Raw genomic sequence first — 56,032 nt, forward strand, 5'->3', positions numbered from 1 at the left:
GTTGACTTTTGGCACGCTGTTGAGTTCTCAAGGAACGGACGCTTCCTTTGTACTCACCCTCTCGGGCTTTCCTCCGGGCGCTTCCCTTCGGTCCTACTGTGTTTCTGTGTTTCTGTCTTGCGTTTCCGACTCTATCAGATCTTTTCGATCCGATTTCCTCGGGGTCCTGCTCCGCTTTCCGGCCTTTCAGCTTTCCTGCGGTGTCGACTCTATCAGATCCTTTCGGGCCTGATTCCCTGTCAACCGGGTTTGCCTTCCCGGCCGTTGGGCCGTTCCGACGAGTTAGACATTAGCGGAATCCCGGTCCCCGACAAAATCGGGGTCGCTCTTTCGAACGTGGATTCCTCATTACCGCGAAGGCGTACGCAAACGGCACGACAAAGCTGCATCGTGCGTCGAGTAGGACTTGCGGAATGGTTGTCCGGGGACCGCCCGGAGGCGGCGCTCACGTCGGACAACTCGGAGAACACTACGTATCGGCCCCGGGACGTGTCAACCTCCCGCCTCGGGGCAGATGGACGGGTCAGCTGTTGTTGCCGGTGGCCAGCTCGCGGCTGCGGTCGCGGGCCGCTTCGAGGGCGGCGATGAGGGCCGCGCGGACTCCGTGGTTCTCGAGCTCGCGGATCGCGTTGATGGTCGTACCCGCCGGGGACGTGACGTTCTCGCGCAGCTTCACCGGGTGTTCGCCGCTGTCGCGGAGCATCGTGGCCGCGCCGATGGCGGACTGGACGATGAGGTCGTGGGCCTTGTCGCGGGGCAGGCCGAGGAGGATGCCGGCGTCCGTCATCGCCTCGACCAGGTAGAAGAAGTAGGCGGGACCCGAGCCGGAGAGGGCCGTGCACGCGTCCTGCTGTGATTCGGGGACGCGGAGGGTCTTGCCCACCGAGCCGAAGATCTCCTCGGCGTGCGTGAGGTGCGCGGGGGTCGCGTGCGTGCCTGCCGAGATGACGGACATCGCCTCGTCGACCAGGGCCGGGGTGTTCGTCATGACGCGGACCACGGGGGTGCCGGGCTCCAGCTTCTCCTCGAAGAAGGTGGTGGGTATGCCGGCGGCGCCGCTGATGACCAGGCGGTCAGCGGGAAGGTGCGGAGCGAGTTCCGCGAGCAGTGTGCCCATGTCCTGGGGCTTGACCGTGAGGATCAGGGTGTCGGCCTGCTTCGCGGCTTCCTCGTTGGTGACCGGGGTGACGCCGTGCCGGGCGCGGAGTTCCTCGGCGCGTTCGGGGCGGCGGGCCGTGACCATCAGGTCGGCGGCGGCCCAGCCACCGCGGATCATGCCGCTGAGCAGGGCTTCGCCGATCTTGCCCGTGCCGAGTACGGCGACCTTGTGGCGCGGGTTCGGGCTCGTCTGGGTCGTCTGGCTCATGTCGGCTCGGGCCTTCCGTCTGCGTCGTCGTCCGGACGCATCCTCGCACCGGGCGGGCCGGGAGTCGGGGTGTGTCCGGTGGTCGGACTCCTGCCCGCCGCGGCTCCGCGGGCGCCGTTCGCCTCGCTAAGGCCGTGCGACGGCGCAGGGTTGCCGCGCCCAGGGCCAGGACGAGGACGGCGCAGCCCGCGACGATCAGGGCGTCACGTACGTAGAGGGCGGTGAGGTCGGTGTGGCGGAGGACCTCGTTCATGCCGTCGACGGCGTACGACATGGGGAGGACGTTCGAGATGGCTTCCAGGGCCGGTTGCATCTGGTCGCGGGGGACGAACAGGCCGCAGAGGAGGAGCTGGGGGAAGATCACCGCCGGCATGAACTGGACCGCCTGGAACTCGGAGGCCGCGAACGCCGAGACGAAGAGGCCGAGGGCGGTGCCGAGCAGGGCGTCCAGGAGGGCGACGAGGAGCAGCAGCCAGGCCGAGCCCGTGACGTTCAGGTCGAGGACCCAGAGGGCGAGGCCGGTGGCCAGGGCCGACTGGACGATCGCGACGGCGCCGAAGGCGAGGGCGTAACCGGCGATGAGGTCGCCTTTGCCGAGGGGCAGGGCCAGCAGGCGTTCCAGGGTGCCGCTCGTGCGTTCGCGCAAGGTGGCGATGGAGGTCACCAGGAACATCGTGATGAGCGGGAAGACACCGAGGAGCGAGGCGCCGATGGAGTTGAAGGTGCCGGGGCTGCCGTCGAAGACGTAACGGAGCAGGACGAGCATCACGCACGGGACGAGCAGCATGAGGGCGATGGTGCGCGGGTCCTGGCGGAGCTGGCGCAGGACGCGGGTCGCGGTGGCTGTGGTGCGGTACGTGTTCATGGCGGTCCGGAGGGAGAGGGGAGGGTGAGGGGATAGGGCTGGGGCGAGGGTCAGGGGGTGGGGTTCGGTGCGTCGACGAGGTGGAGGAATGCCTGTTCGACGGTGGCTGTGGCGGTGCTCGTACGCAGGGCTTCGGGGGTGTCGTCGGCCAGGAGTTCGCCCTCGCGCATGAGGAGGAGGCGGTGGCAGCGTTCGGCCTCGTCCATGACGTGGGAGGAGACGAGGAACGTGGTGCCGCGGTCGGCGGCCAGGGTGTGGAAGAGGTTCCAGAGGTCGCGGCGCAGGACCGGGTCGAGGCCGACCGTCGGTTCGTCGAGGACGAGGAGTTCGGGGGTTCCGAGGAGGGCGACGGCCAGGGAGACGCGGCTGAGCTGGCCGCCGGAGAGGTTCCCCGCGAGGGCGTCCGCGTGAGAGGTGAGGTCCACGTCGGTGAGGGCGCGCTCGACATCCGTGCGGCGGCGGTCGGCCTCGGCGCGGCCGGGGCGGAGGATCGCGGCGAAGTGGCTGAGGTTTTGGCGGGCCGTCAGGTCGCGGTAGACGGAGGGGGCCTGGGTGACGTAGCCGACGCGGGAGCGCAGGGACGGGTGGCCGGCCGGGCGGCCCAGGACCTCCAGGGCGCCGGTGACCTTGGCCTGGGTGCCGACGATGGCGCGCATCAGGGTCGATTTGCCGCAGCCCGAGGGGCCGAGCAGGCCGGTGATCCGACCGCGCGGGACCGTGAAGTCGAGGCCGCGCAGGACGGTGCGGGGGCCCCGGGTGACTGTGAGGGTGGCGGCGTGGATGGCGGGGCGGGGGGTGGCTTCTGCGGTCGGCCGCTCCCCGGTGGCGGGCCGGTGGGCGGCCGTTCTGCCGGGCGGGGCGGTGCCGGTGGCCGGCTCTCCGGGACCAGGAGCCGGAGGCGGCGCGGGGTTATTCATCACGCGATGAATTTTGCTCCCGCCCGTTCAGGGCCGTCAAGGGTGACGTAGGACCGTGAGTTCCAGGGCGTGCGCGTCCTCGACCGTGCCGTCGGGGAAGAGGCTCAGCAGGTGCGCGCGCTCGTCCGCCAGGACCGGCGCGGATCGCTTCGGGGCCCAGTACGGCGAAGTAGGAGCGGCTGCCGAGGTGGGCGAGGTGCAGGTCGATCGGGATGCGACGGGTCCAGCGGAGGCGGCGGAAGGCCGGGGAGGCGAGGGTCGGAGGCGGCGGAAAGCCGGGGAGGCGAGGGGCGAAGGGGGCGTGAGGGAGGCGAGGAGGGACGTGATGATGCCGGGGGCGTCGGTGGCTACGCTGTGGCGGTGGTAGCCGGGCAGCCTGTCCTGGAGGCGGGTCTCCTGCGCGGCGGTCCACTCGATGTCCGGGTCCGGGATGTTCCACCAGCGCGCGAGCGCCCCGCCCGGCCGCAGCACGCGCAACGCCTCCGGGACCGGGCGGGCCTGGTCCGTCCAGTGCCAGGACTGGGCGTACGTGACCAGGTCGACGGAGGCGTCCGCGAACGGCAGGGCGTCGCCGACGGCGCGGACGAGCGGTACGCCGGGGGCGGTCCTGCGGAGCTTGGCACCCATGCCGGGGCCCGGTTCGACGGCGATGACCCGGGCGCCGCTGTCGCGCAGGGGGCGGGTGGCGATACCGGTGCCCGCGCCGACATCGACGACGCGGGCGTCGCGCAGGCTCAGCCCCGCCAGTTCCTCGACGGCGCGGAAGAGTTCGGGCGGGTAGCCGGTTACGCCGCTATGGCCGGCTCCATGACTGGGCTCGGGGCTGAGGTTCGGGGTCAGCGCTTCTTCTTCGTCCCGGGCTTCTTGGCGGGGTTGCGGGTGCGGCGGGTGGTGCGGCGTTCGTACTGCTCGCGGGCGGTCTCGTACTCCTGCCTGCGGAGCTTCTCGCCCGGCGCCTCCGTCACGCAGCGCAGTGCGTGCGCGGCGAGTACGCCCACGAAGCCGATCGTCAGGAAGCCGCGCAGGGACGCCTGCCGCTCGGGGTCGGGGCGCTGGGAGAAGCCGCTCCACGTGCGGTTGAAGGCGAAGGCGCTGCACAGGGCGAACATGACGACGACCAGGACGTTCACGAAGGCGCCGACGTCCGCGATGGCCAGACCCTGGTAGGCGAAGCGCAGGACGAAGCAGCCGGCCACCGCGGCGAGGAGCGCGCCCAGTCCGACGGCGACCCGGCGCAGCGCATAGCCGCCGCTGTGGTCGACCCAGCTCGTCCCGAAGAAACGGATTTCCTCGGGACGCGGGCCGGGGACCGCGGAGCTGGTGCTGGGGGTGTCGCTGCCGGTGCCGGTGCCGTTTTCGTCGCTCACGGGTCGATTATCACCGGGGGCGGCGGTGGGTCAGCCGCAGCGGGGGGCCACGTAGCCGTCGCTGCCCGTCTTCACGTAGGCGTCGGCGATGTACTCGCCGACGCCGATGTTGTCCCAGATCCTGGTCGTGCCGTAGGGGCCCGTGACCGTCTGGCCGGGCTTCTGGCAGTTGATCGTCACGCGTGCGCCCTGCGGCAGGACGCGCACCACGCGGTACTGGGTGCCGGGGCCGCTGCGGACGTTCACGTGGTAGCCGGGGGTCACCGGGTAGGGCCCCGCGGCGAGTGCCGTGATCTCCAGGGACTCCGCCGTGCCTGTGACGGCGGAGTCCGTGAGGGCGACGTCCACGGTGGCGACGTCCGCGGTGGCGAGACCCGCCACGTCCACGTCTGCCATGCCGGTTACGCCGGCCACTTCGGCCACTTCGGTGGTGCCGTTCGTGCTGTTTATGCCGTCGACCGCCATGTCTGTCTCCCCCGTCGTCGAACGGGCCTCGTTCAGCGTTCGTTGAGGTCCCGTTGAAATCCCTGTGCTCAGCTGGCTCCTGCACGGAACAGCACGGACAGCTGTCGCACTCCGTAGGACGCGGAGGCTAGCAAGCCCCATGGGTCCCGCACGAGCCATCGACTAGGCTCCGTGCGTCGCGCGAGCGCGGAGATCGCACACGGGATCAGGTACGAGATCAGGTACGGGATCGTGCACGGCGATCACGATGATCAGGACGACATCCACGGGGGTGGACATGCCGTCACGGCCGGGCATCGGGCCCGACGCGGAAACGGAACTTCCGGAGTACGCCGGGCACTATCGCCTTGAAGAGCGCCTGGGCGCGGGCGGCATGGGCGTCGTGCATCTGGCGCGGTCCGCGGCGGGGCTGCCGCTCGCGGTGAAGGTGGTGCACGCCGAGTTCGCCAAGGACCCGGAGTTCAGGGGGCGGTTCCGGCAGGAGGTGGCCGCCGCGCGGCGGGTCAGCGGGGCCTTCACGGCATCCGTGGTGGACGCCGACCCGGATGCCGACCGGCCGTGGATGGCCACCCTGTTCATCCCCGGTCTGACCCTCGCCGACCACGTCAAACGGAACGGGCCGCTGACGCCCGCGCAGCTGCGGCACGTCACCGCCGGCCTGGCGGAGGCGCTGCGGGACATCCACCGCGTCGGCGTGGTGCACCGCGATCTGAAGCCCAGCAACGTGCTGCTGGCCGAGGACAGCCCCAAGGTCATCGACTTCGGTATCTCGCGGCCCAAGGACAGTGAACTGCGGACCGAGACCGGGAAATTGATCGGCACGCCGCCGTTCATGGCGCCGGAGCAGTTCCGGCGACCGCGCGAAGTCGGTCCGGCCGCCGATGTGTTCGCCCTCGGATCGGTCCTGGTGCACGCCGCGACCGGCCGCGGGCCCTTCGACTCGGACAGCCCGTACCTCGTCGCGTACCAGGTCGTGCACGACGATCCGGACGTGACCGGTGTGCCCGAGGAGCTGGCGCCGCTGGTGCTGCGCTGCCTCGCCAAGGAGCCGGAGGACCGGCCGACGCCGGACGAGCTGATGGCGGAGATGCGGAGCCTGTCGGCACGCTATGACACGCAGGCGTTCAGCACGCAGGGGTTCGGTAGTTCGCAGGGGGCCAGTAGTTCGCAGGACTTCGGCGCACAAGAATTCGGTAATTCGCAGGGATTCGGTGATTCGCAGGGGCTCGGTAGTCCGCAGGGATTTGGTAATGCGCAGGGGTTGGGCTCAGAAAGCTTCGGCGCCGGGTTTGTGTCCGCTGCGCAGTCGGAGTCGTCGGAGGAGCCGGTGCCTCTCCGGGCGCGGGTGCGTCGTCGCGTGGGGGTGGCCGTCGCCGGGGCTCTGGCGCTCGGCGGCGTGCTGGCGCTGGCGCTGACCCTGCTCCCGACAGCAGATGAGGCGTCCGGGGCGCGCACGGTGCAGGCCGGTTCGCCCGTGTCGTTCCAGGCGTGGAACCGGCAGCTCGGTTCGGGGGCCACGCCCATGTGCTCGTACGGGCAAGAAGCTCTGCACTGTGCCGCGCCGGGTGTACTGGCCGCGGCGCTGGACCCGCGCGACGGCAAGGTGCGGTGGCTGCGCAAGGCCCCCGGCGGGGCCGACGGCAGCGCGCCGGCGCCCGTACTGTCGGGCGGTCTGCTCCAGGTCGTCGCCCCGGACCTGAACCGGCTTCTCGCACTCGACCCGGCCACCGGGAAGACCCGCTGGTCGATGGGGATCTCGGCTTACCAGGGTCAGGTGCAGCCCGTCGGCGACTCCGTGCTGCTGGCCGCCCCCGACGGTACCCTGACCGCCGTCGACAGCAGCACCGGCAGACAGCGCTGGCAGCACCGCCTGCCGGTGGACCGGCCCGTGCTCTCGTACGTCGGCGGCGACCTGGCCTACGTGACGACTCCCGCCCCGGACGGGGTGAACACCCTGGTGAGCGCGGTCGACCCGGCGACGGGCACGGTCCGCTGGCAGCACCGTTCGCCGGGGACGGCCACTCCGGTGGGCGTGGCGGACGGCGCGGTCTGGAGCACGCAGCGCGCCGCGGACGGGGCGACGGTGGCCCTGGTCGGTCACCGCCTCGCCGACGGTACGGTCGCCCGCCGCGTACCGCTCGCGCTGCCGCTGCCCCAGGCGACGGCGACAGTGCACGGCGGCAAGGTATATCTGCTCGCCGTGGGCGGGGCGCTGGTGGCGCAGGACCTCAGGTCGGGGAAGCAGTTGTGGCGGTCGGAGACCTCGGTGAGCAGAGGCTCGGCGCCGGGCGTCGACAGCCAAGGCCGGGTCTACGTGACCGCCCCCGACGGCCGCCTCCTGGCCGCCTCCCCCGACACCGGCACGCTCCTGGGCCAGACCCGCCCCCGCCCCGGCGCCCGGCCCGACCGGGTGGTGGCCGAGCTGGCGACGCCGGTGGTGGCGGGCGGGCGGATCTACGGGAGCGCGCCGGAGGGCACGGTCTTCGGGGTGGACGGCGGCCGCCCCGAGACCTGGTGAACCATCAGCCGAGCGTCTTCGTTGGAAACGGGTCAGCCGAGCTTGGAGACGTCTCGGACGGCGCCGCGGTCGGCGCTGGTTGCCATCGCCGCGTACGCCCGCAGGGCCGCGGAGACCTTGCGCTCGCGCGACTTCGGGGCGTAGACGCCGCCGAGGGCCTCGCGGCGCGCGGCCAACTCCTCGTCGGAGACAAGCAGTTCGATCGTGCGGCCGGGGATGTCGATGCGGACGCGGTCGCCGTCCTCGACCAGGGCGATGGCGCCACCGGCGGCCGCCTCGGGTGAGGCGTGGCCGATGGACAGGCCCGACGTACCGCCGGAGAAACGACCGTCGGTGACGAGCGCGCACGCCTTTCCGAGGCCGCGGCCCTTCAGGTACGAGGTCGGGTAGAGCATCTCCTGCATGCCGGGCCCGCCCCTGGGGCCCTCGTAGCGGATGACGACGACGTCGCCCTCCTTGATCTGCTTGAGCAGGATCTTCTCGACGGCTTCTTCCTGCGACTCACAGACGACGGCCGGGCCCTCGAAGGTCCAGATGGACTCGTCGACGCCCGCCGTCTTCACGACGCAGCCGTCCTCGGCGAGGTTGCCCTTCAGGACGGCGAGACCGCCGTCCTCCGAGTACGCGTGGGCGACGTCACGGATGCAGCCGCCGGCCGCGTCGGTGTCGAGGGTGTCCCAGCGCTCGGACTGCGAGAAGGCCTCGGCGGAGCGCTTGCAACCGGGGGCGGCGTGCCACAGCTCGACGGCCTCGTCCGACGGGGAGCCGCCGCGCACGTCCCACGTGCCGAGCCACTCCTTGATGGAGGCGGAGTGGACGGTGTGCACGTCCTCGTTGAGCATGCCGCCGCGGTACAGCTCGCCGAGGATCGCGGGGATGCCGCCGGCGCGGTGCACGTCCTCCATGTAGTACGTGCCGCCGGGCGCCACGTTCGGAGCGACCTTCGCCAGACAGGGGACGCGGCGCGAGACGGCGTCCATGTCGGCGAGGGTGTAGTCGAGCTCGGCCTCCTGCGCGGCGGCCAGCAGGTGCAGGATCGTGTTGGTGGAGCCGCCCATGGAGATGTCGAGCGCCATGGCGTTGTCGAAGGAGGCACGGGTGGCGATGGAGCGCGGCAGGACCGACGCGTCGTCGCCGTCGTAGTAGCGCTTGGCGATCTCGACGACCGTCGCGCCCGCCCTCTCGTAGAGCGCCTTGCGGGCGGTGTGCGTGGCGAGCACCGAGCCGTTGCCGGGGAGGGAGAGGCCGATGGCCTCGGTCAGGCAGTTCATGGAGTTGGCGGTGAACATGCCGGAACAGCTGCCGCAGGTCGGGCAGGCGTTCTCCTCGATACGGAGGATGTCCTCGTCCGAGATGCTCTCGTCGACGGCGTCGCTGATCGCGTTGACCAGGTCGAGCTTGCGGACCGTGCCGTCGACCAGGGTGGCCTTGCCGGCCTCCATGGGGCCGCCGGAGACGAAGACCGTCGGGATGTTGAGCCGCAGGGCCGCGTTCAGCATGCCGGGGGTGATCTTGTCGCAGTTGGAGATGCAGACCAGGGCGTCCGCGCAGTGCGCCTCGACCATGTACTCGACCGAGTCGGCGATCAGGTCGCGCGAGGGCAGGCTGTACAGCATGCCGCCGTGGCCCATGGCGATGCCGTCGTCGACAGCGATGGTGTTGAACTCGCGGGGGATACCGCCCGCGGCCTTGACGGCCTCACTGACGATCCGGCCCACCGGCGCCAGGTGCGTGTGCCCGGGGACGAACTCGGTGAACGAGTTGGCCACTGCGATGATCGGCTTCCGGCCGATGTCCGCACCGGGTACACCGGAGGCACGCATAAGGGCGCGTGCGCCCGCCATGTTGCGGCCGTGGGTGACTGTGCGGGACCTCAGCTCGGGCATCGTCGCTCGCTCCTTAGGGCAGAAAAGACGTGCGTCCGAGCGTACGCCGCGACTCCAAGATCCGGACACCCTGTCCGTATGTCGGGATGCTTGTCTCATGATTACGGGCCGGGGGCGGTAGGAGCCGACGGATGGTTACGGGTTGGAGGGCGATCGGAGCCGACGGACAGAGGCCGGACGGGGCCCGCGGCCGGGCGGCCGAGAGTCGGAGCTGAGGCCGGACGACCGGCGGTAGGAGCTGAGGCCGGACGACCGGGAGTCGGAGCGGAGACCGGACGACCGGGAGTCGGAGCGGAGACCGGACGACCGGGAGTCGGAGCTGAGGCCGGACGACCGGCGGTAGGAGCTGAGGCCGGACGACCGGCGGTAGGAGCTGAGGTCTGAGGTCAGATCCCGGTCAGATGTGCTTGCACGACGGGGGCGAGGCGTGCCACGAGGACCTCCACCTCCGCCGAGGCCAAGGGCTCCACCTTGATGACGTAACGGAGCATCGCGGTCCCCACCAACTGGGCGGCGGCCAGCGAAGCTCGCAGCTCGGCCTCTTGTTCGGGTACGTCGAGTCGGCGGCCGATGCGCGACAGGAGCTCGGCGGAGACGAGCCGCCGGAAGACGCCGGCGGCCACTTCGTTGTTGACGGGGGACCGCACGACGGCGAGCAGCGGTGCCCGTGTCGCGGGGTTCTCCCAGACGCCGAGGATGAACCGGGTCAGCCGCTCCCCGACCCCGTCGAGCGGCCCGTCCTCCAGGGCGGCGGGTGCGGCGAGGGCCGGTGCCAGGGCCACCTCGACCGAGGCGGCGAACACCTGGTCCTTGGTCCCGAAATAATGGTGCACCAGGGCCGGATCGACCCCGGCCGCCTTGGCGATCCCCCGCACGGACGTCTTCTCGTACCCCCGTTCGGCGAACTCCTCCCGCGCCGCGGCAAGGATCCGCTCCCGCGTTCCGGGCCCGTCCCCGCTCTCCGTACGAGAGGGCCGTCCCCGGCGCCGTACGGCTTCACTCATGAACGCGGCACCCGCACCGCGGACGCCAGTTGCAGCCGGGTGAAGGCGAGCGCCTCGGCGAGATCCGCCTCACGTTCGGCGCTGGACATCGCGCGCCGCGTGTTGACCTCGATGACCACATGCCCGTCGAACCCGCTGACGGCCAGCCGCTCCAGCAACTCGGCGCACGGCTGCGTGCCGCGCCCCGGTACCAGGTGCTCGTCCTTGTTCGATCCGTTCCCGTCGGCCAGGTGCACGTGTCCCAGCCGGTCGCCCATCCGGTCGACCATCTGCATCGCGTCCGTCCGGGCCGTCGCCGTGTGGCTCAGATCGACGGTGAAGTGCCGGTAATCGTCCTTCGTGACGTCCCAGTCCGGGGCGTAGGCGAGCATTTCCCGGTCCCGGTACCGCCACGGATACATGTTCTCGACGGCGAACCGCACATCGGTCTCGTCGGCCATCCGCCAGATGCCGTTGACGAAGTCCCGGGCGTAGTTGCGCTGCCACCGGAAGGGCGGGTGCACGACGACCGTCGAGGCGCCGAGCTTCTCCGCCGCCGCCTTGGCCCGCTGGAGCTTCACCCATGGGTCGGTCGACCACACGCGCTGCGTGATCAGCAAACACGGTGCGTGTACGGCCAGGATCGGGATGCGGTGATAGTCGCTGAGCCGGCGCAGGGCCTCGATGTCCTGGCTCACGGGGTCGGTCCACACCATGACCTCGACGCCGTCGTAGCCCAAGCGCGCGGCGATCTCGAAGGCCGTCGCGGTCGACTCCGGATACACCGAGGCGGTCGACAGGGCGACCTTCGCATCCGGGATGCGCACCACTGGTTCTGCCACGCAGACAGAGTACGGGCCCACGCCCGACGCCGGGGAGGTGGTCCCGCTCCCCCCGATGCCTTATGACCCCGCTCGACACGGAGGGCCCGACGGACCGACCCGGGGTTGGATGCTCCGGCAGATCAGCCGCGTAAGAAACCCGCGTACGAACGGCAAAAGCCGACCGGAGCACGCGGACGACGGAGGGCACCCACCGCCCGCCGATCAGACGGACACGAGACGGAAGGGGCCGACCGGGGTATGTGCGCGCGCAGCACACCAGCACGCGGTAACACCACCCGAAGCAACCGGCGAGCCCATCAAGATGGCGAGCACGCACATACCCCGGGCGGCCCCGCACCCACCCCCACACCTGTCGGAACGAACGGAAACCCGCGAACGCACCCCGAACGGCCACCCTCCCTTCAGGCGCGATTACGCACCCCACACCCCACCCCCGACCCGCCCCCCCTCAAGCCCCAGGCAAGTGATCCAGCCGCCGCAGGATGACCCCCTCCCGCAGCGCCCAAGGACAGACCTCGAGCGTCTCCACCCCGAACAGATCCATCGCCCCCTCCGCCACCAACGCCCCGGCAAGCAACTGCCCGGCCCGCCCCTCCGACACCCCCGGCAACTCCGCCCGCTCAGCCACAGTCATCGCCCCGAGCCTCGGCACCCAGTCCTCCAGGGACTTCCGCTTCAGCTCCCGCTGGACGTGAACCCCCTCCGCGGAACGAGCCGCCCCCGCCAACCGCGCCAACTGCTTGAACGTCTTCGATGTGGCCACCACATGATCCGGCGCCCCGAAGCGGCTGAACTCCCCCACCGTCCGAGCGATCTGCGCCCGCGCATGCCGCCGCAACGCCTTCACATCCGCCGGGTCCGCCGGATCCCCCGGCAGCCAGGAGGCCGTCAACCGCCCGGCCCCCAGCGGCAGCGACACCACCGCGTCCGGCTCCTCGTCCATCCCGTACGCGATCTCCAACGACCCGCCGCCGATGTCGAGCACCAGCAGCGTCCCGGCGGACCACCCGAACCACCGCCGTACGGCGAGAAACGTGAGCCGCGCCTCCTCCGCCCCGCTCAGCACCCGCAGCTCGACGCCGGTCTCGGCTTTGACGCGGCCGAGCACCTCGTCCGCGTTGCTGGCGTCACGCACGGCGGAGGTGGCGAAGGGCAGCAGATCCTCGACGCCCTTGTCCTCGGCGGCCTCCAGGGCTCCTCTGACGGTGGCGACCAGCAGCTCGACCCCGTCGGCCCCTATCGCCCCGCGCTCGTCGATGAGTTGGGCGAGGCGCAGCTCGGTTTTGTGTGAGTGCGCGGGCAACGGACGGGCGCCCCTGTGCGCGTCCACCACAAGCAGATGGACCGTATTCGAACCCACGTCGAGGACACCGAGTCTCATATAGGGAACGCTACTGCGCCCATGTGTCCGCCCATCCGCCGCAGAGGTCTTCTCGTCCCCCTCGACGCGCTTACTCTGGAACGGTGCCAAAGACGAAAAAGGCCAAGGCCGACAAGAACGACAAGAAGACCAAGTCGGCAGAGCAGAAGCAGGTGAAGCAGAAGCCGGTGAAGCAGAAGCCCGTGAAGCCGGCGGTGCCGACCCCGGCCCCGGAGGACGAGAAGGGGCTCGACTTCCCGCGTGCCTGGGTCGAGTTCCCTGACCCGTCGGACGACGAGCAGATCTTCCGCTGCGATCTGACATGGCTGACCTCTCGTTGGTCCTGCATCTTCGGCAGCGGCTGCCAGGGCATCCAGGCGGGCCGCGCGGACGACGGCTGCTGCACGCTGGGCGCGCATTTCTCGGACGAGGACGACGAGAAGCGCGTGGCCGGGCACGTGGCGCGGCTGACGCCGGACATCTGGCAGCACCATGAGGTGGGTACGCAGACCGGCTGGGTGTCGAAGGACGAGGACGGGGAGCGGCAGACGCGCCCGTACGAGGGTTCGTGCATCTTCCAGAACCGTCCGGGTTTCGCGGGCGGCATGGGCTGCTCGCTGCACATCCTGGCGCTCAAGGAGGGCCGCGAGCCGCTCGAGACGAAGCCCGACGTGTGCTGGCAGCTTCCCGTGCGCCGCACGTACGAGTGGATCGATCGGCCGGACGACACCCGTGTGCTCCAGGTCTCGATCGGCGAGTACGACCGTCGCGGCTGGGGCCCGGGCGGCCACGACCTGCACTGGTGGTGCACGTCGGCGACCTCGGCACACGGGGCGGGTGACCCGGTGTACGTCTCGTACGGCCCGGAGCTGACCGAGCTGATGGGCAAGGACGGCTACGCCAAGCTGGTCGAGCTCTGTGAGGAGCGCCTGGCGGCCATGCCCAAGGGCCTCCCCCTCCTGGCGCCGCACCCGGCGGACCCGGCAGCCCCGGTCCAAGGGGCGTAACAGGCTGCCGAGAGGTAACAAGACAAGACCTACGGGCTTACAGGACGTACGGGACTACGGGGCCTACGGGGCGTCTACGGGGCGCCTACGGCGAAGTCGAGCCCCCGGACCCCGAAGAACCTGACGAACCTGACGAACCCGAAGGATCCGAGGGCACGGGCGTGGAGTCGGTCGGCGTCGGATCGGGCTCCGAGGTCGTGGGATCCGGATCGGGCGAGCCCGGGTCGGGGTCCGAGGGGGAGGGGTTGCCGGGCGAGGACGGGTCGGAGGGGTCGGGATCGGACGGCGAGGGATCCGACCCCCCGTGGCCGTGGCCGTGCCCGTGCCCATGTCCGTGCCCCGAACCATGCCCATGACCGGGCCAGTGGCCCTGCCCGTGCCCAGGCCCATGCCCGGGATGGCCGCTGCCCCATCGCCCGTACCCCTCGATGGAGATGACGGCCCCGGAGGGGTCGATCGCAACGCGCGCGTTCCAGTGTCCGCGCGGCTCCTGGTCCTGATCGACGTACACCTGGATCGTGACCGACTCGCCGGGCCGCAGGGCCCCCGATGCCTGGCTCAGGCGGAGCCAGGACGCGCCGGTGCGGGCGGACCAGTGGACGGCCGAACTCCCGGAGGCGGTCAGCGTGATGAGGGTGGTGTCGCCGCTGGGCTGCGCCTCCACGGTGAGCCGCCCGGGGCCGCTGCCCGCGCGCGTGGGCGGCGAAATCACCTCTACGGAGACGTCGGGTGAGCGGCTGCCCGCGGTGAAACGGGGGTCGGGGGTGGTGTGAGCGTTGCCCGCGTTCTCGTACGTGTCACCCGAGTGTTCCCCGTCGAGGCCGTCGGGGCCGCCGGCCTCGCTGGCGCTGATGGAGCGGCCGTCGCTGCCCTCGCCGGTGAGGGGCGCGCCGCGGTAGGCGGCCCACAGGGCGATCACGGGGGCGGCCACCACGGTGGCGACGACGGTCGTCGTCACCGCACGCGCGCGCAGCCGGTCCCGCCGCGCCGCCCGGTCCTTGGGGTCCATCGGGAAACCGCGCCGGTCGAAGCGTGGCGCGCCGCCGGGGCGCTGGGCGTGCATCGCGTGGTGCAGGGCGGCGCGCGGGGCCTCGACGAGGGGCAGGGCGGCGGGTGTCACGGAAGTGCCGGGCCAGGAGCCGGGGACGGCGCGCTCGGCGGTGCGGCGGCAGCGCGGGCAGTCGTCGACGTGCCGGACGAGCTCGCGGCGCAGGGCGGCGGAGAGCAGCAGTTGGTTGTCCCCCGTGAGGCGGGCGACGCTGGGGCAGGTGCCGGTCTCGACGACGGCGAGCGCGGCGCGGGTGCGCTCGACCTCGCAGGCGGCGGCGGCGAGCAACTCGCGCGTGACGCCCGGTTCGGTACCGAGGACGGCCGCGACTTCGCGGGGCGAGAGCTGGTGCCGCACGGCCAGTTCGAGCGCCTCGCGCTGCTCGGGGGTGGTGCCGGCCGCTTCCGGCCAGGCGAGCTGGGCGAGTTGACGCCGCCGCTCCTCTTGCAGCAGCGCGTCCCCGCCCGGGGCACTGTCGGCGGAGACGCTGCCGACGGCGCCGCTGCCCGCGGAGGCGCCACGAGCCGAGCCACCACGGACCGAGGCACTCTGCGCCGGTGCACCATGGCCCGGGGCGCCGTGGCCCGGGGCCTCGCGGGCCGGAGCTCCGTGGCCCGGGGCGGAGGCGGCGGAGGCGCTCTCGGCGGCGGCGGGCGGCTGCTTGCCCGCGGCGTGGGTGGCCTGCCGCCTGCGCTTGGCCTCGGCGAGGCGGCGCAGGCAGGACCAGCGCGCGAGTGCGTACAGCCAGGCCCGGCGGTCGGCCTCGGAGTCGGCGGCGGAGGCGCGCGAGCCGCGGCGCTCGGCGAGGGCGAGGGCGTCCCCGAGGGTGGCGGTCGCCTCGTCGTGGTCGCAGAGCACCGAGAGGCAGTACGTGAACAAGCCGTCCAGGAACGGCTCGTAGCGAGCGGGCGGGCGCTGCGGAACAGCGCGCGGCACCGGCCGCCTCGCCCCGGAGCGGTGCGCCCGGTGTGCGCCGGTGGTCTGCGTGGGGGTTTCCGGCCTGCTGCTCATCACCCGTGCGACCGTAGGCGGCCCGCATGGGCCTCTTCCGGCCTCTTGAGCACTTTTAATCCTTACGGGTGAAACGATCCCTCAAAAGGGGACAGGAGGCCCATATTCCGTGGCCAGTACGGCTACGCGCGGCGACCGGCGGCGGCGAGAGCGCCGGTTGCGGCGTTGTCAGTGGGGGCCGCTACGGTTTCGACCATGGCTGCCCGTACGAAATCCGCGAAGGACCGTCCGTCCTACCGCTGTACCGAATGCGGCTGGCAGACGGCCAAGTGGCTGGGCCGCTGCGCCGAGTGCCAGGCGTGGGGAACGATCGAGGAGTACGGCGCGCCCGCGGTGCGCACGACGGCTCCCGGCCGTGTCACGACGTCCGCGCTGCCCATCGGCCAGGTCGACGGCAAGCAGGCGACGGCCCGCAGTACCGGCGTGCCGGAGCTGGACCGGGTGCTCGGCGGGGGCCTGGTCCCCGGGGCGGTGGTCCTGGTCGCGGGCGAGCCCGGCGTCGGCAAGTCCACGCTGCTCCTGGACGTGGCCGCCAAGGCCGCCGACGCAGAGCACAGGACGCTCTATGTGACGGGTGAGGAGTCGGCGTCCCAGGTCCGGATGCGCGCCGACCGCATCAAGGCGATCGACGACAATCTCTATCTGGCGGCGGAGACGGACCTGTCCGCCGTCCTCGGCCACCTGGACGCGGTGAAGCCGACCCTGTTGATCATGGACTCCGTGCAGACGGTGGCGTCGCCCGAGATCGACGGGGCGCCCGGCGGCATGGCGCAGGTCCGCGAGGTCGCGGGCGCGCTGATCCGGGCCTCCAAGGAGCGCGGCATGTCCACGCTGCTCGTGGGCCACGTCACGAAGGACGGCGCGATCGCGGGGCCGCGCCTGCTGGAGCACCTCGTGGACGTCGTCCTCAGCTTCGAGGGCGACCGGCACGCGCGCCTGCGCCTGGTCCGCGGCGTCAAGAACCGGTACGGGACGACGGACGAGGTCGGCTGCTTCGAGCTGCACGACGAGGGCATCACCGGGCTCGCCGACCCGTCGGGCCTCTTCCTGACCCGGCGCGCCGAGCCGGTCCCCGGCACCTGTCTGACGGTCACCCTTGAGGGCCGCCGCCCGCTGGTGGCCGAGGTCCAGGCGCTCACGGTCGACTCGCAGATCCCCTCCCCCCGCCGTACGACCTCCGGCCTGGAGACGTCCCGCGTCTCGATGATGCTGGCGGTGCTGGAACAGCGCGGCAAGATCAGCGCCTTGGGCAAAAGGGATATCTACTCCGCGACGGTCGGCGGTGTGAAGCTGACCGAGCCGGCCGCCGACCTGGCGATCGCGCTCGCCCTCGCCTCCGCCGCGAGCGACACTCCGCTCCCGAAGAATCTCGTCGCGATCGGAGAAGTAGGCCTGGCGGGCGAGGTCAGACGGGTCACCGGAGTGCAGCGCAGGCTCGCCGAGGCGCACCGGCTCGGGTTCACGCACGCGCTGGTCCCGAGTGATCCGGGCAAGATCCCAGCCGGTATGAAGGTCCTGGAAGTCGCCGATATCGGGGACGCCCTGCGGGTGCTTCCGAAGAGCCGTCGCCGAGAGGCCCCACGGGAGACGGAGGAGCGCCGGTAGACTTTGCCCTGGTCTCGCCTGTGCGTGCGAACGCGACAACCCCCAGGGCGGCGCCTCAGAGTCTGCGATCCGGAGGAGTGCAGTGGCAGCCAACGACCGGGCGGCAGCTCCCGGCAAGTCCGGAGGGAGTTCCGGTGCGGACGCTCTGATGCGCGCCGCGCTGAGCGCGGTAGCGCCCGGCACGGCCCTGCGGGACGGCCTGGAGCGGATCCTCCGCGGCAACACCGGAGGGCTCATCGTCCTCGGCTCCGACAGGACGGTCGAGTCGATGTGTACCGGCGGTTTCGTCCTTGACGTGGAGTTCACGTCGACGCGCCTGCGCGAGCTGTGCAAGCTCGACGGCGGCATCGTGGTCTCCTCCAACCTCGACAAGATCCTGCGGGCCGGCGTCCAGCTGGTCCCGGACCCGATGATCCACACCGAGGAGACCGGCACCCGGCACCGCACCGCGGACCGCGTGAGCAAGCAGGTCGGCTTCCCGGTCGTCTCCGTCTCGCAGTCGATGCGCCTGATCGCGCTCTACGTGGACGGGCAGCGCCGCGTCCTGGAGGACTCGGCGGCGATCCTGTCGCGGGCGAACCAGGCGCTGGCCACCCTGGAGCGGTACAAGCTGCGGCTCGACGAGGTCGCGGGCACGCTCTCCGCGCTGGAGATTGAGGACCTGGTGACCGTCCGGGACGTCACGGCGGTCGCGCAGCGACTGGAAATGGTGCGGCGCATCGCCACGGAGATCGCCGAGTACGTCGTCGAGTTGGGTACGGACGGGCGGCTTCTGGCGTTGCAGCTGGACGAGTTGATCGCGGGCGTCGAACCCGAGCGCGAGCTGGTCGTCCGGGACTATGTGCCCGAGCCGACGGCCAAGCGCTCCCGCACGGTCGACGAGGCGCTCGTCGAGCTGGACGCCCTGCACCACGGCGAGCTGCTCGAACTGTCCACGGTGGCGCGCGCATTGGGCTACACCGGTTCGCCGGAGGCGCTGGACTCCGCGGTGTCACCGCGCGGCTTCCGGCTCCTCGCGAAGGTGCCGCGGCTGCCCGGGGCGATCATCGACCGCCTGGTGGAGCACTTCGGCGGCCTGCAGAAGCTGCTCGCCGCCAGCGTGGACGACCTCCAGACGGTGGACGGCGTCGGCGAGGCGCGGGCGCGCAGCGTGCGCGAGGGGCTGTCGCGGCTGGCGGAGTCCTCGATCCTGGAGCGGTACGTCTAGGAGGCTGGTCCTGGGAGGTCGCCCTGGGAGGCCGCCCTGGGAGGCCGCCCCAGCGGTACGTAGTCGGTCGGGGCGGGCTCCGCCTCAGTCTCCCTCAGGCGTCCATTCCCGTTCAGTCGGCCTTCAGTCCGTCTTCAGTCCGCCTTCAGTCCGCCTTCAGTACGAACGACGTCCGCGTCCCCGCGAGTTGCGCCGCCTTCACCTCGACCAGATACGTACCGGGGCCGGCGGAACCCGCCGGAGGCGTGGCGCACTGCGGGGCGCTCTGCTTCCGGTCCCAGGTCAGCGTCCGCGTGACCTTGTCGCCCGCCGGGACCCGCAGCAGCAGGCTGCCCGCACCGGCCGCGCAGTCCTCGGACGACCAGTACTTCTTGTCGCCGTCCGCCTTCGTGATGGTGACGACCGCCGTCTTCGGACCCAGGTCGACCTTGCAGTCCTTGTCGGTCGTGTTCTTGGCGACCAGTTGCAGTTTCGGCTTGTCGCCGGGCGCGTACGAGTTGTGGATGCTGCGCACCGTGAGCGTCACGCCGCCGGCCGTGCAGTCGGGCAGGCTGGAGCCCGCCGGGACCTGGTCGCCGTTGGTCGAACCGCCCACTCCGCCACTGCCGTTGCCGTTGCCACCGGCGCCGCCGCTGCCGTTGCCCGCCGAGCCGCCGGAACCGCCGCCCGAACCGGCGGAGCCGCCGGAACCAGCCGAGTCACCACCGGAGCCCGAGCCGGAGCCCGAACCGGTGCCGCCCGACTCGTCGCGTCCGCCCGGGTGTTCGCTGATCGCGGGCCCCGTGCCGGACGGACCCGGCGTGATGGCATCCGTCGGATGCTTGTCGTTGGAACCGTCGGCGCCGTTGTTCCCGCCACCGCCGCCCAAGTTGACGATCCATACGACGAGCAGCGCGAGCAGCGCGACAACGGACGCCAGAACGACCCTCCGGCGCCAGTAGATGGAGGAGGGAAGCGGCCCGATCGGATTGCGCAGAGATCCCACGCCCCAAACCTTACGAGAGATCGGCCCGTTGTCCCGCGCCCACCCGCCGCCCCGGGCGTCAAGTTTTCCGGATCATCATCACGCGCGGCCCTCCGACGGCTCCTCGACCCCTGTCTTTCGTCAGGTGCGGCCCGCGACCATCGCAGGATGTGACGGGGCCTGGTCATTGCGTACTGTCCGTGACCATGGGAACCATCGACTCCGATCTCTATCGCGCCATCACCGATTTCGCCCACGACACTCCTTCGTGGTTTCAGCACCTGCTGGAGGTGTGGACGGAACTGGGCCTGCTGCTGTTCGCCGTGCTCTTCGTCGTCGCCTGGTGGCGGGCGCGCCGCGGCGACCCGCGGGCCTTCGCCGTCGCGGTACTCGCGCCGCTGGCCACCGCGGTGGCCTACGTGTGCAGCGAGTTGGTCAAATCGGGGCTCGACGAGGAACGGCCGTGCCGGGCCGTCTCGGATGTGTTGCCCTCACTGGTCGACTGCCCGGCCTACGGGGACTGGTCGTTCCCCAGCAACCACGCCACCATCGCCGCCGCGGCGGCCGTCGGGCTGGCGCTGGCCTGGCCGAAGGTCGGCTGGCTGACCGTGCCGATGGCGCTCCTCATGGCGTTCTCCCGGGTCTTCGTCGGCGTGCACTACCCGCACGACGTCGCGGTGGGCCTGCTGCTCGGCACCCTGGTCACACTGCTCGTCGTGAGCCTTCTCCGGCGTCCGGGAGCGCGGGTCACCGAGGCGCTGCGCGGCTTCGGGAACGGGGTCGCACGGTGGTTCGCGGGGCCGGGTCCTGCTCGCAGCGAGTACGCGGCGGCGTATGACGGGCGGGCTCGTGGGGGTGCGCATCGGCGGTGATGCGGGCTTAGTGGGGGGTGGGCTTTGTTCTGTGGTTTCGGTTTGGGCTGTGGTTTCGGTTTGGGTTGTGGTTTCGGTTTGGGTTGTGGTTTCGGTTTGGGTTGTGGATTCGGCTTGGGCCGTGGATTCGGCTTGGGCCGTGGATTCGTCCGCTACGTGAGCAGGCCCGCCTCGTACGCCACGATCGCCGCCTGTACGCGGTTCTTGACCTCCAACCGGTCGAGAACCGCGCTGACGTACGCCTTCACCGTGCCCTCCACCAAGTGCAGCCGCCCCGCGATCTCCGGGTTCGAAAGTCCCGCGCCGACCAGGCCGAGCACCTCGCGCTCCCGGGGCGTCAGCGTTGCCACTCGCTGCCGCGCCGACGACTCACGCGCGAGTCTGCCGCCGCCGAGACCGTCGATGACGTGCCGCGCCACCTTCGGCGACAGGAACGCCGCCCCACCTGCCAACGCCCTCACCCCCGCCATCAGTTCGTACGGGTCACCGGACTTGAGCAGGAAACCGGTCGCGCCGCCGCCCAGCGCCCGCGCCACGTACGCGTCCTCGGAGAACGTCGTCAGCATCGCCACCGCCGTGCCCGGCACCGTCGCCGTGATCTCCTCCGCCGCCGCCAGGCCGTCCAGGCGCGGCATCCGGATGTCCAGCAGCGCCACGTCCGGGCGGTGTGCCTGAGCCAAGGTCACCGCCTCGCGGCCGTCCGTGGCCTCGGCGACCACCTCGAAGTCGCCGCCCGCCGCCAGGATCGCGCCCACACCGGCCCGGATCATCGCCTCGTCGTCGGCCAGCAGGACCCTGATGCGGGGCGAGCGAGGGGTCTGAGAGGAGCAGGGCGTCAGCGGAGCCATTCTTGTTTCTCTTCCTGTATCTGGTCCGCCGTTCCCGCCTTGGGGATCACGGCCTTGTCGATGAGGGTGTGCGCCGCGTCGTCGTCGAAGCAGAGCCTGAAGTGCTCGACCGGCACGAAAAGTTCGCCGCTCGCCCGGTAGTAGCGGCAGTCCGCCTCCTCGGGCGGCGGCGTGGGCGCGCGCTCCACAGGCGGGTCGCTGATCGTCCGGTCAGGCAGACGGGAGGCCGCCTCGGCCAGGGGCGAGCCGATGCGGAGCTGCGCGTACGCCCGCGGAGTGAGCACGGCGTGCGTCTTGGTGTACGCGTACCAGGTGAACGCCCCGCCGATCAGCACGGTTCCCGCTGTCGCGGCCGCGGCGAACGCCAGGGCCACCCGGCGGCGGGCCATGCGGTGTGCTTGGGCGTAGCCCTTGAGTTTGGCGTCGGGGGTGGGGGCCTCGGTGTTGGTGGGGGCGGGTGTGGGGGTGGGAGTGGGGGCGAGGGCGGGGGGTTCGGTGAGGGTGCCCGTGCCAGTGGGGAGTGGGAGTTCGGCTCTGACTCGGAAGCCGTCCTCGTACGGGCCCGCCTCGAACGTGCCGCCCATCGCGGTGATCCTGGCGCTCAGGCCCAGCAGGCCCGTTCCGCTGCCTCGGAGTTGTTGCTGTGGGGGTACGGGCGGGCGCGGGCGCGGGCGGGCGTGCGGGGCGCTGCTGGTGGTGACCGTGAGCGTCGTCCCGCCGGGTCGCTGGTTCGCCTCTATCGTGACGGGGGCGCCCGGCGCATGTTTCGCCGCGTTCGTCAACGCCTCCTGGACGACCCTGTACGCCGTGCGGTCCTCCGGGGCCGGCGCCCCTACGAGGTGGACCCGCAGGCCCGAACCCGCCGCCCGTTCCACCAGTTCCGCGACGCTTTCGCCGGCCGGGGCGAGCGGGGCCGGCTCGTCCTCCTCCTCGCGCAGCAGGCCGATGATCCCGTGCAGCCGGTCGGTCGCGTCCGAGGCTGCCGCGCGCAGTTCGGCTGCCGCCGTTCGGTGCGTCTCGGCCAGGCCCGGGGCGACCTGTAGCGCGCCCGCTCTCAGGGCGATGAGGCTCAGCTCGTGGCCGAGGGAGTCATGCATGTCCTGGGCGATGCGGGCCCGTTCCCGCAGCCTCGCGCGGTCGGCGACGATGCGGTGCTCCCTCTCCAGTTGCTCGGCTCTTGACCAGCCCGCCGCGGTCAGTTCCCGGCTCTGGCGCCAGTAGCGGCCGATGAGCCACGGGAACACCGCTCCGAACAAAAGCGTGCCCATGAGGACGAGCCACTCCGCGGCCGGGTCCACCTGGCGGAGCGCGATCCTCGCTGTGCCGGTGGTGGCTAGTGCGGCGAAGGCGAGCAGCGACGGGCGTACGGCTGTGGAGCGCAGGCCCATCAGGTACGCGAACGTGGCCAGCGCCGGGCCGTAGGAGAGCGTGAACAGGGACGACGCGGCCACCAGGCCGGGGGTGGCCGCGAGGGTGAACGCGGTCGCGGGGATGCGGCGATGCAGTGCGGTGGCCGCTGCCAGGGTGGTGAGGCCGGCCAGTTGTTGGGCGGCGGTGCTGGGTTCGTGCAGGTGCAGGTTGTCCACGGCGAGGACCGGCAGGGCGAGGGCCGCCCAGAGCGACAGGTCCGCCAGGGCGGGGCGGCGTCCGGGAATCACCTCACCGACGGTACGCGCGGTCGGGGGCCTGGCGCCCCTGCCGATCGTCAGGGTGAGCGGGGTGGGGGGCCGGCCTGTGCTGGGTGTGGCCGCCCGTCCTGGCGTGGGCGGGGCCGTGGGGTCGGCCCGGGCTGGTGCGCCGCCTGTCGTGGTGTGGGGCGGGGCGGCGACGGGGTGCCTCCTCGGCCGGATTGGTTGCCGCGCCTGCTGTACGCCATAGGCGGGTCATCCGGCGCTGGGTTCCCGCGGAGTCCTGCGGGGGCACCCCGACGCCGCCCCTCCCGTCCGATCGCGGGTGCACGTTCATGGGTGGTTCCGGTCCGGGGGCGCCTGACCCCCCTTGTGGTGGCGGGGCGGCGACGGGGTGCGCGTTCGTGGGTGGTTCCGGTCCCTCGTCTCCGCGGGGGGCCCAAACCGTCTTCCGGGTGTACGCGCGCGTGGCGTGTTGGTGGCCGCCGTCCGGGGTTGGCTTGGGGGCTGGGTGGTGCGGGTCGGGGCGGGGTGTGGGGGGTTACGTGGCAGGATCGGGGGTGCCATGACTGCGCTCACGAAGACCCCCGAGAACGTCCCCGGTCGCTCCGATCTTCACGGACCCGTCATCGACTGGTTCGGTGACCACGCCCGAGACCTGCCCTGGCGGCGCCCCGACGCTGGGCCGTGGGGCGTGATGGTCAGCGAGTTCATGCTCCAGCAGACGCCGGTGAGCCGGGTTCTGCCCGTGTACGAGCAGTGGCTCGCCCGGTGGCCGCGCCCCGCCGATCTCGCGAAGGACGCCCCGGGCGAGGCCGTACGGGCCTGGGGGCGGCTCGGGTATCCGCGGCGTGCCCTGCGGCTGCACGGTGCCGCTGTCGCCATAACGGAACGGCACGGCGGCGACGTACCCACGGGACACGCCCAGCTGCTGGCCTTGCCCGGCATCGGCGAGTACACGGCGGCCGCGGTCGTCTCGTTCGCGTACGGGCAGCGTCACGCCGTGCTCGACACCAATGTGCGGCGCGTCCTCGCCCGCGCCGTCGCCGGAGTGCAGTACCCGCCGAACGCCACCACCGCGGCCGAGCGCAAGCTCGCGCGCGCGTTGTTGCCCGAGGAGGACGAGGTCGCCGCCAAGTGGGCCGCCGCTTCCATGGAGTTGGGCGCCCTGGTGTGCACGGCGAAGAACGAGGAGTGCCACCGGTGCCCGATCGCGGCCATGTGCGCGTGGCGGCTGGCCGGGAAGCCCGCGCACGACGGGCCGCCGCGGCGCGGGCAGACGTACGCGGGGACTGATCGTCAGGTGCGCGGCAAGTTGCTGGCCGTGCTGCGGGAGGCCGTGGCCCCGGTGCCGCAGGGCGCGCTCGACGCGGTGTGGCACGAGCCGGTGCAGCGCGCGCGGGCCCTGGACGGCCTCGTCGAGGACGGTCTGGTGGAGCCGCTCGCGGGTGGCCTCTATCGGCTTCCCGTGGGGTGAATCGGGCATCTCCTTAGGCGTCTCTTAGGTTCGTTACACAACCGACGGGCAGCCGTGCGTTCGTCGCAGGCTGGAATGGACAACGCCGTGACAACACCTCCGTAGCTTCTTCCTCGGAACCGCACATGATCGGTGCGGCCACACGGGGATGGCAGGAAGCGGGAGGCGGTTGATCATGACGCACGGCGGCGAGGTGCTCGAGTTCGAGGAGTACGTCAGGACGCGGCAGGATGCCCTGCTGCGCAGCGCCCGGCGTCTGGTGCCGGACCCCGTGGATGCCCAGGATCTGTTGCAGACCGCGCTCGTGCGGACGTACGGACGGTGGGACGGCATAGCGGACAAGCGGCTGGCCGACGCCTACCTGCGGCGCGTCATGATCAACACGCGGACCGAGTGGTGGCGTGCCCGGAAGCTGGAAGAGGTGCCGACCGAGCAGCTCCCCGAGTCCGTGGTGGACGACTCGACCGAGCAGCACGCCGACCGCGCGCTCCTGATGGACATCATGAAGGTGCTGGCACCGAAGCAGCGCAGTGTCGTGGTGCTGCGACACTGGGAGCAGATGTCCACAGAGGAGACGGCCGCCGCGCTCGGAATGTCGGCCGGAACCGTGAAGAGCACGCTGCACCGGGCTCTCGCCCGGCTCCGTGAGGAGCTGGAGAGCCGTGACCGCGAAGAGCTGGTGTCCTGCGCGCTCGAACGTGAGGAGCGGGAGCGTTGCGCGGCCTAGGCACACGTGCCTCTCGGATCCGTAGGGCCCTGAGAGTCCTGAAGGCGGGGAGATCGGCGATCGCCGGGCTCGCCGCCGTCGGGGTTTTCGTAGGGGCCCTCGCGGCTTGTTCGGCCGGTGGTACCGGGGCTCGGGACGAGGGTCCCGCCCGGACGGATCCGGTCGGCTCGACCGAGCCCGCCGCCTCCGCTCCGGCCTCGCCGTCCAAAATCCCGAAGTCGGTCGACGCCGTACGTCTGGTGAAGAAGGACCCCAAGGTCAGCGCGGACATCAAGCGCGACCTCAAGCCGTGTGTGGCGAACGAGTACCCGGTCGACGTGAGCTACGGGAAGCTGACCGGCGGTGTGTCGAACGATGTCGTGGTCAATGTGATGACCTGCGGTGACGCCGTCGGGATCGGGACGTATGTGTACCGGGACGAGGGCGGGGACTATCAAAACGTGTTCCAGGCCGAGGAGCCCCCGGTCTACGCGGAGATAGACCGGGGTGATCTGGTGGTCACCAAGCAGGTGTACGAGAAGGGCGACTCGGTCGCGTCCCCGTCGGGCGAGGAGATCCTCACGTACCGCTGGAGCGGGGACCACTTCGCCCCGCAGAGTCGCACGCACAACGACTACAGCCATGCGGTGGACGGGGAGTCCCCCACCCCCGCGGAGGACGGCTGAGCTCCCTACCGGGGCTGATACGGGTAGGGGTGCGGGCCGGGCGCCGGTAGCGGCTGAGTACACGCACTGAGTTCGAGAGAGCGGATGGAGATCGCATGGGCGCCATGGGCGAGCGCAAGGGGGAGCAGACCCACGTGCTCTTCGTCGAGGACGACGATGTCATCCGCGAGGCCACCCAGCTCGCCCTGGAGCGGGACGGTTTCGCGGTGACCGCCATGCCCGACGGGCTCGCGGGCCTGGCGGCGTTCCGCGCGGACCGGCCGGACATCGCCCTGCTCGACGTCATGGTGCCGGGGCTCGACGGGGTCTCCCTGTGCCGCCGTATCCGGGACGAGTCGACGGTCCCGGTGATCATGCTCTCCGCGCGCGCGGACTCCATCGATGTCGTGCTCGGCCTGGAGGCCGGCGCGGACGACTACGTGACCAAGCCGTTCGATGGCGCCGTGCTGGTGGCCCGGATCCGCGCCGTGCTGCGCCGCTTCGGGCATGCGGGCGGCCCGTCGGCGGCCGGTTCCGGCGGCGCGGAGGAGGCGGCCGCTCCGGGCGGTGGCGTCCTGCACTTCGGCGATCTGGAGATCGACACGGAGGGCATGGAGGTCAGGAAGGACGGTGCCACGGTGGCGCTGACCCCGACCGAGATGCGGCTGCTCCTGGAGTTCTCCTCGGCGCCCGGCACCGTCCTCTCCCGCGACAAGCTCCTGGAGCGTGTCTGGGACTACGGCTGGGGCGGGGATACCCGCGTCGTCGACGTCCATGTCCAGCGACTGCGTACGAAGATCGGCCAGGACCGCATCGAGACGGTCCGTGGCTTCGGCTACAAACTGAAGGCCTGACGGGCTGATGGGGAACCGGATATGAGGGGGACGGCGGACACTCCGCAGCCGCGCGAGCCGATCGGCACCACGGGCCTGCCCGGTGCGGCCGGCCGCGCCCCGGTGGGCAGGGCGCTCCGCGCGGCCGACGCGCCCCCGGCTCCCGGCGCGGACACGGTCGCCCCGCCCGGCGGGCCGCGCTCCCGCGCCACTCTGCGCACGCTCCTGCCCCGGCGGCTGCGGCGCAATCTGCGGTCCGGGGTGCGGTGGAAGATCAGCGTGGCCATCGCGCTGGTCGGCGCGCTCGTCGCCCTGGCACTGAGCCTCGTGGTGCACAACGCGGCCCGCGTCTCGATGCTGGACAACGCGCGTGACGTCCAGGACGAGCGGATCCAGTTCGTGCAGCGTCAGTTCGAGGCGCGTGGCGGCAATCTGCCCGTCGGGTTCAAGGTCAACGACCCGGACCTGCCGCGTGAGCTGCGCGCCAAGGCGCTCTCCGGCCGGCGCGCCACCTACGTCTCCGAGCCGTCCAACGGTGTGCCCGACATCTGGGCCGCGGTTCCGCTCGGCAACGGTGACCTGCTCTCGGTGCACACCCGCTTCACCGACCGCAGCGCCACCGTCATGAAGGACCTCGACCAGGCCCTGATCATCGGCTCCATCTCGGTGGTCTTCGGCGGCAGCGCGCTCGGCGTGCTCATCGGCGGCCAGCTCTCGCGCCGCCTGCGCAAGGCGGCCGGCGCGGCCCGCGAGGTCGCCCGGGGCGGCACCGACGTCCGCGTGCGGGAGGCCATCGGCGGTGTCGTGCGCGACGAGACCGACGATCTCGCGCTGGCCGTCGACGCGATGGCCGACGCGTTGCAGCAGCGGCTCGAGGCCGAGCGCCGGGTCACCGCGGACATCGCGCACGAGCTGCGTACCCCGGTCACCGGCCTGCTCACCGCCGCCGAGCTGCTGCCCGAGGGCCGGCCGAGCGAGCTGGTGAAGGACCGCGCCCAGGCCATGCGGACGCTCGTCGAGGACGTGCTCGAAGTGGCCCGTCTCGACAGCGCCGCCGAGCGGGCCGAGCTTCAGGATCTGATGCTGGGCGAGTTCGTGGAGCGCCGGATGGCCACCCGCGCCGCCGACGGTGTCTCCGTCCGGGTGATCCACGAGTCCGAGGTGACGACGGACCCGCGCCGCCTTGAGCGCATCCTGTTCAACCTCCTGGCGAACGCGGCCAAGCACGCCCGGCCGCCCATAGAGGTCAGTGTCGAGGGCCGCGTCATCCGGGTCCGCGACCACGGGCCCGGGTTCCCGGAGGAGTTGCTGGAGGAGGGCCCGAGCCGGTTCCGTACCGGCGCCGCCGACCGTGCGGGCCACGGTCACGGTCTCGGTCTGACCATCGCGGCGGGCCAGGCCCAGGTCCTCGGCGCCCGCCTCACCTTCCGCAACGTACGCCCGCCGGGGGCCGGACCCGACACCCCGGCGGAGGGTGCCGTGGCGGTGCTGTGGCTGCCCGAGCACGCGCCGACGAACACCGGGAGCTTCCCGATGCTGCGCCTGCCCGACAGCCGCAAGTGACCCCGCGGCGGTAGGGTCGGCGCGTCAACTCGCCTGCCGTACCAGGGAATCCGCGAGTTCGATCGCCTCGCGTTCGCCCAGGGGGGCGTGCCCGAGCAGGAAGCGGTACCAGAAGACGCCGTACACCTGGTCCACCATCAGGTCGAGGTCCCGGTCCGCGGCCAGTTCCCCGCGCTTCTGGCCGCGGGCGAGCACCTCGCGCAGGACCACCCTGCGCGCCTGAGTGAACTCCCGCATCAGGTCGGCGAGGTGCGGGTCCCGGGCGGCTTCCCGCGCCAGCGTCCGCAGCGCGGGTCCGACCGGCGCCGACTGTGCGCCCTCGAACATGGCGGCGACCATCGACCGCAGTTCGTCGCGGAGTGATCCGGGCTCCGGGGCGGGCACCTGCTGTTCGGCGCGGTCCGTGAGCGCGTCGAGCAGGACCGCGCCCTTCGAGGGCCACCAGCGGTAGAGCGTCTGCTTGCCGACCCCGGCCTCCCGTGCGATGGCGTCCACGCCGACCGGCGCTCCGTCCGCGTTCGCGAGCAGCCGCAGGGCGGCATCGAGTACGGCTCGGCGCGCTTCCTCGTTGCGGCGGCGGCCGGTGTGGGGCCGCTGTTCCCCGTGGGTCGTCTCGTTCATGCGGTACCCCTTCGTGCCATTGCGCCTTGACGAGACCGGTGGTCTCGGCAACACTTACTTTACCGAGACCGCTAGTCTCGTCAATATTTTGGCCCACGGGCTACGAGAACCGAGGACAGAGGACCGAGGACAGAGGACCGAGGACAGGGGCACCATGACTTCTGCGACACCCTCCACCACCCCCATCACCCCCATCACCCCCATCACCGCCACCGCCCACACGGTCGTCATGGGCGGCAGCTCCGGGATCGGTGAGGCCACCGCCGCGCTCTTCGCCCGGAGCGGCGCCGAGGTCACGATCACCGGCCGCGACGAGAAGCGGCTCGCCGACGCGGCCGGCCGGATCGGCGGCAAGACGTCCACGTACCGCATGGACGCCACCGACCAGGCCGACATCGACGCCTTCTTCTCCACCACCGCGCCCATCGATCACCTGGTCATCGCGGTGAGCGGGGCCGCGGGCAGCGGCGCCTTCGCCGAGCTCGACCTCGCCGAACTGGCGCACGGCTTCGACGCCAAGTTCTGGCCCCAGTTGCGGATCCTCCAGGCGGCGTTGGGGCGCCTGACCGAGCGCGCGTCGGTCACCTTCATCACGGCCGCCTCCGCCCGCGCCGCCTTCCCCGGCACCTCGGGCCTGGCCGCGATCAACGGCGCGCTGGAATCGATGGTCCCCCCGCTCGCCGTCGAACTCGCCCCGCGCCGGGTCAACGCCGTCTCCCCCGGCGTCATCGACACCCCGTGGTGGGACCGCGTACCGGAGGAGCAGCGCAAGGAGCTGTTCGCGGGGCTCGCGGCGACGACCCCCGTCGGCCGCGTCGGTACCGCCGAGGAGGTGGCGGCGGCGGTCACCTCGGTCGCCACCAACGGGTTCATCACCGGCATGGTCCTGGACTGCACCGGCGGGGCGAACCTGGCGACCGGCCGCTGAGCCGAGCGGCAGCCATCCATCCGGCCGCTCTCGCCGCGCGACCGCCTCCCGGACCCGGCACCCCGAGCGGCAGCCATCCATCCGGCCGCTCTCGCCGCGCGACCGCCTCCCGGACCCGGCACCCCGAGCGGCAGCCATCCGGCCACTCTCGCCGCGTGATCGCCGCGTGACCGCCTCCCGGGCCCGCCACCCCGCGCGACCGACCCGCACAGGGCCGCCTCCCGTCCCCCCGGACGACCGACCCGAACAGAGCGGCCTCCCGTCACCCCAAACGCGACCGCCCCGAACAGAGCCGCCTCCCCACGAAAAAGCGAAAGCGGCCCCGGCGCCGAAGCGCCGGGGCCGGTACAGCCGAGGGGGATGAGGGGGCGGTCCGCTCAGACGGACTCTGCCACCGTCCTGCCGCCCCGCGCGGCGTCCCCAGCCGCACCACCCTCGACCGGCTCGTTGTCGGCGGGCTCGCCGTCGGCGGGCTGCTGCGGACCGGCGCCGCGCAGCGCGACCTCCTTCACGAACCAGGCCGCGATCATCGCGCCGACCGCCACGATGGAACCGAGCAGGAACGCCGAGTGCGTGCCGGACGAGACCGCGTACTGGTAGGCCTCGCGGGCCGGGACGGGCAGCTTCGCCAGGCTCGCCGCGTCCAGCTGCGCCGACTGCTCGGTGACCTTCCCGCCGAGCGCCCCGGCCTTCGCGGCCATGATGTCCTGCACCTTGTTGTTGAACAGCGCGCCCATGATGGCCACGCCGAACGACGAGCCGAGGGTGCGGAAGAGCGTGGTGGACGAGGACGCGACGCCCATGTCCTTCATCTCCACGCTGTTCTGCGCGACCAGCATCGTGATCTGCATCAGGCAGCCCATGCCGGCGCCGAGCACGGCCATGTACAGGCCCGAGGTGAGGCGCGAGGTGCCGGTGTCCATCTGCGCCAGCAGGAACAGCCCGGCGACCATCAGCACGCTGCCGGCGATCGGGAAGACCTTGTACTTGCCGGTGTTCGTGGTGACGCGGCCCGCGACCAGCGAGACGACCATCATCGACAGCAGCATCGGCAGGAGCAGCAGACCGGAGTTGGTCGCGGACGCGCCCTGTACGGCCTGCTGGTACAGCGGCAGGAAGAGCACCGCGCCGAACATCACGAAGCCGGTGATGAAGCCGATCAGGGACATCAGCGTGAAGTTGCGGCTGCGGAAGATGTGCAGCGGCACGATCGGCTCGGCGGCCCTGGTCTGCGAGAACACGAACCCGACGAGCGCGGCGATGCCGATCCCGATGAGCTCCATGATCACGGCGGAGTTCCAGGCATACTCGGAGCCGCCCCAGGTCGTGACGAGCACGATCGAGGTGATGCCGATGGTGAGCAGGGCCGCGCCCAGGTAGTCGATCTTGCCCGAGGAGCGTTTCTTCGGCAGGTGGAGCACGACGGTGATCATGATGAGCGCGGCGGCGCCGATCGGCAGGTTGATGTAGAAGGCCCAGCGCCAGCCCAGGTGGTCGGTGATGGTGCCGCCGACCAGCGGTCCGCCGATCATGGCGAGCGCCATGACGCCGGCCATCATGCCCTGGTACTTGCCGCGCTCCCGGGGCGGGATCAGGTCGCCGATGATGGCCATGACGCCGACCATCAGACCGCCGGCGCCGAGGCCCTGGACGGCCCGGAAGCCGATCAGCTGGCCCATGTCCTGCGCCATGCCGCTGAGCACGGAGCCGACCAGGAAGATGACGATGGAGGTCAGGAAGGCGCCCTTCCTGCCGTACATGTCACCGACCTTGCCCCAGATGGGGGTCGAGGCGGCGGTGGCGAGCGTGTAGGCGGTGACCACCCAGGAGAGGTGGTCGAGTCCGCCGAGCTCGCCGACGATCGTCGGCATCGCGGTGCCGACGATCATGTTGTCGAGCATGGCGAGCAGCATGGCGATCATCAGCGCCATCAGCACGACGCGCACGCTTCGTGGCTGCTTCGCCTGCTCTTTGTCGTGTATCGCTGCTTTCGCCATGATCCCCAGCTCCCCCAGGAACGGATGTGTCACCCGGACTTACTTGACGCCCGGCTAGTTACCTACGATGGTGAAGGTAGGCCGCCAACTAGCCGGGCGTCAAGTAAGTTTTTCCCAAGAGAACCTAATCTTGAGAGAACACAAGGAGCACGAGAGGCACGCGATGGTCACGGGCAGCAGCAGCAAGCCGCAGCAACGGCGTGGGGACACCCGTCAGCGCATTCAGGACGTGGCCCTCGAACTCATCGCGGAACAGGGGTACGAGAAGACCTCGCTCCGGGAGATCGCCGAGCGCCTGGGCGTGACCAAGGCCGCGCTCTACTACCACTTCAAGACCAAGGAAGACATCGTCGTCAGCCTCTTCGACGATCTGATGACCCCGATCGACGAGCTGATCGCCTGGGCGAAGGGGCAGCCGTCGACCCTGGAGACCAAGCGGGAGATCCTCACCCGTTACGGCGTCGCGCTGACCAACGCGGCCCCGCTCTTCCGCTTCATGCAGGAGAACCAGGCGACGATGCGCGAGCTGAGCATCGGCGAGAACTTCAAGGACCGGATGAAGGACCTCCTTGATCACCTGCTGCCCGAGGACGTCACCCTGACCAACCGGGTCCGCTGCTTCAGCGCCCTGTTCTCCATGCACGCGGGGATGTTCGTCCTCAAGGACGTCGAAGGCGACCTGGAGGAGAAGCGCAAGGCCATCCTCGAGGTCGCCACGGACCTGGTCACCCAGGCCCACCGGAGCTGAGCTCCCGGTGGATCAGACGTGCACGCCCTTGGAGTGCATGAAGTTCACGGGGTTCACCGCGGAGCCGTAGTTCGGCGTGGTGCGGATCTCGAAGTGCACGTGCGGGCCGCTGGAGTTGCCGGTGTTGCCGGACTGCGCGATGTGCTGGCCCGTGGAGACGGTCTGGCCGACGTGGACGTCGACCCGGGACAGGTGCGCGTACTGCGAGTACGTGCCGTTGCCGTGCTTGATCACGACGGCGTTGCCGTAGGCGGGGCCGTCACCGGCGCCGTTGCCGCCGGTCTTGACGACGGTGCCGCCGTGCACGGCCATGACGTTGGTGCCGATCGGCACGGCGAAGTCCTGGCCGGAGTGCTTGCCGGTGGCCCACATGCTGCCGCCCTGGGCGTAGCCCGCGGAGAGCGTGTAGTTCTTGACCGGGTCGATCCAGGAGGCGGCCTTCTTCGCGGCGGCCTCGTGGGCGTTGGAGGCGGCCTTCGCCTGGGCGGTGGCCTGCGCCTCGATGGAAGCGGCGGACACGCCCGGCAGCGCGCCCTGAGCGGAGTCGGCGGCGAGCGCGGCCCCGGTGCCCAGCGCGGCGGAGACTCCGAATCCGGCGGCCACGACGGCGGCGCGCTTGCGGAGGATCGACGTGGCGGGGCGGTGGGACATGGTGCGCTTCGACATGCGGGAGACCTCTTCGAGCTTCGGGGACATTCGGGTCCGGTCGCCCTCCTGGAACCTGAACGGACTCCGGTGGGCGTGAAGGGACCCGGCTCACGTCCTCGTGTCGCCGGGTCGGCCATCCCTTGGTAACCCCCACCGGGGCCCCGACTCAAAGGGCCGAACTACTACGCGGCCTCGTACCGGGGCGGGGTGACGGCGATCTCTTGACACCCCTCTCCACCCCCACCCGAAGTGCCGGATTTATCCGCCGATTCATGGTTTAGGCCCACTTGGCGCACCTGATCTCTAGCCAGGCCCCCCGCATTGGCCCCTTTGTTCCTAAAAGGGACAAAACAACGGCCGCCATCGATGGCGTAACAGCCACCCCATGAGGTCAACGTCCCACTATTTCCGGTAGTACCGGACAAATCGCCTGTGCGGCTTGTCACCGGCGGTCAAGATCCAGTCCCCGCCGAGTGTGATCGGGGCTACGCTCCCGGGCTATGGATCCCGCTGTCCTCGGCACCCGTCTGGCATCGAGTCTGATCGTCCCGGCGCTCAGGAAACTGCTCGTCCAGGAGGGCCCCGGCGCGGGCCTCACCGACCGGCCCGTACGCATCTCGGGGCTGGTCTCCTTCAAGGGCGAGAAGCGGACCCTGACCGAGCAGGACGTCGAACGCCTGGCCAGGAAGCTCGTCACCGCCGCCCTCGACGGCCCCGGCGAGCCCCCGTTCCCGTACGACGAGGGCGAAGCGGTCGTCCTCGCCCTCGCCCGGACCCTGCGCTCCCTCGGCGACCTGGGCATGGACGACGTACAGGCGGTCCGGCTCGGCCACCGCGAGCTGGCCCGCACTCTGCGCACCACGGCCCCCGCACCGGACCTGTCCACGGACGCGGCGTACTTCCTCGACTCCCTCACCGAGTGGGCGTGCCTGCACATCCTGCACTTCTTCACGCAGCGGTCGACCTTCGTGGCCCGCACCCTGGTCGAACAGAGCAGAGGACAGGCGCAGACGATCGCCAAACTGGACGCCCTCCTCGCCCGGGCCCCGGGCAGCGCCGCGGACCGGGCGTTCGAGGAGCGCTACCGGCGCTATCTGGCCCTGCGCCACAACCGACTGACGATCTTCGGGCTCGACGCGCGCGACACCGCCGACACCTGGCCGCTCGACCTCGCCTACCTCGACCTCGAAGCGACCGCCCCGGAGGACGCCCCGCTCGGCCCCGGCTCCCCCGAACCGGCCACGATCACCGTGCGCCTCCCGGCCGCCGACGCGCTCGCGGCCCACGACCGCGTCCTGCTGCGCGGCGGGGCCGGCTCCGGAAAGACCACCCTGATCCAGTGGCTGGCGACCACGACCGAGGACCGTGTCCCCTGCGTCCTGCCCCTGCGCAGCCTCGTCCGCGCCGTCCGGCTGCCCTCCCCCGCCGACTTCCTGACCGGCACGGACTGCCCGCACACGCCTCCCGACGGCTGGGCCGAGCGCGTCCTGACCGACGGCCGCGCCCTCGTCATGGTCGACGGACTCGACGAGGTGCCCGCCGCCGACCGCCCCCGCGTACGCGACTGGCTCCTCGCCCTCGTACGCGGCTACCCCGGCAACCGCTGGCTGCTCACCGCCCGTCCCACCGCCGTCCGCCCCCAGTGGCTGGCCGACGACGGCTTCACCGAACTCGCCCTCGCCCCCATGGACGCGCCCCGCGTCACCACCTTCGTCCGCCGCTGGCACACCGCCGCCGGCGCCCCCGAGCACGAGGAACCCCTCCTCGACGCCCTGCGCGCCAAACCCGATCTCGCCCGGCTCGCCGCCAACCCCCTGATGTGCGGCCTGATCTGCGCCCTGCACCGGGCGAGGCGCGGCTACCTCCCGCCGCGCCGCAAAGCCCTGTACGACGCCGCGCTGCAGATGATCCTCACCGAGCGCGACCGGCAGCGCGGCATGGGCGGCCTCGACGGCATCGACCTGGAGACCGAGGACCAGGTCGAACTCCTCCAGCGCCTCGCCTACGCCCTCGTCCTCGCGGGCCGCAGCGAGATGGACGAGGAAACCGCCCTCTCCCTCCTCGACCGCGCGCTGCCCTCCGTCCCGGCGGCCGCCGCACAAGGCGACGCGGCCGCGATCCTGCGCCATCTCCTGCTGCGCAGCGGCGTCCTGCGCAGCCCGGCGCCCGGGGTCGTCGACTTCGCGCACCGCACCTTCCTCGACCATCTCGCCGCCCGGTACGCCGTCGAGGAGGGCCACTTCGACGTCCTGCTCGGCCGCGCCGACGACACCCAGTGGGAGGACGTGCTGCGGATGGCCGTCGCCCACGCCCGCACCCGGGAGCGCGGGCGGCTGCTGCGCGGGCTGCTCGCCGCGGACGCGCCGCGCATGACGCTGCTCGCGCTGGCCTGCCTCCAGGACGCCGCGTCGGTCGACCAGGAGGTCGCGGAGGAGGTCCGGCAGCGGGCCGCGGGGCTGATCCCGCCGCGCACCCAACCGGAGGCAGAGCGGCTGGCCCAGGCGGGCCGTCTCGTCCTGGAGCTCCTGCCCGGGCCGGTGGGTCTGACCGCCGACGAGGCGCACGCGGTGGTCGTGACGGCCTCGCTGCTCGGCGAGGAGGGCTCGCTGCCGGTCCTGAAGAAGTACCGGGAGCACCCGTCGCTCCAGGTGCGGCGCCAGCTGGTGGGGACATGGCACCGGTTCCCCGCCCGGGAGTACGCCGATGAGGTCCTGAGCCACGTCGAACGCGACAAGCTGGACCTGACCGTACGGAACCGCGAACAGTGGGAGGCGGCCCGGACCATGGCGCCGTGGCGGCGTCTCGACCTCGCGGGTTCCTTCGGGTGGGAGGAGATCTTCGCCGGTACGGAGCCGGAGCGGCTGGAGGCCCTCGCCCTCGCCGACAACCCCGCCGTGGACGACCTGCGGCCGCTGCGGGAGCTGCCCGCCCTACGCTCCCTCATGCTGCGCCGCTGCCCGCACATCACCGACCTCGCACCGCTCTCCGGCCTCGACCTGGAGTACCTCGGCGTCGTCGACATGCCCGGCACCCGCGGCCTGTCGACGCTGAAGCGGCTCTCCTCGCTCACGGTCGGCCACGCCCTGTCCGGCGCCGCGCTCACCGACGAGCTGCCCTTCTCGGACCGTCTGCGGTCCCTCTATCTGACCCGGGGCGCGGTGACCCACACCGGTCTGCGCGGACTGCCGGTCCTGTCCGGCCTCACCTTCCTCAGCCTGAGCGCCGGCCTGGGCCGTCTCACCGCCGAGGACTGGGAGGACCTCGCCGACCACCCGTGGCTCACCGGGCTCTTCCTCGACGGCGCCATCCTCCCCGCGGCGCCGCTGCCGGAACTGCCGCGCATCACACGGCTCGGTCTGCACCTCCCCGGCGGCCCCGGCCAGTTCACGGACCACGCCCCGCTCTTCCCGGCGCTGCGCTCCGTCGAGATCTTCCCGGGCGCCTCGGCGGTCCAGGACCCGGCCGCGTACGCCGCGCTCTTCCCCGGCGCCGAGCTGACCTTCCAGGGGCTCTGACACCGGGCTCGCGGCGCCCGGCGGGCATGGCGAAGGGGCCGTCCCGGGCCGGTGTCAGACACCGGCCCGGGACGGCCCCTCAGTGGCTCACCCCGGAGGGGTTACGCCTCCTTGCTCAGATTCGGCCCCGCGGAACCACCCGCGGCCGCGTCCTCGATCGGCGGGACGTCGGGCAGTGCCGACTTCTCCTCACCGCGGAAGGTGAAGGCCTTGGCCTCGCCCTCGCCCTCCGTGTCGACGACCACGATGTGGCCCGGACGCAGCTCGCCGAAGAGGATCTTCTCCGAGAGGGTGTCCTCGACCTCGCGCTGGATGGTGCGACGCAGCGGACGCGCACCCAGCACCGGGTCGTAACCCTTCTTGGAGAGGAGCTCCTTGGCGGACTGCGAGAGCTCGAGGCCCATGTCGCGGTCCTTGAGGCGCTCGTCCACCTTGCCGACCATCAGGTCGACGATCTGCAGGATGTCGTCCTGCGTGAGCTGCGGGAAGACGACGACGTCGTCGACACGGTTGAGGAACTCGGGGCGGAAGTGCTGCTTGAGCTCGTCCGAGACCTTGTTCTTCATGCGCTCGTAGTTGGACTTCGTGTCACCCGTGGCGGCGAAGCCCAGGTTGAAGCCCTTGCTGATGTCACGGGTTCCAAGGTTGGTCGTCATGATGATGACCGTGTTCTTGAAGTCCACGACGCGGCCCTGGGAGTCGGTCAGGCGACCGTCCTCCAGGATCTGCAGCAGCGAGTTGAAGATGTCCGGGTGGGCCTTCTCCACCTCGTCGAAGAGGACGACGGAGAACGGCTTGCGACGGACCTTCTCGGTCAGCTGGCCGCCCTCTTCGTAGCCCACGTAGCCGGGGGGCGAACCGAAGAGACGCGAGACCGTGTGCTTCTCGCTGAACTCCGACATGTCGAGGGAGATCAGCGCGTCCTCGTCACCGAAGAGGAACTCGGCGAGCGCCTTGGACAGCTCGGTCTTACCGACACCGGACGGACCGGCGAAGATGAACGAACCACCCGGACGCTTCGGGTCCTTCAGACCGGCACGCGTACGACGGATCGCCTTCGAGAGCGCCTTGACGGCGTCCTTCTGGCCGATGACCCGCTTGTGGAGCTCGTCCTCCATGCGCAGCAGACGCGAGGACTCCTCCTCGGTCAGCTTGAAGACGGGAATGCCGGTGGCGGTCGCGAGGACCTCGGCGATCAGCTCGCCGTCCACCTCGGCGACGACGTCCATGTCGCCGGCCTTCCACTCCTTCTCGCGCTTGGCCTTCGCGGCGAGCAGCTGCTTCTCCTTGTCGCGGAGAGAAGCTGCCTTCTCGAAGTCCTGGGAGTCGATCGCCGACTCCTTGTCGCGACGCACGCCCGCGATCTTCTCGTCGAACTCGCGGAGGTCCGGCGGCGCGGTCATCCGGCGGATGCGCATCCGGGAGCCGGCCTCGTCGATCAGGTCGATCGCCTTGTCCGGCAGGAAGCGGTCCGAGATGTACCGGTCGGCCAGCGTGGCCGCCTGCACGAGGGCCTCGTCCGTGATCGAGACACGGTGGTGGGCCTCGTAGCGGTCGCGCAGACCCTTGAGGATCTCGATGGTGTGCGGCAGCGACGGCTCCGCGACCTGGATGGGCTGGAAGCGGCGCTCGAGGGCCGCGTCCTTCTCCAGGTGCTTGCGGTACTCGTCGAGCGTGGTGGCACCGATGGTCTGGAGCTCGCCACGGGCCAGCATCGGCTTCAGGATCGAAGCGGCGTCGATGGCGCCCTCGGCGGCACCCGCACCGACCAGCGTGTGCAGCTCGTCGATGAACAGGATGATGTCGCCGCGGGTGCGGATCTCCTTGAGCACCTTCTTCAGGCGCTCCTCGAAGTCACCGCGGTAGCGGGAACCGGCGACCAGCGCACCAAGGTCGAGGGTGTAGAGGTGCTTGTCCTTGAGGGTCTCGGGCACCTCGCCCTTGACGATGGCCTGGGCGAGGCCCTCGACGACGGCGGTCTTGCCGACGCCGGGCTCACCGATCAGGACCGGGTTGTTCTTGGTACGGCGCGACAGGACCTGCATGACGCGCTCGATCTCCTTCTCGCGCCCGATGACCGGGTCGAGCTTGGACTCACGAGCGGCCTGCGTCAGGTTGCGGCCGAACTGGTCGAGCACCAGGGACGTGGAGGGCGTGCCCTCCGCAGGACCGCCACTGGCACCGGCGGTCTCCTTGCCCTGGTAACCGGAGAGCAGCTGGATGACCTGCTGCCGCACCCGGTTGAGGTCGGCGCCCAGCTTGACGAGGACCTGGGCGGCGACGCCCTCGCCCTCGCGGATCAGGCCGAGCAGGATGTGCTCCGTGCCGATGTAGTTGTGGCCCAGCTGAAGGGCCTCGCGGAGCGACAGCTCCAGGACCTTCTTGGCACGGGGGGTGAAGGGGATGTGCCCGGACGGGGCCTGCTGGCCCTGACCGATGATCTCCTCCACCTGCTGGCGGACCGCCTCGAGCGAAATCCCGAGGCTCTCCAGGGCCTTAGCGGCGACACCCTCGCCCTCGTGGATCAAGCCCAGGAGGATGTGCTCGGTGCCGATGTAGTTGTGGTTGAGCATCCGGGCTTCTTCCTGAGCCAGGACGACAACCCGCCGCGCGCGGTCGGTGAACCTCTCGAACATCGTTAATCGCTCCTCAGAGCGGTCAGGCAGTAAAGGGGTCGGTCCCCTCCCTGTCCTTCCGCAGCTTAGTCCCGCAAGCGGGGACCGCTCATTCCAACTGCCGACACCCGGACCCCTTCCTCGACAGTCTCCTGCCCCCGAACGCCGACAACTGCTCCAACCCGATGGTGCGAGACGATGTTCCCGCAGGCCAGGCAGATACCCCCACCATCACTACGCCGATGGCGAACGCGAGATGCCCGGCGCCCTCGTGTCGCCCCTCTCACTAGGGATGTCTTACCCGCACTGACTGACACTCCATGCGGCGCACGCCGGTTCCCTCCGCTACGGGCGAACACCATTGCGCCGCCGCACGCTTCCGTACGCCTGTTTTTCGGCCACGTTGCGCGTTCGGGCCACTACGGCACGTAACTCCTGGGGGCTGTTGAGGGTTGCTCCTGGCATGGTCGCCTCTTCGCCTGTTCCCGGCACCGCCGTTCCGACACCGCGGCGCCCGCTCGACGCGGCCGGATCCGATGCGGTCCGGCAGTGGTACGAGGACGAGCTCGGCTGGGCCGCGACGAGCGGCCCCGAGGGCGCCCGGCTCCGGACGGGCCTGCGGTTCGACGTGCTCCAGCTGCCGGCCGACGCGGGCTACGCGATGCTGCACAGGTGCGATCCCCGTTCTCCGGTGGCCGTCCGGGGGGAGACGATGCAGCTGCTGGTCGCTGCGGGCAGCGCGGAGGAGCTGCCCGGCCTGCTCGACTGGCTCGAGTGGGGGGCGCTGCCCCTGGACCTCGTCGCTGTCGGCGCGGACGGGTTCATCGACGCGCCGACCCCCGCGGGGTGGACCGGCTCGCGGGAGGCCGCCGTATGGGTGCGGCCCCCCGAGCCCGGACGCGAGGTGGAACGGGTGCTGCCGGCCCTGACGACCCTGACGGCCGTCTCGACCTGGTCGGTCCTGGGGGGCGGTGGGGGCGCCCCCGATCTCGTACGACTGGTGGACACGGCGGCGACCCACTGCCACCGGGCCCGACTGCGCCGCGCATCGGCAGCGCCGGAATCTCAGCCGTTCGCCTTCTCATAAGCCTCGCGGATCGCCTGGGGAACACGGCCGCGGTCGTTCACGTCGTGGCCGTTCTCCTTGGCCCAGGCGCGGATCTGCGCGGTGTCCTGGTTACCGCCGGACGCGGCGCGCGCCTTGCCCCGGCCGGTCGTGGAGCGACCACCGGTGCGACGGCCGCTCTTGACGTACGCGTCGAGGAGCCCACGGAGCTTGTCCGCGTTGGCGGTGGTGAGGTCGATCTCGTAAGTCTTACCGTCGAGCGCGAACGTCACGGTCTCGTCCGCCTCGCCACCGTCGAGGTCATCGACAAGAAGGACCTGAACCTTCTGTGCCACCGGATTTCCTTTCATCGATATCCGAAGGGCCGGACCCCGGCGACCATGGCCGCTGTTTCGCCGTCCCCTTGTTATATGCAGTACTGCAGTACGTCGGAAAGCAAACCGCTTTTGCGGGAAAAACACAAACCCCTGGCTGAGATCGGTAGAGATCTCGGAGTTGTACGCTGCCCTGCCGGGGAGAAAACATGCGCGTTTCGGACATAGGGAACCGCTCGTCGGCCGTTGCCGGAATACCGCACGGGGACGATCACAGATGCAGAAGCATCCGGCTGTTGCCCAAGGTGTTCGGTTTCACCCGTTCGAGACCGAGGAACTCCGCCACGCCCTCGTCATAGGAACGCAGCAGCTCGCTGTAGACATCGGTGTCGACCGTATCGACCGGAGTCTCGCCGATCTCCACGAAGCCGTGCTTGGCGAAGAACTCGACTTCGAAGGTGAGACAGAAAACGCGCCGAACACCGAGCCAGCGCGCGGTCCCGAGCAGCTTGTCCAGCAACTGGTGACCCACGCCAGCGCCCTTGACCTGCGGGTTCACCGCGAGTGTGCGGACTTCCGCCAGGTCTTCCCACATGACGTGGAGCGCGCCGCAGCCGACGACCTCCGCGTTGTCGTCACGTTCCGCGACCCAGAACTCCTGGATGTCCTCGTAAAGCGTCACGGTCGCTTTGTCGAGCAGGATCCCCCGGCGGCTGTACGCGTCGAGCAGTCGGCGCACCGCCGGCACATCGGCGGTCCTGGCCCTGCGGACGGTGACCGCTTTAGTGGTCGAATCGGAGCGGGTGAAGACTTCGGGGGGCTCTGCTGGCATGAGCGGACGCTATCGCCCGGTCCCGTCGTCCGCTTCCCCGGGTCCGGAGGGGACTTCGGACGGCACTTCGGGTGCCACTTCGGTCGGTACTTCGGACGGCACTTCAGCGGGCACTTCGACGGGTACTTCGGCGGGTACTTCGGGCTGAACGATCCGCATGGCATCCCGGAGCGCTTCGCGCTGCTGGGACGACATCATGCCGAAGAAGGCGACGAGCGCGGCTGCCGGGTTGTCGCTGCGTCCCCATGCCTCGTTCATCAGTGCGGCCGAGTAGGCGGCGCGGGTGGAGACGGCCTCATATCGATAGGCCCGGCCTTCCGCCTCGCGACGCACCCAGCCCTTCTGATGGAGATTGTCCAATACGGTCATGACCGTCGTGTACGCGATCGACCGTTCCTGCTGGAGATCCTCCAGGACTTCCCTCACCGTCACCGGGCGGTTCCACTTCCACACCCGTGTCATCACTGCGTCTTCGAGTTCTCCCAAGGGGCGGGGCACGAGCAGCACAATAGTGGGAGAAGACGGTAATTCAACGCACAACGTGGCAAACGGCTTCAATCAATAGCAAAAGGGGCGCCCGTCGGGCGCCCCTCACCACGGTCGCGGCCGTGGGACCGGCACTGTCAGGCGCCGGCCTCGTGCTGCACGGGGCCACCCTGCCGGGCGGCCTCGGCGCGCGCGAGGGCGGCGTCGACGGCCGCGTCCTCCTTGGCCTTCTTGTCGCCACCCTGCGACTTCACGATCGTCACGATCAGGCGGATGAAGAACACGGCCATCACTACGGGGGGCACGAGCGCGGAGACGTATTCCATGCCCCCCAGAGTAGCTAGCCCGCGGCCAGTTGCTGCGGCGGGGCCGCGGGCTGCGCGGGTCGGCGCTTGGGCGGGAAGACCTCGGCCGGGGTGGGCATGGGCTTCGGCGGGCTGCTCGGCCCGGGCTTCGCGGGCTGCCGGTCGGTGTTCGCCAGGCCGCCGGGCAGCGCGAGCAGGTGCGTACGGGAGGCGGGGACGCGGGGGCGGTGGCGGGCTTCCAGCCGGTCCCGCACGGCCTGCTCGGCCAGGGCCTGGCAGCGGCCCAGGAGGGCTGCCGCGGCGGGGATGTGGCGCAGGGCGCGCAGCCCCGCGAGGTCGTCGGCGCCGGGTTGGTGGCCGGCCGCCAGGGCGTCCTCGAGGAGGCCCAGGTAGCCGGTGACGGAGCCGGGCAGGGCGGCCCGGTACCGGTCGAGGTCGGCGAGGAGGAAGGCCCGCAGACGGGCGCTCTCCCGCTTGGCCTCGTCGACCGATTCCGCGAGTCGGAGACAGTCCCGGACGTCCTTGTCCGAGGCGGGGCTGGGATGGAGGGCGAGGGCGAGGGCGCGTCGGAGCACACGCAGCTCTTCTGCACCGAACGCCAGGCCGCCGCGGTTTCCGTAGGGCGTGGGCATGGAGTGACGGTACGGCCTATTACGGGCAAATCGGCTTAACCGGCAATTCCCGGCGCGCCCCTGCCCTACATGCCCTACATGCCCTACAGGCGGGAGACGTTGCGCTCGTAGACGAGTCGCAGTCCGATCAGGGTCAGCCACGGCTCGTGCTCGTCGATGACCGACGCCTCGCCGAGGATGATGGGCGCGAGTCCGCCGGTGGCGATGACGGTGACGTCGTCCGGGTCGGCCGTCAGTTCCTTGGCCATCCGGTGCACGACCCCGTCGACCTGGCCCGCGAAGCCGTAGACGATGCCCGACTGCATGGCCTCGACGGTGTTCTTGCCGATGACGCTGCGCGGCCGGGCCAGCTCGATCTTGCGGAGCTGCGCGCCGCGTACGCCGAGCGCCTCGACGGAGATCTCGATGCCGGGGGCGATCACGCCGCCCGCGTACTCCCCGCGCGCGGAGACCGCGTCGAACGTCGTCGCCGTGCCGAAGTCCACGACGATCGCGGGGCCGCCGTACAGCTCGACGGCCGCGACCGCGTTGATGATGCGGTCGGCGCCGACCTCCTTCGGGTTGTCCATGAGGATCGGGACGCCGGTCTTGATGCCGGGTTCGACCAGGACCGCGGGGACGTCGCCGTAGTAGCGGCGGGTCACTTCGCGCAGCTCGTGCAGGACCGAGGGGACGGTCGAGCAGATGGCGATGCCGTCGATGCCGTCACCGAGTTCGTCGCCGAGCAGCGGGTGCATGCCCATCAGCCCCTGGAGCAGGACGGCGAGTTCGTCGGCGGTTCTGCGCGCGTCGGTGGAGATGCGCCAGTGCTCGACGATCTCCTCGCCGTCGAACAGGCCGAGAACGGTGTGGGTGTTGCCCACATCGATGGTGAGCAGCATCAGAGTGCCGCCTCACGCAGATCAAGGCCGATGTCCAGGATCGGCGAGGAGTGGGTGAGAGCGCCGACCGCGAGGAAGTCGACGCCGGTCTTCGCGTACGTGGCCGCGTTCTCCAGCGTCAGCCGGCCCGAGGACTCCAGGAGCGCGCGGCCGGCCGTGATCGCCACGGCCTCCTCCGTCTCGCCCGGCGTGAAGTTGTCCAGCAGGATCAGGTCGGCGCCGGCGTCCAGGACCTCGCGGAGCTGGTGGACCGTGTCGACCTCGACCTCGACCGGCAGGCCGGGGAAGCGGTCGCGGACCGCCTGGAAGGCTTCGGCGACGCCGCCTGCCGCGACCACGTGGTTGTCCTTGACCAGGGCCGCGTCCGAGAGGGACATGCGGTGGTTGACGCCGCCGCCCGCGCGGACCGCGTACTTCTCCAGGGAGCGCAGGCCGGGGGTGGTCTTGCGGGTGTCGCGGACCTGCGTCCCCGTGCCGTCCAGGGCGTCCGCCCACGCGCGCGTGGCCGTGGCGATGCCCGAGAGGCGGCACAGGAGGTTGAGCGCGCTGCGCTCCGCGGTGAGCAGGTCGCGGGTGCGGGTGGTGACGGACAGGAGTTTCTGGCCCGCCGCCACGCGGTCGCCGTCCTCGGCGTGCCGCTCGACCTCGAACTCGTCGGTGGCCACTACGGAGATGATCGCCTCGGCGACGCGCAGGCCCGCCACGACACCGTTCTCGCGGGCGGTGAAGTCGGCGGTGGCGACGGCGTCTTCGGGGATCGTGGCGACCGTCGTCACGTCGACGCCGCCGTCGAGGTCCTCGGTGATCGCCATGTGGGCGATGTCCTCGATCTCGACGGGGTGCAGGCCCGCGTCGAGCAGGAGCTGGGCGAGCGACGGGTCGAGGCCGCACTCCATGGCGTCCTCGGAGGACTCCTGCGAACAGCCGCAGTTGTCACCACAGCCGCCGCTGTCGGCGTCTGCCAGGGGGAGGTCGGGGGTGGCGCTCACTTCGGTCACTGCTCCTGGGGGTTCGTTGCCGTTGCGGGGAAGTCTGCGGTGGCCGTGGTGTGTGTGGCCAGGGTCCTGTCGGGATTCAGGCGTACGACGATGTGGCGGCGCCAGTTGGTGTCGTCGCGGTCGGCGTGGTCCTCGCGCCAGTGGCAGCCGCGGGTCTCCTCGCGGCGGCGGGCGGCGGCGACCAGGACGCGGGCCACGCACAGCAGGTTCGTGGCCTCCCAGGTGTCGACGCCGGGTTCGGCGGTCTTGCCGTCCTCGGCGAGGGAGTTGACCGCCTCGGCGTGGATGCGGCCGAGGCCGGCGGCGGCCTCGGCAAGGGAGTCGGCGGAGCGGAGCACGCCCGCGCCCGCCGTCATGACCCGCTGGATGGCGAAGCGGGCCTCCGGCGGGAGGAGGGGGTGGGTCGGGGTCCGCGGGTGCGGAACCGGGGTGGGCACGCGCGCGTGGAGGTGCTTCGCGGCGTGCTGCTTCTTGATGTCGTCCGCGATGCGCTCCGCGTAGACGAGCCCTTCGAGGAGCGAGTTGGAGGCGAGGCGGTTCGCGCCGTGGACGCCCGTGCAGGCGACCTCTCCGCACGCGTACAGGCCGGGCACCGTGGTGCGGCCGTGCAGGTCGGTGCGGACGCCGCCGGACGCGTAGTGGGCGGCCGGGGCGATCGGGATGGGCTCCGTGACGGGGTCGATGCCGTGGGCGCGGCAGGAGGCGAGGATCGTGGGGAAGCGGTGCTCCCACATGTCGGCGCCGAAGTGCCGCCCGTCGAGGTACATGTACTCGGTGCCGAGCTCCTGCATGCGGCGCGTGATGCCCTTGGCGACGATGTCGCGGGGCGCCAGTTCGGCGAGCTCGTGCTGCCCGACCATGAAGCGCACGCCGTCCGCGTCCACCAGGTGGGCGCCCTCGCCGCGTACGGCTTCGGAGACGAGGGGCTGCTGGCCCTCCGCGTCCGCGCCGAGGAAGAGCACGGTCGGGTGGAACTGGACGAATTCCAGGTCGCTGACCTCGGCGCCCGCGCGGAGCGCGAGGGCCACGCCGTCGCCGGTGGACACGTGCGGGTTGGTGGTCGCCGAGTAGACCTGGCCCATGCCGCCGGTGGCGAGGACCACGGCGGGGGCGAGGACCGCGCCGACGCCGTCGTGCTGGCCCTCCCCCATGACATGCAGGGAGACGCCGGCCGTCCCGCCGTCGGCGTCCGTCAGCAGGTCCAGGACCAGGGCGTTCTCCACTGTGCGCACCCCACGCGCGCGGACCGCGTCGACGAGCGCCCGGGAGATCTCGGCGCCGCTCGCGTCGCCGCCCGCGTGGGCGATGCGGCGGCGGTGGTGGCCGCCCTCGCGGGTCAGGTCGAGTTCGCCGTCGGCGGTCTCGTCGAAGCGGGCGCCGGTCGCGATCAGCCGGCGTACGGCGTCGGGGCCCTCGGTGACCAGGGTGCGTACCGCGTGCTCGTCGCAGAGGCCGGCGCCCGCGACCAGGGTGTCGTCCAGGTGCTCGTCGGGGGTGTCGCCCTCGCCGAGCGCCGCGGCGATGCCGCCCTGCGCCCAGCGGGTGGAGCCGTCGTCGAGGCGGGCCTTGGTGACGACGACCGTGGTCAGGCCGGCGGCCTCGCAGCGCAGGGCGGCGGTCAGGCCCGCGACGCCGGAGCCGACGATCACGACGTCGGCCTCGACGGACCAGCCGGGGGCGGGGGCGTGCAGACGTATGCCGGTGGTGGTCACGGGCGGGCTCCGAACGTCAGGGGCAGGTTGTCGATCAGCCGGGTCGTCCCCACGCGCGCGGCGACGGCGAGGAGGGCGTCGCCCTCGAAGTCGTCGCCGATGTCGGTGAGGTCGGTCGGGTCGACCAGGGCCAGGTAGTCCAGTTCGACCGGCGGGCGCAGGCGCGCGGCCTCGTCCAGGATCTGGCGGGCCGCGGCGCGGACGGCCGCGGGGCCGCCCGGGGAGGCGACGGCGTGGGCGTCGGCCGCGGCGCGGGCCTCGCCGAGCGCGCCCAGCGCCTGGGCTCGCGCGCGGGTGGACGGGCTCTCGGCGGCACGCGCGCGCAGGGCCTCTTGTGCGGCGTGCCGGTCGCGGCCCGCGAACAGGGCGCGGGAGAGGGCGAGGGCGCTGTGGCGCTCCTCGGGCGAGAGGTAGCGGTTGCGGGAGGAGAGGGCCAGGCCGTCGGCCTCGCGGACCGTGGGTACGGCGACGATTTCCACGTCGAAGTTGAGGTCGCGCGCCATGCGGCGGATCAGGGCGAGTTGCTGGGCGTCCTTCTGTCCGAACAGGGCGACGTCCGCGCGCGTGAGGTGCAGGAGCTTGGCGACGACGGTGAGCATGCCGTCGAAGTGGCCGGGGCGCGAGGCCCCTTCGAGGCGCTCTCCCATCGGTCCGGCCGCGATGCGTACCTGTGGCCGGCCGCCTGGGTAGACCTCGTCGACGGACGGCGCGAACACGGCGTCGGCGCCCGCCTGTTCGGCGATCTTGATGTCGGCGTCCAGGGTGCGCGGGTAGCGGTCGAGGTCTTCGCCCGCGCCGAACTGCAGCGGGTTCACGAAGACGGTGACGACCACTTCGCCGTCGGCGCCCGCGCGTGCGCGCGCCGTGCGGATGAGGGTGGCGTGGCCCTCGTGCAGGGCGCCCATGGTCATGACGACGACGCGCAGGCCGGTACGCGTGCGTGCCCGCAGTTGCTCGCCCTCGTGGAGCAGTGCCGTGCTCATCGTGGGTCCTCCGCGCCGGTCGCGAGGACGCCGAGCAGGTCCTCGGCGAGCTCGGGCTTCAACAGGCCGTGCGCCAGGGCGCGGTCGGCGGTCGCGCGGGCCATCGCGAGGTACCCGGCGACGGTCCCGGGGGCGTGCTTGCGCAACTCCGTGACGTGTGCGGCGACGGTGCCGGCGTCGCCGCGCGCGACGGGTCCTGTGAGGGCCGCGTCGCCGGACCTGAGCGCGTTGTCGAGAGCGGCGCCGAGCAGCGGGCCGAGCATCCGGTCCGGGGCGGTGACGCCCGCGTCGCGGAGCAGGTCCATGGCTTCGGCGACCAGGGTGACCAGGTGGTTCGCGCCGAGCGCGAGGGCCGCGTGGTAGAGCGGCCGCATCTCTTCGGCGATCCATTCGGGCTCGCCGCCCATCTCGATGACCAGGGCTTCGGCGGCGAGGCGCAGCTCCTCGGGCGCGGTCACGCCGAACGAGCAGCCGGCCAGTCGCTGGACGTCGACGGCGGTGCCGGTGAAGGTCATCGCGGGGTGCAGCGCGAGGGGCAGGGCGCCGGCGCGCAGGGCCGGGTCGAGGACCTTGGTGCCGTGCCGGCCCGAGGTGTGCGCGAGCAGTTGCCCCGGGCGTACGGAGCCGGTCCCGACGAACCCCTCGACGAGGCCGGGCAGCGCGTCGTCGGGGACGGTGAGCAGCACGAGGTCGGCGCGTGCGAGCACCTCGGCGGGTGGCACGACGGGGACGTCGGGGAGCAGGGCGGCGGCTCGCCTGACGGAGGCGTCGGAGACCGCGGAGACGGCGACGGGGCGGTGCCCGGCCAGCTGGAGCGAGGCGGCGAGCGCGGGACCCACGCGGCCGGCGCCGACGACGCCCACGGTGAGGCGGGCCGGGCGGTCCCTGGGGTCGCTGGGCTCGGGTCGGGGGTTCGGGGAGGGAAGTGACACGGGGCGAGGGCCTTCCGTTCCAGTCCGCTCGGGGTACCGGACGATTTCTCGTCATGTTAACGCTATCTGGGCGGGCGAGCCTCGGCTGTCCACAGGCTGTGGGCAAGCGCACGCGTGTGCGACATGATCCGGGGATGAGTGACACGTACGGGACCGAGGAGTCCGCGGAGGAGAGGCAGGCGGCGCGGCGGCTCGCGGCCTGGCGGGGTGCGGAGCGCACGCTGGCGCGGCGGCCGGACGAGGCGACGCTGGGTGAGCGGCTCGCGCAGCTCGCGGAGGCCGCGGGCTCGGTGACCGACCCCGACGGCGACCTCGACTGGTACGGCGGCGGGGTCGTCGCGCGGCTGGAGACGAAGGTCGCCGCGCTGCTCGGCAAGGATGCGGCCGCGTTCTTCCCCAGCGGCACGATGGCGCAGCAGGTCGCGTTGCGCTGCTGGGCCGGGCGCACCGGCAACTCCACCGTCGCCCTGCACCCGCTGGGCCATCCGGAGGTCCATGAGCGGGACGCCCTGTCCACGGTGACGGGTCTGCGCACGGTGCACCCCACCCACGCGCCGCGCCAGATCACGGCCGGTGAGGTGGACGCCCTGGACGAGCCGTTCGGGACGCTGATGCTCGAACTGCCGCTCAGGGACGCCGGTTTCGTCCTGCCTGCCTGGCAGGAGCTGGAGGAGGTGTGCGAGGCGGCCCGCGCGCGTGACGCCGTCGTGCACTTCGACGGGGCCCGCCTGTGGGAGTGCACGGAGCACTTCGGGCGTCCCTTGGACGAGATCGCGGGGCTCGCGGACAGCGTCTACGTGTCGTTCTACAAGACGCTGGGCGGGATCAGCGGCGCGGCGCTCGCGGGCCCGCAGTCGTTCGTCGACGAGGCCAGGGCGTGGCGGCACCGCTACGGGGGCCAGATCTTCCAGCAGTTCCCGCAGGCCATCGCCGCACTGGTCGGCCTGGACCGGGAGCTGCCGAGGCTGCCGGAGTACGTGCTCCACGCGCGCGTGGTCGCGAAGGCGATGCGGGAGGGGTTCGCGGCGGCCGGGGCCGGCTGGGTGCGGGTCCACCCGGAGGTGCCGCACACGCACGAGTTCCGGGTGTGGCTGCCCTATGACCCGGACGTGCTCACGGAGGCGGCCGTGGCGCAGGCGGAGGAGACGAAGGCGGCACTGTTCGGGCGCTGGTCGGCGACGGATGTGCCGGGGCTTTCGGTCACCGAGGTCACGGTCGCCGGGCCTGGCCTGGCGTGGGGCGCCGACGACGTCCGCGCGGCCGTCGCGGACTTCGTGCGGCGCCTGCCGGGGCGGCCGTAGCGGCTCAGCACCCCGCGGCGGGCCGGTGCGGGGCGGTGCGGCGGGTGCGGAGGGCGGCGAACCCGCGGGCCAGGGCCGCGCGGATCCGGCCGCGGGCCGGGCGGCCGGCCAGGACCGCTTCGAAGCGGCGGTAGTCGCGCAGCTCGCGCAGGGCGGACCAGTCATGCAGGCTGGGGGCGGGCCCCACGGTTTCGCCGCGCTGGGCGGCGCGGTAGGCGTCGAGGGCGTACTGCTGGCTGACGGACATGGCGAACACCTCACTCAACAACTCGATTGTCGCGCTACGCCCCATGAAGTAACAGTTGAGCCGCTATCTGCGTGTCTCTCGTACTTCGTGCTGCTCTGCCGTACTTCGGGGCCGATGACCATGAGACTGCTCCCGGCTCCGGTCTCCGGTCACGTCGATTGACGGGAGCCGTCAATCGAGGTCCCGGCTGTCAGTGGCGGCGTGCACCATGGGGTCATGAGCGTGCGCATCGACATCACGGGCCTGACGCCGGAGCGCGTCAGCGTCGTGCCCTCGCCCCTGGCCGAGCTCGGCATGGCGCTGCACGCGCTCGCCGAGCCCGCACACCACCCGGGGTTGCAGGGGTGGACGACGAGCGTCTCCACGCGCCTGGACCCGTGTCTCGCGGACCGGCTGTGCGAGGCCGACTTCCTCTGGCGCACGACGTTCTCCGACGTCTTCACGCCGTCGGCCGGGATCGCCGGGCGGCGCACCCGCCCCGGGGCGACGCTGGCCGAGGAGCTCGACCTGCTCGACAAGCTGTCCGACGAGCAGTTCGTCGACGCCGCGCTGGAGTTCACCTGCCAGTCCACCTACGCGAGCCGGACCGTCAGCCGCCTCGACGACCCGCGCACCCGTGAGCGCGCGCTCGACCTCGCGGCGGCGCGCGGGGCGCACCAGGTGCGTTTCACGCAGCGCCTGTTGGACGATCCGCCGGCGATCAGGTCCTGGTTCCGCGAGCTGCTGCGGGAGTGCGAGGAGGCGTTCTTCTCCGACGTGTGGGCGCGGGTCCAGCACCAGCTGGCGGCCGACGCGCGGCACAAGACGGAGCTGGTGCGGCGCAAGGGGCTCGGGGAGGCCCTCACGGCGGCCTCCGCGGCGGTCTCGCTTGCCGACGCGGGCCGCACCGTCACCGTGGACAAGATCACCGACGGGGTCACGGCGACGGAGGACGGCGACCTGGTTCTGATCCCGACCAGCCTCGGCTGGCCCCATCTGTGGGTGCTGCACCGCGCGGGCTGGCAGCCCGTGATCATGTACCCGGTCTCGTCACCGGGGCTCGCGGCACCGCCCTCCGTCGAGCAGCTGACGCTGCGCATGTCCGCGCTGGCCCACCCGGTGCGGATGCGGCTCTGCCGCCACCTCGCGCGCGGCTCGTACACGACCGGTGAGCTGGCGGACGCGCACGGCATGTCGGCGCCGGAGATATCCCGGCACCTGGCGGTCCTGAAGAAGGCGGGTCTGATCACGACGCGCCGCCAAGGGCGCTACGTGCAGCACCAGTTGGATCTGAGCGTGGTCTCGCGCCTCGGCGGCGACTTCATCGAGGGCGTACTGCGCTGAGGTGCCGCCGCCCGCACTCGCCCCCGTGGCTTCAGCCGTGCCCGCCTGCGCGGACGAGGCCCGTCTCGTAGGCGAGGACGACGACCTGCACGCGGTCGCGCAGGTCCAGCTTGGTGAGGATGCGGCCGACGTGGGTCTTCACCGTGGCCTCGGAGAGCACGAGGTGGGCGGCGATCTCGCCGTTCGACAGCCCCTGCGCGACCAGGATCATGACCTCGCGCTCGCGCTCGGTGAGCCGCGCCAGGTGCTTGTGCTGCGGCTCCTTGTTCCCGCTGGGCAGCATCGGAGCGAACCGGTCGAGCAGGCGTCGCGTCGTCGACGGCGCGACGACCGCGTCGCCACTGTGCACGGAGCGGATCGCGGTGAGCAGCTCACCGGGCGGCACGTCCTTGAGCATGAAGCCGGAGGCGCCTGCCTTCAGCCCGGAGAACGCGTACTCGTCGAGGTCGAACGTCGTCAGGATCAGCACCTTCGGCGGGTTCGGCCCCGAGCAGATCCGTCGCGTCGCCTCGACCCCGTCCAGTTTCGGCATGCGTACGTCCATGAGGACCACGTCCACCGCTGTCGCGCGCAGCACCTCCAGCGCCTCGACGCCGTCGCCCGCTTCGGCGACGACCTCCATGTCCGGCTGGGCGGCGAGCACCATCCGGAAGCCGGTGCGCAGCAGCACCTGGTCGTCGACGAGCATGACCTTGATCGACATCGGGCGGGTCCTCACATCTCGTGGCCACTTGTGCGGGTTCGGTTGCTGGTACGTGTCAATGGGCGGGCTTGAGAGGCAGCAGGGCGCTGATACGGAAGCCTCCGCCGGGGCGCGGGCCCGCGTCCAGCGTCCCGCCGACCATACCGACGCGCTCGCGCATCCCGATCAGGCCGTGGCCGCGGCCGTCAGCGCCGCCGTCCTCGTACATCTCGTGCGGGGCGCCCTTGCCGTCGTCCTCGACGAGCAGGCCGAGACCGTCGTCGAAGTAGACGAGGCGGACGCTCGCGCCCGCGTGCTCGCCACCGTGCTTGCGGGTGTTGGTGAGGGCTTCCTGCACGATGCGGTACGCGGTCAGCTCGACGCCGCTGGGCAGCGGGCGCGGGGTGCCCTCCACCTTGAAATCGACCGGCAGGCCCGCGGTGCGCACCTGCTCGACGAGGTCCTCGATCTGGTCGACGTCGGGCTGCGGCACGTACTCGCCGCCCTCCTCGTGCTCGCCGGTGCGCAGCACGCCGAGCAGCCGGCGCATCTCGGCGAGCGCCTGCCGGCCCGTCCCCGAGATGGTCTCCAGCGCCTTCCTGGCCTGGTCGGGCGCCTGGTCGAGGACGTAGGCGGCGCCGTCGGCCTGCACCACCATCACCGACACGTTGTGCGCGACGACATCGTGCAACTCGCGCGCGATGCGTGCCCGTTCGGCCGCGACGGCGACCTTCGACTGGGCCTCGCGCTCCTTCTCCAGACGGTCGGCGCGCTCCTCCAGCTGCGCCAGGTAGGCGCGGCGGGTGCGCAGCGAGTCGCCGAGGACCCAGGCGAGGGCGAACGGCACCATCTGGAAGACGGTGACCGCGACATGCCCGGCGCCGCTGGTCATCGTCGTGGACCAGCGCAGCTCCGAGAGCGGCGCCGCGCACAACCCGCCGACGAGGGCGAGCCGGGACGCCCAGCGGGGGCCGGACACGGCGACGGTGTAGATGATCACCAGCATGGCGAAGTCCGACGGATTGGCGCTCGCGTCGAAGACCAGCTGGCCCACGCCCGCGGCGATCGCGAGCAGCAGCATCTTCTCTGGCATGCGGCGGCGCAACGCCACGACCACGGACAACACGACGGCACAGACGATCGACGCCGTCTCGTTGCCGCGCGGTGGTGATCCGTTCACGCTGCTACCGCTCGCCACCGAGATCCCGAGCAGGATCACGGCCCAGAAGCCATCGACCCACGTCGGGTGTCTGCGGAGGAAGTCGTAGAGGCGCTGCACGTAACCCAGAGTAGGTAAGTCCGCAGCGTGCAGGGGTCAACCGGAGGACCGATCCGTATCCGCCGCGCGTACTCCCCAAGGTGGAGGCGCGTGCTCCCCCTGCGCATAGCCTTCCGGCGTGGAGAACGTACGAGAGGGCGAGGGAACCGGGTGGCGTGAGGCCACGGAAGAGGCGCTGTACGGCCCGCAGGGCTTCTATCGCAGAGCGGAGGGGCCCGCGGGTCACTTCCGTACGTCGGTGCACGCGTCCGCGCTGTTCGCGGGGGCTGTGGCCACGCTGCTGTGCCAGGTCGACGCGGCGCTCGGGGAGCCGGCCGAGCTGACGTTCGTCGACATGGGAGCGGGGCGCGGCGAGTTGATCACCGGGGTCCTGCGGGAGCTGCCGGAGAGCGTGGCCGCACGCGTGCGTGCCTGTGCGGTGGAGAAGGCCGGCCGTCCCGCTGGCCTGGACCACCGGATCGAATGGCGGTCCGAGCCGCCGCCTGGCATCCTCGGCCTCCTCTTCGCCAACGAATGGCTCGACAACGTGCCCCTGGACGTCGTCGAGGTGGACGCGGACGGCACGCCCCGGCGGGTGCTCGTACGGGAGGACGGCGCGGAGAGCCTCGATACGGCTCCCCTCGGCGACGGGTCGCGGCAGTGGCTGGACACCTGGTGGCCGCAGACCGCGGAGCCGGGGCTGCGCGCCGAGGTCGGGCAGCCCCGCGACGAGGCGTGGGCCGCGGCCGTACGCACCCTGGAGCGCGGTCTCGCGGTCGCCGTGGACTACGCCCACACGCGCGGGGCGCGCCCGCCCTTCGGCACGCTCACCGGTTTCCGGGACGGCCGCGAGACCGCGCCGGTGCCGGACGGCTCCTGCGACATCACGGCACATGTGGCCCTGGACGCCTGCGCGGTGACTCCGGGGGCCCGCGTCGTCGCACAGCGCTCCGCCCTGCGGGCCCTGGGGGTCACCGCCGGGCGCCCCCCGCTGACACTCGCCTCCCAGGACCCGCCGGCGTACGTCCGGGCGCTCACCGGGGCGGGAGAGGCCGCGGAGTTGACGGCCCGCGGCGGGCTCGGGGACTTCGGCTGGCTGGTCGAGCCGGTCGCCGTGGACCCGCGCGGCCTGCTCGGGGGCCTGCTCGGCGACGGCCCACCTGTCGGCGGCCCACCTTTCGATGGCCTACCTGTCGACGGCCTACTTGTCGATGTCGCCGACCACGAAGAACAGTGAGCCGAGGATCGCCACCATGTCGGCGACCAGCGTCCCCGGGAGCAGCTCGGCCAGCGCCTGGATGTTGTTGTACGAGGCGGAGCGCAACTTGAGGCGGTACGGCGTCTTCTCGCCCTTGCTGACGAGGTAGTAGCCGTTGATGCCGAGCGGGTTCTCCGTCCACGCGTACGTGTGGCCCTCGGGCGCCTTGAGGACCTTCGGGAGGCGCTGGTTGACCGGGCCGGGCGGCAGTTCGGCGAGCCGGTCGAGGCAGGCGTCGGCGAGGTCGAGGGCGATGTGCGACTGCTCCAGGAGGCACTCGAAGCGCGCCAGGCAGTCGCCCTCCTGCCGCGTGACGACCTTCAAGGTGTCCTGGAGCTCCCCGTAGGCGAGGTACGGCTCGTCGCGCCGCAGGTCGAAGTCGACGCCGGAGGCGCGGGCGATCGGACCGCTCACCCCGTAGGCGTGCGCGGCCTCCGCGGAGAGGACACCGACCCCGCGCGTGCGGCCACGGAAGATCTCGTTGCCGAGGACGAGCCGGTCGTAGACGTCCATCCGGGAGCGCACGGATGCGACGGCCTCACGCGCGCGTCCCGTCCAGCCGAGCGGCAGATCCTCCTTGAGGCCGCCGACCCGGTTGAACATGTAGTGCATGCGCCCGCCGGAGACCTCCTCCATCACGTTCTGGAGCTCCTCGCGCTCCCGGAAAGCGTGGAAGACCGGAGTGATTCCGCCCAGTTCGAGTGGGTACGAACCCAGGAACATCAGATGGTTCAGCACCCGGTTCAGTTCGGCGAGCAGGGTGCGCAACCAGACGGCCCGCTCGGGAACCTCCATGCCCAGCATCCGCTCGACCGCGAGCACGACCCCCAGCTCGTTCGAGAAGGCGGAGAGCCAGTCGTGGCGGTTGGCGAGCATCACGATCTGCCGGTAGTCACGCGCCTCGAACAGCTTCTCCGCCCCGCGGTGCATGTAGCCGATGACCGGCTCCGCGTGCTGGATGCGCTCGCCGTCGAGCACGAGACGCAGGCGCAGCACTCCGTGGGTGGAAGGGTGCTGCGGACCGATGTTGAGCACCATGTCGGTGCTCTCCGCGGCACCACCGATGCCGACCGTGGCCTGAGTCGTGGGCGTCATGCCGACAGTCTCTCCTACATAGGGTGGTCGTATGGAAACGGGGACGACGGGGGCCACAGGGCCCATGGACGGCACCGACGCGCGGTCGGGGGACGGGCCGGTGTGGACGGGGCTGCCACCCGGTCTGCTGAAGGTGCGCCGCCTGCTGCTGGTGCTGTGGCTGGTACCGCCGGCGGTGGCGGCCGGGGTGCTGTTGACGCTCTTCGCGGGGCCAACCTGGGCGGCCTTCGCCCTGCTGCCGCTGGCCGTGCTCGGGTGGGGCTGGCCGATGCTGGGCCGCAACTGGCGCTCGTGGCGCTACGCCGAGCGGGCCGACGACCTGCTCATCAGCCGCGGTGTCCTGTGGCGTGAGGAAACGATCGTGCCGTACGGGCGCATGCAGCTGGTCGAGGTGACCTCGGGTCCGCTGGAGCGGAAGTTCGGCCTGGCCAGCCTCCAGCTGCACACCGCGGCCGCCGCCACCGACGCGACCATCCCCGGGCTGGTCCCGGCCGAGGCGGAACGGCTGCGCGACCGCCTCACCGAACTCGGCGAGGCCCGATCGGCGGGCCTGTGACGGCCTCCCGCGCCTCCGAGGACGCCACGGCCGCGGAGGCCGCCGACACCGTACGAGAGCGGCGCCTGCACCCTGTCACGCCGCTGCGCCGCG

The 56,032-nt window shown here is 71.5% G+C and carries 50 protein-coding genes and 1 pseudogene (1 of these 51 cut by a window edge); 19 read left to right on the forward strand and 32 right to left on the reverse strand.

Features of this window, described 5'->3' with window-relative positions; all coding sequences use genetic code 11:
- Positions 1–523: 523 nt before the first annotated feature.
- The 6 genes and pseudogenes from proC to ACZ45E_RS35445 form a co-directional block, all read right to left on the reverse strand.
- Positions 524–1,366, reverse strand: coding sequence for a pyrroline-5-carboxylate reductase (proC, locus tag ACZ45E_RS35420; protein ID WP_468229275.1), 843 nt, complete (start codon positions 1,364–1,366; stop codon positions 524–526).
- A 130-nt stretch (positions 1,367–1,496) separates the two neighbouring features.
- Positions 1,497–2,231, reverse strand: a pseudogene (locus ACZ45E_RS35425) (ABC transporter permease); the annotation flags it as partial.
- Positions 2,232–2,281: 50 nt separating this feature from the next.
- Positions 2,282–3,151, reverse strand: coding sequence for an ABC transporter ATP-binding protein (locus tag ACZ45E_RS35430; RefSeq protein WP_468229278.1), 870 nt, complete (start codon positions 3,149–3,151; stop codon positions 2,282–2,284).
- Positions 3,152–3,184: 33 nt separating this feature from the next.
- Positions 3,185–3,988, reverse strand: a complete 804-nt coding sequence (locus ACZ45E_RS35435) for a class I SAM-dependent methyltransferase (protein WP_468229467.1) — start codon at positions 3,986–3,988, stop codon at positions 3,185–3,187.
- A complete protein-coding gene (locus tag ACZ45E_RS35440; protein WP_468229281.1) occupies positions 3,985–4,515 on the reverse strand; it encodes an EamA/RhaT family transporter in 531 nt (176 codons plus the stop codon). Before ACZ45E_RS35440 ends, ACZ45E_RS35435 begins: the two co-directional genes overlap by 4 nt.
- Positions 4,516–4,545: 30 nt before the next feature.
- Complete coding sequence (locus ACZ45E_RS35445; protein ID WP_468229469.1) at positions 4,546–4,911, reverse strand: SH3 domain-containing protein; 366 nt, start codon at positions 4,909–4,911, stop codon at positions 4,546–4,548.
- Positions 4,912–5,257: 346 nt separating this feature from the next.
- Between ACZ45E_RS35445 and ACZ45E_RS35450 the strand changes: the two genes are divergently transcribed.
- Positions 5,258–7,498 (forward strand): outer membrane protein assembly factor BamB family protein, encoded by a 2,241-nt coding sequence (locus ACZ45E_RS35450; protein WP_468229472.1) that lies wholly within the window; start codon positions 5,258–5,260, stop codon positions 7,496–7,498.
- Between the two features lie 32 nt (positions 7,499–7,530).
- Here ACZ45E_RS35450 and ilvD read toward each other — a convergent pair whose 3' ends face one another.
- The 4 genes from ilvD to ACZ45E_RS35470 form a co-directional block, all read right to left on the reverse strand.
- Positions 7,531–9,384, reverse strand: a complete 1,854-nt coding sequence (ilvD, locus tag ACZ45E_RS35455; RefSeq protein WP_468229284.1) for a dihydroxy-acid dehydratase — start codon at positions 9,382–9,384, stop codon at positions 7,531–7,533.
- 386 nt (positions 9,385–9,770) lie between these two features.
- The gene (locus ACZ45E_RS35460) at positions 9,771–10,388 is read right to left on the reverse strand and encodes a TetR/AcrR family transcriptional regulator (RefSeq protein WP_468229287.1); all 618 of its coding nucleotides are present in this window, start codon (positions 10,386–10,388) and stop codon (positions 9,771–9,773) included.
- Complete coding sequence (locus tag ACZ45E_RS35465; RefSeq protein ID WP_468229290.1) at positions 10,385–11,209, reverse strand: sugar phosphate isomerase/epimerase family protein; 825 nt, start codon at positions 11,207–11,209, stop codon at positions 10,385–10,387. Before ACZ45E_RS35465 ends, ACZ45E_RS35460 begins: the two co-directional genes overlap by 4 nt.
- Positions 11,210–11,660: 451 nt before the next feature.
- Positions 11,661–12,593 (reverse strand): Ppx/GppA family phosphatase, encoded by a 933-nt coding sequence (locus tag ACZ45E_RS35470; RefSeq protein WP_468229293.1) that lies wholly within the window; start codon positions 12,591–12,593, stop codon positions 11,661–11,663.
- A 167-nt stretch (positions 12,594–12,760) separates the two neighbouring features.
- Here ACZ45E_RS35470 and ACZ45E_RS35475 point away from each other — a divergent pair, with 167 nt between their 5' ends.
- Positions 12,761–13,579: a DUF3109 family protein gene (locus tag ACZ45E_RS35475; protein ID WP_468229474.1), complete on the forward strand. Its 819-nt coding sequence runs from the start codon at positions 12,761–12,763 to the stop codon at positions 13,577–13,579.
- A gap of 85 nt (positions 13,580–13,664) precedes the next feature.
- On the opposite strand, the gene ACZ45E_RS35480 is transcribed toward ACZ45E_RS35475, so the two are convergent.
- A complete protein-coding gene (locus ACZ45E_RS35480) occupies positions 13,665–15,638 on the reverse strand; it encodes a BACON domain-containing protein (RefSeq protein WP_468229295.1) in 1,974 nt (657 codons plus the stop codon).
- 195 nt (positions 15,639–15,833) lie between these two features.
- On the opposite strand from ACZ45E_RS35480, the gene radA reads away from it, so the two are divergent.
- Positions 15,834–17,243: a DNA repair protein RadA gene (gene radA, locus ACZ45E_RS35485; RefSeq protein WP_468229297.1), complete on the forward strand. Its 1,410-nt coding sequence runs from the start codon at positions 15,834–15,836 to the stop codon at positions 17,241–17,243.
- A gap of 82 nt (positions 17,244–17,325) precedes the next feature.
- Positions 17,326–18,450 carry a DNA integrity scanning diadenylate cyclase DisA gene (gene disA / locus ACZ45E_RS35490; RefSeq protein ID WP_468229299.1) on the forward strand — a complete coding sequence of 375 codons (1,125 nt, stop codon included), beginning with the start codon at positions 17,326–17,328 and terminating at the stop codon, positions 18,448–18,450.
- Between the two features lie 145 nt (positions 18,451–18,595).
- On the opposite strand, the gene ACZ45E_RS35495 is transcribed toward disA, so the two are convergent.
- The gene (locus ACZ45E_RS35495; protein WP_468229302.1) at positions 18,596–19,435 is read right to left on the reverse strand and encodes a hypothetical protein; all 840 of its coding nucleotides are present in this window, start codon (positions 19,433–19,435) and stop codon (positions 18,596–18,598) included.
- A gap of 185 nt (positions 19,436–19,620) precedes the next feature.
- Between ACZ45E_RS35495 and ACZ45E_RS35500 the strand changes: the two genes are divergently transcribed.
- Positions 19,621–20,286, forward strand: a complete 666-nt coding sequence (locus ACZ45E_RS35500) for a phosphatase PAP2 family protein (protein ID WP_468229306.1) — start codon at positions 19,621–19,623, stop codon at positions 20,284–20,286.
- 152 nt (positions 20,287–20,438) lie between these two features.
- Here the strand turns inward: ACZ45E_RS35500 and ACZ45E_RS35505 are convergent, their stop codons facing one another.
- Positions 20,439–21,134, reverse strand: coding sequence for a response regulator (locus ACZ45E_RS35505; RefSeq protein ID WP_468229309.1), 696 nt, complete (start codon positions 21,132–21,134; stop codon positions 20,439–20,441).
- A complete protein-coding gene (locus ACZ45E_RS35510) occupies positions 21,122–22,792 on the reverse strand; it encodes a sensor histidine kinase (RefSeq protein WP_468229312.1) in 1,671 nt (556 codons plus the stop codon). The genes ACZ45E_RS35505 and ACZ45E_RS35510 overlap by 13 nt, the downstream gene beginning before the upstream one ends.
- Positions 22,793–23,327: 535 nt before the next feature.
- Here ACZ45E_RS35510 and ACZ45E_RS35515 point away from each other — a divergent pair.
- The 5 genes from ACZ45E_RS35515 to cseC all read left to right on the forward strand — a co-directional run bounded on the left by ACZ45E_RS35515 (position 23,328) and on the right by cseC (position 28,006).
- Complete coding sequence (locus tag ACZ45E_RS35515) at positions 23,328–24,239, forward strand: HhH-GPD family protein (protein ID WP_468229315.1); 912 nt, start codon at positions 23,328–23,330, stop codon at positions 24,237–24,239.
- A 175-nt stretch (positions 24,240–24,414) separates the two neighbouring features.
- Positions 24,415–24,966, forward strand: a complete 552-nt coding sequence (locus tag ACZ45E_RS35520; protein ID WP_468229318.1) for a SigE family RNA polymerase sigma factor — start codon at positions 24,415–24,417, stop codon at positions 24,964–24,966.
- Positions 24,954–25,631: a hypothetical protein gene (locus tag ACZ45E_RS35525; RefSeq protein ID WP_468229321.1), complete on the forward strand. Its 678-nt coding sequence runs from the start codon at positions 24,954–24,956 to the stop codon at positions 25,629–25,631. The genes ACZ45E_RS35520 and ACZ45E_RS35525 overlap by 13 nt, the downstream gene beginning before the upstream one ends.
- Positions 25,632–25,735: 104 nt before the next feature.
- A complete protein-coding gene (gene cseB / locus ACZ45E_RS35530) occupies positions 25,736–26,464 on the forward strand; it encodes a two-component system response regulator CseB (protein ID WP_468229477.1) in 729 nt (242 codons plus the stop codon).
- Positions 26,465–26,566: 102 nt separating this feature from the next.
- Positions 26,567–28,006, forward strand: coding sequence for a two-component system sensor histidine kinase CseC (gene cseC / locus ACZ45E_RS35535; protein WP_468229480.1), 1,440 nt, complete (start codon positions 26,567–26,569; stop codon positions 28,004–28,006).
- Between the two features lie 24 nt (positions 28,007–28,030).
- Here cseC and ACZ45E_RS35540 read toward each other — a convergent pair whose 3' ends face one another.
- Positions 28,031–28,627, reverse strand: a complete 597-nt coding sequence (locus ACZ45E_RS35540) for a TetR/AcrR family transcriptional regulator (RefSeq protein WP_468229323.1) — start codon at positions 28,625–28,627, stop codon at positions 28,031–28,033.
- Between the two features lie 154 nt (positions 28,628–28,781).
- On the opposite strand from ACZ45E_RS35540, the gene ACZ45E_RS35545 reads away from it, so the two are divergent.
- Positions 28,782–29,555 (forward strand): SDR family oxidoreductase, encoded by a 774-nt coding sequence (locus ACZ45E_RS35545; RefSeq protein WP_468229326.1) that lies wholly within the window; start codon positions 28,782–28,784, stop codon positions 29,553–29,555.
- A 377-nt stretch (positions 29,556–29,932) separates the two neighbouring features.
- On the opposite strand, the gene ACZ45E_RS35550 is transcribed toward ACZ45E_RS35545, so the two are convergent.
- Entirely contained in the window at positions 29,933–31,552 is a 1,620-nt protein-coding gene (locus tag ACZ45E_RS35550) for an MDR family MFS transporter (protein WP_468229329.1), read from the reverse strand.
- A 163-nt stretch (positions 31,553–31,715) separates the two neighbouring features.
- Between ACZ45E_RS35550 and ACZ45E_RS35555 the strand changes: the two genes are divergently transcribed.
- Positions 31,716–32,300, forward strand: a complete 585-nt coding sequence (locus tag ACZ45E_RS35555) for a TetR/AcrR family transcriptional regulator (protein WP_468229483.1) — start codon at positions 31,716–31,718, stop codon at positions 32,298–32,300.
- Positions 32,301–32,312: 12 nt separating this feature from the next.
- Here the strand turns inward: ACZ45E_RS35555 and ACZ45E_RS35560 are convergent, their stop codons facing one another.
- The gene (locus ACZ45E_RS35560) at positions 32,313–32,966 is read right to left on the reverse strand and encodes a M23 family metallopeptidase (RefSeq protein ID WP_468229331.1); all 654 of its coding nucleotides are present in this window, start codon (positions 32,964–32,966) and stop codon (positions 32,313–32,315) included.
- A 482-nt stretch (positions 32,967–33,448) separates the two neighbouring features.
- Between ACZ45E_RS35560 and ACZ45E_RS35565 the strand changes: the two genes are divergently transcribed.
- On the forward strand, positions 33,449–36,463 hold the full coding sequence (locus ACZ45E_RS35565) for an NACHT domain-containing protein (RefSeq protein ID WP_468229333.1): 3,015 nt from the start codon (positions 33,449–33,451) through the stop codon (positions 36,461–36,463).
- A gap of 101 nt (positions 36,464–36,564) precedes the next feature.
- Here the strand turns inward: ACZ45E_RS35565 and ACZ45E_RS35570 are convergent, their stop codons facing one another.
- A complete protein-coding gene (locus ACZ45E_RS35570; protein ID WP_468229336.1) occupies positions 36,565–39,099 on the reverse strand; it encodes an ATP-dependent Clp protease ATP-binding subunit in 2,535 nt (844 codons plus the stop codon).
- Between the two features lie 442 nt (positions 39,100–39,541).
- On the opposite strand from ACZ45E_RS35570, the gene ACZ45E_RS35575 reads away from it, so the two are divergent.
- Positions 39,542–40,165 (forward strand): SCO3374 family protein, encoded by a 624-nt coding sequence (locus tag ACZ45E_RS35575; protein WP_468229339.1) that lies wholly within the window; start codon positions 39,542–39,544, stop codon positions 40,163–40,165.
- On the opposite strand, the gene ACZ45E_RS35580 is transcribed toward ACZ45E_RS35575, so the two are convergent.
- The 10 genes from ACZ45E_RS35580 to ACZ45E_RS35625 form a co-directional block, all read right to left on the reverse strand.
- Entirely contained in the window at positions 40,144–40,479 is a 336-nt protein-coding gene (locus ACZ45E_RS35580) for a histone-like nucleoid-structuring protein Lsr2 (RefSeq protein WP_468229342.1), read from the reverse strand. The two genes, ACZ45E_RS35575 and ACZ45E_RS35580, sit on opposite strands and share 22 nt — an antisense overlap.
- Positions 40,480–40,729: 250 nt before the next feature.
- A complete protein-coding gene (locus ACZ45E_RS35585) occupies positions 40,730–41,290 on the reverse strand; it encodes an amino-acid N-acetyltransferase (protein ID WP_468229344.1) in 561 nt (186 codons plus the stop codon).
- A gap of 9 nt (positions 41,291–41,299) precedes the next feature.
- Positions 41,300–41,788 carry a BlaI/MecI/CopY family transcriptional regulator gene (locus ACZ45E_RS35590; protein ID WP_468229347.1) on the reverse strand — a complete coding sequence of 163 codons (489 nt, stop codon included), beginning with the start codon at positions 41,786–41,788 and terminating at the stop codon, positions 41,300–41,302.
- A gap of 125 nt (positions 41,789–41,913) precedes the next feature.
- Entirely contained in the window at positions 41,914–42,102 is a 189-nt protein-coding gene (locus tag ACZ45E_RS35595) for a hypothetical protein (protein ID WP_468229350.1), read from the reverse strand.
- Between the two features lie 14 nt (positions 42,103–42,116).
- Entirely contained in the window at positions 42,117–42,713 is a 597-nt protein-coding gene (locus ACZ45E_RS35600; protein WP_468229352.1) for a hypothetical protein, read from the reverse strand.
- A gap of 83 nt (positions 42,714–42,796) precedes the next feature.
- Positions 42,797–43,594 (reverse strand): type III pantothenate kinase, encoded by a 798-nt coding sequence (locus ACZ45E_RS35605; RefSeq protein ID WP_468229355.1) that lies wholly within the window; start codon positions 43,592–43,594, stop codon positions 42,797–42,799.
- On the reverse strand, positions 43,594–44,592 hold the full coding sequence (nadC, locus tag ACZ45E_RS35610) for a carboxylating nicotinate-nucleotide diphosphorylase (RefSeq protein WP_468229358.1): 999 nt from the start codon (positions 44,590–44,592) through the stop codon (positions 43,594–43,596). The genes ACZ45E_RS35605 and nadC overlap by 1 nt, the downstream gene beginning before the upstream one ends.
- Positions 44,589–46,304, reverse strand: a complete 1,716-nt coding sequence (locus ACZ45E_RS35615) for an L-aspartate oxidase (protein ID WP_468229361.1) — start codon at positions 46,302–46,304, stop codon at positions 44,589–44,591. Before ACZ45E_RS35615 ends, nadC begins: the two co-directional genes overlap by 4 nt.
- On the reverse strand, positions 46,301–47,287 hold the full coding sequence (gene panC / locus ACZ45E_RS35620; protein ID WP_468229364.1) for a pantoate--beta-alanine ligase: 987 nt from the start codon (positions 47,285–47,287) through the stop codon (positions 46,301–46,303). The genes ACZ45E_RS35615 and panC overlap by 4 nt, the downstream gene beginning before the upstream one ends.
- Positions 47,284–48,219 carry a Rossmann-like and DUF2520 domain-containing protein gene (locus ACZ45E_RS35625; protein ID WP_468229367.1) on the reverse strand — a complete coding sequence of 312 codons (936 nt, stop codon included), beginning with the start codon at positions 48,217–48,219 and terminating at the stop codon, positions 47,284–47,286. Before ACZ45E_RS35625 ends, panC begins: the two co-directional genes overlap by 4 nt.
- 134 nt (positions 48,220–48,353) lie before the next feature.
- On the opposite strand from ACZ45E_RS35625, the gene ACZ45E_RS35630 reads away from it, so the two are divergent.
- Positions 48,354–49,520 carry a threonine aldolase family protein gene (locus ACZ45E_RS35630; protein ID WP_468229370.1) on the forward strand — a complete coding sequence of 389 codons (1,167 nt, stop codon included), beginning with the start codon at positions 48,354–48,356 and terminating at the stop codon, positions 49,518–49,520.
- A 4-nt stretch (positions 49,521–49,524) separates the two neighbouring features.
- Here the strand turns inward: ACZ45E_RS35630 and ACZ45E_RS35635 are convergent, their stop codons facing one another.
- The gene (locus tag ACZ45E_RS35635) at positions 49,525–49,767 is read right to left on the reverse strand and encodes a hypothetical protein (RefSeq protein ID WP_468229374.1); all 243 of its coding nucleotides are present in this window, start codon (positions 49,765–49,767) and stop codon (positions 49,525–49,527) included.
- 216 nt (positions 49,768–49,983) lie between these two features.
- Between ACZ45E_RS35635 and ACZ45E_RS35640 the strand changes: the two genes are divergently transcribed.
- Positions 49,984–51,090, forward strand: a complete 1,107-nt coding sequence (locus ACZ45E_RS35640; protein WP_468229377.1) for a DUF5937 family protein — start codon at positions 49,984–49,986, stop codon at positions 51,088–51,090.
- A 31-nt stretch (positions 51,091–51,121) separates the two neighbouring features.
- Here ACZ45E_RS35640 and ACZ45E_RS35645 read toward each other — a convergent pair whose 3' ends face one another.
- Together ACZ45E_RS35645 and ACZ45E_RS35650 are read right to left on the reverse strand one after the other, a co-directional pair.
- Positions 51,122–51,793 (reverse strand): response regulator transcription factor, encoded by a 672-nt coding sequence (locus ACZ45E_RS35645; protein WP_468229380.1) that lies wholly within the window; start codon positions 51,791–51,793, stop codon positions 51,122–51,124.
- Positions 51,794–51,848: 55 nt separating this feature from the next.
- Positions 51,849–53,051, reverse strand: coding sequence for a sensor histidine kinase (locus ACZ45E_RS35650; RefSeq protein WP_468229382.1), 1,203 nt, complete (start codon positions 53,049–53,051; stop codon positions 51,849–51,851).
- Between the two features lie 118 nt (positions 53,052–53,169).
- Between ACZ45E_RS35650 and ACZ45E_RS35655 the strand changes: the two genes are divergently transcribed.
- Positions 53,170–54,267, forward strand: a complete 1,098-nt coding sequence (locus ACZ45E_RS35655) for an SAM-dependent methyltransferase (protein WP_468229384.1) — start codon at positions 53,170–53,172, stop codon at positions 54,265–54,267.
- On the opposite strand, the gene ACZ45E_RS35660 is transcribed toward ACZ45E_RS35655, so the two are convergent.
- Positions 54,232–55,383, reverse strand: coding sequence for an NADH-quinone oxidoreductase subunit D (locus ACZ45E_RS35660; protein WP_468229387.1), 1,152 nt, complete (start codon positions 55,381–55,383; stop codon positions 54,232–54,234). The two genes, ACZ45E_RS35655 and ACZ45E_RS35660, sit on opposite strands and share 36 nt — an antisense overlap.
- A 31-nt stretch (positions 55,384–55,414) precedes the next feature.
- Between ACZ45E_RS35660 and ACZ45E_RS35665 the strand changes: the two genes are divergently transcribed.
- Together ACZ45E_RS35665 and ACZ45E_RS35670 are read left to right on the forward strand one after the other, a co-directional pair.
- Entirely contained in the window at positions 55,415–55,939 is a 525-nt protein-coding gene (locus ACZ45E_RS35665) for a PH domain-containing protein (RefSeq protein WP_468229390.1), read from the forward strand.
- Positions 55,936–56,032 carry the start of a PH domain-containing protein gene (locus ACZ45E_RS35670; RefSeq protein ID WP_468229392.1) on the forward strand. It continues 1,256 nt past the right edge of the window, so 97 of the gene's 1,353 nt are visible here — the first part of the coding sequence; it begins with the start codon at positions 55,936–55,938; its stop codon lies beyond the right edge, outside the window. The genes ACZ45E_RS35665 and ACZ45E_RS35670 overlap by 4 nt, the downstream gene beginning before the upstream one ends.

The sequence above is a fragment of the Streptomyces sp. NPDC030991 genome (assembly GCF_055571235.1).

What these genes read in the sequence shown, in the direction of transcription:
- proC (WP_468229275.1), bottom strand. Translation starts at nt 1,366, where the DNA reads ATGAGCCAGACGACCCAGACGAGCCCGAACCCGCGCCACAAGGTCGCC.
- ACZ45E_RS35445 (WP_468229469.1), bottom strand. Translation starts at nt 4,911, where the DNA reads ATGGCAGACGTGGACGTGGCGGGTCTCGCCACCGCGGACGTCGCCACC.
- ACZ45E_RS35450 (WP_468229472.1), top strand. Translation starts at nt 5,258, where the DNA reads ATGCCGTCACGGCCGGGCATCGGGCCCGACGCGGAAACGGAACTTCCG.
- ilvD (WP_468229284.1), bottom strand. Translation starts at nt 9,384, where the DNA reads ATGCCCGAGCTGAGGTCCCGCACAGTCACCCACGGCCGCAACATGGCG.
- ACZ45E_RS35460 (WP_468229287.1), bottom strand. Translation starts at nt 10,388, where the DNA reads ATGAGTGAAGCCGTACGGCGCCGGGGACGGCCCTCTCGTACGGAGAGC.
- ACZ45E_RS35470 (WP_468229293.1), bottom strand. Translation starts at nt 12,593, where the DNA reads ATGAGACTCGGTGTCCTCGACGTGGGTTCGAATACGGTCCATCTGCTT.
- ACZ45E_RS35480 (WP_468229295.1), bottom strand. Translation starts at nt 15,638, where the DNA reads ATGAGCAGCAGGCCGGAAACCCCCACGCAGACCACCGGCGCACACCGG.
- radA (WP_468229297.1), top strand. Translation starts at nt 15,834, where the DNA reads ATGGCTGCCCGTACGAAATCCGCGAAGGACCGTCCGTCCTACCGCTGT.
- ACZ45E_RS35500 (WP_468229306.1), top strand. Translation starts at nt 19,621, where the DNA reads ATGGGAACCATCGACTCCGATCTCTATCGCGCCATCACCGATTTCGCC.
- ACZ45E_RS35505 (WP_468229309.1), bottom strand. Translation starts at nt 21,134, where the DNA reads ATGGCTCCGCTGACGCCCTGCTCCTCTCAGACCCCTCGCTCGCCCCGC.
- ACZ45E_RS35515 (WP_468229315.1), top strand. Translation starts at nt 23,328, where the DNA reads ATGACTGCGCTCACGAAGACCCCCGAGAACGTCCCCGGTCGCTCCGAT.
- ACZ45E_RS35520 (WP_468229318.1), top strand. Translation starts at nt 24,415, where the DNA reads ATGACGCACGGCGGCGAGGTGCTCGAGTTCGAGGAGTACGTCAGGACG.
- cseB (WP_468229477.1), top strand. Translation starts at nt 25,736, where the DNA reads ATGGGCGAGCGCAAGGGGGAGCAGACCCACGTGCTCTTCGTCGAGGAC.
- ACZ45E_RS35540 (WP_468229323.1), bottom strand. Translation starts at nt 28,627, where the DNA reads ATGAACGAGACGACCCACGGGGAACAGCGGCCCCACACCGGCCGCCGC.
- ACZ45E_RS35545 (WP_468229326.1), top strand. Translation starts at nt 28,782, where the DNA reads ATGACTTCTGCGACACCCTCCACCACCCCCATCACCCCCATCACCCCC.
- ACZ45E_RS35550 (WP_468229329.1), bottom strand. Translation starts at nt 31,552, where the DNA reads ATGGCGAAAGCAGCGATACACGACAAAGAGCAGGCGAAGCAGCCACGA.
- ACZ45E_RS35555 (WP_468229483.1), top strand. Translation starts at nt 31,716, where the DNA reads ATGGTCACGGGCAGCAGCAGCAAGCCGCAGCAACGGCGTGGGGACACC.
- ACZ45E_RS35560 (WP_468229331.1), bottom strand. Translation starts at nt 32,966, where the DNA reads ATGTCGAAGCGCACCATGTCCCACCGCCCCGCCACGTCGATCCTCCGC.
- ACZ45E_RS35565 (WP_468229333.1), top strand. Translation starts at nt 33,449, where the DNA reads ATGGATCCCGCTGTCCTCGGCACCCGTCTGGCATCGAGTCTGATCGTC.
- ACZ45E_RS35570 (WP_468229336.1), bottom strand. Translation starts at nt 39,099, where the DNA reads ATGTTCGAGAGGTTCACCGACCGCGCGCGGCGGGTTGTCGTCCTGGCT.
- ACZ45E_RS35575 (WP_468229339.1), top strand. Translation starts at nt 39,542, where the DNA reads ATGGTCGCCTCTTCGCCTGTTCCCGGCACCGCCGTTCCGACACCGCGG.
- ACZ45E_RS35585 (WP_468229344.1), bottom strand. Translation starts at nt 41,290, where the DNA reads ATGCCAGCAGAGCCCCCCGAAGTCTTCACCCGCTCCGATTCGACCACT.
- ACZ45E_RS35595 (WP_468229350.1), bottom strand. Translation starts at nt 42,102, where the DNA reads ATGGAATACGTCTCCGCGCTCGTGCCCCCCGTAGTGATGGCCGTGTTC.
- ACZ45E_RS35600 (WP_468229352.1), bottom strand. Translation starts at nt 42,713, where the DNA reads ATGCCCACGCCCTACGGAAACCGCGGCGGCCTGGCGTTCGGTGCAGAA.
- ACZ45E_RS35605 (WP_468229355.1), bottom strand. Translation starts at nt 43,594, where the DNA reads ATGCTGCTCACCATCGATGTGGGCAACACCCACACCGTTCTCGGCCTG.
- panC (WP_468229364.1), bottom strand. Translation starts at nt 47,287, where the DNA reads ATGAGCACGGCACTGCTCCACGAGGGCGAGCAACTGCGGGCACGCACG.
- ACZ45E_RS35630 (WP_468229370.1), top strand. Translation starts at nt 48,354, where the DNA reads ATGAGTGACACGTACGGGACCGAGGAGTCCGCGGAGGAGAGGCAGGCG.
- ACZ45E_RS35635 (WP_468229374.1), bottom strand. Translation starts at nt 49,767, where the DNA reads ATGTCCGTCAGCCAGCAGTACGCCCTCGACGCCTACCGCGCCGCCCAG.
- ACZ45E_RS35640 (WP_468229377.1), top strand. Translation starts at nt 49,984, where the DNA reads ATGAGCGTGCGCATCGACATCACGGGCCTGACGCCGGAGCGCGTCAGC.
- ACZ45E_RS35645 (WP_468229380.1), bottom strand. Translation starts at nt 51,793, where the DNA reads ATGTCGATCAAGGTCATGCTCGTCGACGACCAGGTGCTGCTGCGCACC.
- ACZ45E_RS35660 (WP_468229387.1), bottom strand. Translation starts at nt 55,383, where the DNA reads ATGACGCCCACGACTCAGGCCACGGTCGGCATCGGTGGTGCCGCGGAG.
- ACZ45E_RS35665 (WP_468229390.1), top strand. Translation starts at nt 55,415, where the DNA reads ATGGAAACGGGGACGACGGGGGCCACAGGGCCCATGGACGGCACCGAC.